This window comes from Caulobacter sp. GW821-FHT11A05 (assembly GCF_058809015.1).
In genome coordinates, this window is the sequence record NZ_JBXASF010000003.1 from 1 (window position 1) to 56,257 (window position 56,257).

The 56,257-nt window shown below is 68.7% G+C and carries 49 protein-coding genes (1 of these 49 cut by a window edge); 23 read left to right on the forward strand and 26 right to left on the reverse strand.

Annotation, left to right across the window (positions count from 1 at the left end; genetic code table 11):
• Positions 1–99: 99 nt before the first annotated feature.
• The 3 genes from prfB to AC1RSK_RS06055 form a co-directional block, all read right to left on the reverse strand.
• A protein-coding gene (gene prfB / locus AC1RSK_RS06045; protein ID WP_492906486.1) for a peptide chain release factor 2 occupies positions 100–1,213 on the reverse strand; the annotation gives its coding sequence in 2 pieces (ribosomal slippage) (positions 100–1,143 and positions 1,145–1,213; 1,113 coding nt in all).
• 68 nt (positions 1,214–1,281) lie between these two features.
• Entirely contained in the window at positions 1,282–3,714 is a 2,433-nt protein-coding gene (locus AC1RSK_RS06050) for a penicillin-binding protein 1A (RefSeq protein ID WP_492906488.1), read from the reverse strand.
• Positions 3,715–3,957: 243 nt separating this feature from the next.
• The gene (locus AC1RSK_RS06055; protein WP_492906490.1) at positions 3,958–5,193 is read right to left on the reverse strand and encodes an N-acetylmuramoyl-L-alanine amidase family protein; all 1,236 of its coding nucleotides are present in this window, start codon (positions 5,191–5,193) and stop codon (positions 3,958–3,960) included.
• Between the two features lie 181 nt (positions 5,194–5,374).
• On the opposite strand from AC1RSK_RS06055, the gene AC1RSK_RS06060 reads away from it, so the two are divergent.
• The 5 genes from AC1RSK_RS06060 (at position 5,375) to AC1RSK_RS06080 (ending at position 13,828) form a co-directional block, all read left to right on the forward strand.
• Positions 5,375–7,495, forward strand: a complete 2,121-nt coding sequence (locus tag AC1RSK_RS06060) for a transglycosylase domain-containing protein (RefSeq protein ID WP_492906491.1) — start codon at positions 5,375–5,377, stop codon at positions 7,493–7,495.
• A 92-nt stretch (positions 7,496–7,587) separates the two neighbouring features.
• Entirely contained in the window at positions 7,588–8,325 is a 738-nt protein-coding gene (locus AC1RSK_RS06065) for a thermonuclease family protein (RefSeq protein ID WP_492906493.1), read from the forward strand.
• A 344-nt stretch (positions 8,326–8,669) separates the two neighbouring features.
• Positions 8,670–11,549: an Rne/Rng family ribonuclease gene (locus tag AC1RSK_RS06070; RefSeq protein ID WP_492906494.1), complete on the forward strand. Its 2,880-nt coding sequence runs from the start codon at positions 8,670–8,672 to the stop codon at positions 11,547–11,549.
• A 56-nt stretch (positions 11,550–11,605) separates the two neighbouring features.
• On the forward strand, positions 11,606–13,015 hold the full coding sequence (locus tag AC1RSK_RS06075) for a M48 family metalloprotease (protein ID WP_492906496.1): 1,410 nt from the start codon (positions 11,606–11,608) through the stop codon (positions 13,013–13,015).
• Positions 13,016–13,051: 36 nt separating this feature from the next.
• On the forward strand, positions 13,052–13,828 hold the full coding sequence (locus AC1RSK_RS06080) for a DsbA family protein (protein WP_492906498.1): 777 nt from the start codon (positions 13,052–13,054) through the stop codon (positions 13,826–13,828).
• A 170-nt stretch (positions 13,829–13,998) separates the two neighbouring features.
• Here AC1RSK_RS06080 and AC1RSK_RS06085 read toward each other — a convergent pair whose 3' ends face one another.
• A complete protein-coding gene (locus AC1RSK_RS06085) occupies positions 13,999–15,636 on the reverse strand; it encodes a tetratricopeptide repeat protein (RefSeq protein ID WP_492906500.1) in 1,638 nt (545 codons plus the stop codon).
• 53 nt (positions 15,637–15,689) lie between these two features.
• Complete coding sequence (locus AC1RSK_RS06090; protein ID WP_492906502.1) at positions 15,690–16,466, reverse strand: thiazole synthase; 777 nt, start codon at positions 16,464–16,466, stop codon at positions 15,690–15,692.
• 349 nt (positions 16,467–16,815) lie between these two features.
• Here AC1RSK_RS06090 and AC1RSK_RS06095 point away from each other — a divergent pair, with 349 nt between their 5' ends.
• Positions 16,816–18,387 (forward strand): carboxylesterase/lipase family protein, encoded by a 1,572-nt coding sequence (locus AC1RSK_RS06095; RefSeq protein WP_492906504.1) that lies wholly within the window; start codon positions 16,816–16,818, stop codon positions 18,385–18,387.
• Here the strand turns inward: AC1RSK_RS06095 and AC1RSK_RS06100 are convergent.
• On the reverse strand, positions 18,384–19,031 hold the full coding sequence (locus tag AC1RSK_RS06100) for an exopolysaccharide biosynthesis protein (protein WP_492906506.1): 648 nt from the start codon (positions 19,029–19,031) through the stop codon (positions 18,384–18,386). The two genes, AC1RSK_RS06095 and AC1RSK_RS06100, sit on opposite strands and share 4 nt — an antisense overlap.
• Before the next feature lie 436 nt (positions 19,032–19,467).
• Here AC1RSK_RS06100 and topA point away from each other — a divergent pair, with 436 nt between their 5' ends.
• Complete coding sequence (topA, locus tag AC1RSK_RS06105; protein ID WP_492906508.1) at positions 19,468–22,164, forward strand: type I DNA topoisomerase; 2,697 nt, start codon at positions 19,468–19,470, stop codon at positions 22,162–22,164.
• Here topA and AC1RSK_RS06110 read toward each other — a convergent pair.
• Positions 22,161–23,300, reverse strand: coding sequence for a hypothetical protein (locus tag AC1RSK_RS06110; RefSeq protein WP_492906510.1), 1,140 nt, complete (start codon positions 23,298–23,300; stop codon positions 22,161–22,163). The two genes, topA and AC1RSK_RS06110, sit on opposite strands and share 4 nt — an antisense overlap.
• Positions 23,301–23,441: 141 nt before the next feature.
• Between AC1RSK_RS06110 and AC1RSK_RS06115 the strand changes: the two genes are divergently transcribed.
• The 6 genes from AC1RSK_RS06115 (at position 23,442) to AC1RSK_RS06140 (ending at position 31,660) form a co-directional block, all read left to right on the forward strand.
• Positions 23,442–24,785: a DUF4139 domain-containing protein gene (locus AC1RSK_RS06115; RefSeq protein ID WP_492906512.1), complete on the forward strand. Its 1,344-nt coding sequence runs from the start codon at positions 23,442–23,444 to the stop codon at positions 24,783–24,785.
• A gap of 4 nt (positions 24,786–24,789) precedes the next feature.
• Positions 24,790–26,376 (forward strand): DUF4139 domain-containing protein, encoded by a 1,587-nt coding sequence (locus AC1RSK_RS06120; RefSeq protein ID WP_492906514.1) that lies wholly within the window; start codon positions 24,790–24,792, stop codon positions 26,374–26,376.
• A 35-nt stretch (positions 26,377–26,411) separates the two neighbouring features.
• Positions 26,412–28,745: a ribonuclease R gene (rnr, locus tag AC1RSK_RS06125; protein WP_492906516.1), complete on the forward strand. Its 2,334-nt coding sequence runs from the start codon at positions 26,412–26,414 to the stop codon at positions 28,743–28,745.
• A 261-nt stretch (positions 28,746–29,006) separates the two neighbouring features.
• Entirely contained in the window at positions 29,007–30,026 is a 1,020-nt protein-coding gene (locus AC1RSK_RS06130; RefSeq protein ID WP_492906518.1) for a DUF4424 domain-containing protein, read from the forward strand.
• A 351-nt stretch (positions 30,027–30,377) separates the two neighbouring features.
• A complete protein-coding gene (locus AC1RSK_RS06135; protein ID WP_492906519.1) occupies positions 30,378–31,103 on the forward strand; it encodes an NUDIX hydrolase in 726 nt (241 codons plus the stop codon).
• Entirely contained in the window at positions 31,100–31,660 is a 561-nt protein-coding gene (locus AC1RSK_RS06140) for an NUDIX hydrolase (protein WP_492906521.1), read from the forward strand. Before AC1RSK_RS06135 ends, AC1RSK_RS06140 begins: the two co-directional genes overlap by 4 nt.
• Here AC1RSK_RS06140 and AC1RSK_RS06145 read toward each other — a convergent pair.
• On the reverse strand, positions 31,657–32,211 hold the full coding sequence (locus tag AC1RSK_RS06145) for a hypothetical protein (RefSeq protein ID WP_492906523.1): 555 nt from the start codon (positions 32,209–32,211) through the stop codon (positions 31,657–31,659). The genes AC1RSK_RS06140 and AC1RSK_RS06145 overlap by 4 nt on opposite strands.
• 98 nt (positions 32,212–32,309) lie before the next feature.
• Here AC1RSK_RS06145 and rpmG point away from each other — a divergent pair, with 98 nt between their 5' ends.
• On the forward strand, positions 32,310–32,477 hold the full coding sequence (gene rpmG, locus AC1RSK_RS06150; protein WP_018079812.1) for a 50S ribosomal protein L33: 168 nt from the start codon (positions 32,310–32,312) through the stop codon (positions 32,475–32,477).
• Positions 32,478–32,540: 63 nt separating this feature from the next.
• Here rpmG and AC1RSK_RS06155 read toward each other — a convergent pair whose 3' ends face one another.
• From AC1RSK_RS06155 to AC1RSK_RS06165, 3 genes are all read right to left on the reverse strand, one after another.
• Positions 32,541–32,912, reverse strand: a complete 372-nt coding sequence (locus AC1RSK_RS06155; RefSeq protein WP_492906525.1) for a hypothetical protein — start codon at positions 32,910–32,912, stop codon at positions 32,541–32,543.
• Between the two features lie 228 nt (positions 32,913–33,140).
• A complete protein-coding gene (locus tag AC1RSK_RS06160; protein WP_492906526.1) occupies positions 33,141–34,505 on the reverse strand; it encodes a PleD family two-component system response regulator in 1,365 nt (454 codons plus the stop codon).
• 4 nt (positions 34,506–34,509) lie between these two features.
• A complete protein-coding gene (locus tag AC1RSK_RS06165) occupies positions 34,510–34,875 on the reverse strand; it encodes a response regulator (protein ID WP_492906527.1) in 366 nt (121 codons plus the stop codon).
• Positions 34,876–34,975: 100 nt separating this feature from the next.
• Here AC1RSK_RS06165 and AC1RSK_RS06170 point away from each other — a divergent pair, with 100 nt between their 5' ends.
• On the forward strand, positions 34,976–35,641 hold the full coding sequence (locus tag AC1RSK_RS06170; RefSeq protein ID WP_492906529.1) for a hypothetical protein: 666 nt from the start codon (positions 34,976–34,978) through the stop codon (positions 35,639–35,641).
• Between the two features lie 166 nt (positions 35,642–35,807).
• Here the strand turns inward: AC1RSK_RS06170 and AC1RSK_RS06175 are convergent, their stop codons facing one another.
• Positions 35,808–36,659: an NAD(P)-dependent oxidoreductase gene (locus tag AC1RSK_RS06175; protein WP_492906530.1), complete on the reverse strand. Its 852-nt coding sequence runs from the start codon at positions 36,657–36,659 to the stop codon at positions 35,808–35,810.
• A 91-nt stretch (positions 36,660–36,750) separates the two neighbouring features.
• Here AC1RSK_RS06175 and AC1RSK_RS06180 point away from each other — a divergent pair, with 91 nt between their 5' ends.
• Together AC1RSK_RS06180 and AC1RSK_RS06185 are read left to right on the forward strand one after the other, a co-directional pair.
• Positions 36,751–37,644 (forward strand): flagellar motor protein MotB, encoded by an 894-nt coding sequence (locus AC1RSK_RS06180; RefSeq protein ID WP_492906531.1) that lies wholly within the window; start codon positions 36,751–36,753, stop codon positions 37,642–37,644.
• 116 nt (positions 37,645–37,760) lie between these two features.
• Positions 37,761–38,600 (forward strand): arginyltransferase, encoded by an 840-nt coding sequence (locus AC1RSK_RS06185; RefSeq protein ID WP_492906533.1) that lies wholly within the window; start codon positions 37,761–37,763, stop codon positions 38,598–38,600.
• An 81-nt stretch (positions 38,601–38,681) separates the two neighbouring features.
• Here the strand turns inward: AC1RSK_RS06185 and AC1RSK_RS06190 are convergent, their stop codons facing one another.
• Genes AC1RSK_RS06190 through AC1RSK_RS06205 form a run of 4 tightly spaced genes read right to left on the reverse strand, consistent with a single transcriptional unit; the run spans position 38,682 to position 42,168 of the window.
• On the reverse strand, positions 38,682–39,680 hold the full coding sequence (locus AC1RSK_RS06190; RefSeq protein WP_492906534.1) for a M48 family metallopeptidase: 999 nt from the start codon (positions 39,678–39,680) through the stop codon (positions 38,682–38,684).
• 4 nt (positions 39,681–39,684) lie between these two features.
• Positions 39,685–40,254: a LemA family protein gene (locus AC1RSK_RS06195; RefSeq protein WP_492906535.1), complete on the reverse strand. Its 570-nt coding sequence runs from the start codon at positions 40,252–40,254 to the stop codon at positions 39,685–39,687.
• A 58-nt stretch (positions 40,255–40,312) separates the two neighbouring features.
• Complete coding sequence (locus tag AC1RSK_RS06200; protein WP_492906537.1) at positions 40,313–40,867, reverse strand: hypothetical protein; 555 nt, start codon at positions 40,865–40,867, stop codon at positions 40,313–40,315.
• On the reverse strand, positions 40,864–42,168 hold the full coding sequence (locus AC1RSK_RS06205) for a serine hydrolase domain-containing protein (RefSeq protein ID WP_492906538.1): 1,305 nt from the start codon (positions 42,166–42,168) through the stop codon (positions 40,864–40,866). Before AC1RSK_RS06205 ends, AC1RSK_RS06200 begins: the two co-directional genes overlap by 4 nt.
• Positions 42,169–42,334: 166 nt before the next feature.
• On the opposite strand from AC1RSK_RS06205, the gene AC1RSK_RS06210 reads away from it, so the two are divergent.
• From AC1RSK_RS06210 to AC1RSK_RS06220, 3 genes are read left to right on the forward strand one after another with little or no spacing between them, the layout of a single operon-like run.
• Positions 42,335–43,567 carry an acyltransferase family protein gene (locus AC1RSK_RS06210; RefSeq protein WP_492906540.1) on the forward strand — a complete coding sequence of 411 codons (1,233 nt, stop codon included), beginning with the start codon at positions 42,335–42,337 and terminating at the stop codon, positions 43,565–43,567.
• Positions 43,567–44,181, forward strand: coding sequence for a hypothetical protein (locus AC1RSK_RS06215; protein WP_492906542.1), 615 nt, complete (start codon positions 43,567–43,569; stop codon positions 44,179–44,181). Before AC1RSK_RS06210 ends, AC1RSK_RS06215 begins: the two co-directional genes overlap by 1 nt.
• Positions 44,178–44,477 carry a winged helix-turn-helix domain-containing protein gene (locus AC1RSK_RS06220; RefSeq protein WP_492906872.1) on the forward strand — a complete coding sequence of 100 codons (300 nt, stop codon included), beginning with the start codon at positions 44,178–44,180 and terminating at the stop codon, positions 44,475–44,477. The genes AC1RSK_RS06215 and AC1RSK_RS06220 overlap by 4 nt, the downstream gene beginning before the upstream one ends.
• Before the next feature lie 57 nt (positions 44,478–44,534).
• Here the strand turns inward: AC1RSK_RS06220 and parC are convergent, their stop codons facing one another.
• Together parC and recO are read right to left on the reverse strand one after the other, a co-directional pair.
• The gene (gene parC, locus AC1RSK_RS06225) at positions 44,535–46,769 is read right to left on the reverse strand and encodes a DNA topoisomerase IV subunit A (RefSeq protein ID WP_492906543.1); all 2,235 of its coding nucleotides are present in this window, start codon (positions 46,767–46,769) and stop codon (positions 44,535–44,537) included.
• Positions 46,770–46,826: 57 nt separating this feature from the next.
• Positions 46,827–47,558: a DNA repair protein RecO gene (gene recO, locus AC1RSK_RS06230; protein WP_492906545.1), complete on the reverse strand. Its 732-nt coding sequence runs from the start codon at positions 47,556–47,558 to the stop codon at positions 46,827–46,829.
• A gap of 39 nt (positions 47,559–47,597) precedes the next feature.
• Here recO and AC1RSK_RS06235 point away from each other — a divergent pair, with 39 nt between their 5' ends.
• Both AC1RSK_RS06235 and AC1RSK_RS06240 read left to right on the forward strand, forming a co-directional pair.
• Positions 47,598–48,023, forward strand: a complete 426-nt coding sequence (locus AC1RSK_RS06235; RefSeq protein WP_492906547.1) for a hypothetical protein — start codon at positions 47,598–47,600, stop codon at positions 48,021–48,023.
• Entirely contained in the window at positions 48,014–48,733 is a 720-nt protein-coding gene (locus AC1RSK_RS06240) for a DNA alkylation repair protein (RefSeq protein ID WP_492906548.1), read from the forward strand. The genes AC1RSK_RS06235 and AC1RSK_RS06240 overlap by 10 nt, the downstream gene beginning before the upstream one ends.
• A 180-nt stretch (positions 48,734–48,913) precedes the next feature.
• Here AC1RSK_RS06240 and AC1RSK_RS06245 read toward each other — a convergent pair whose 3' ends face one another.
• From AC1RSK_RS06245 to AC1RSK_RS06270, 6 genes are all read right to left on the reverse strand, one after another.
• On the reverse strand, positions 48,914–49,426 hold the full coding sequence (locus tag AC1RSK_RS06245; RefSeq protein WP_492906550.1) for a nuclear transport factor 2 family protein: 513 nt from the start codon (positions 49,424–49,426) through the stop codon (positions 48,914–48,916).
• A gap of 150 nt (positions 49,427–49,576) precedes the next feature.
• On the reverse strand, positions 49,577–50,509 hold the full coding sequence (gene era / locus AC1RSK_RS06250) for a GTPase Era (protein ID WP_492906551.1): 933 nt from the start codon (positions 50,507–50,509) through the stop codon (positions 49,577–49,579).
• A complete protein-coding gene (rnc, locus tag AC1RSK_RS06255) occupies positions 50,506–51,204 on the reverse strand; it encodes a ribonuclease III (RefSeq protein ID WP_492906553.1) in 699 nt (232 codons plus the stop codon). Before rnc ends, era begins: the two co-directional genes overlap by 4 nt.
• Positions 51,201–52,052 carry a signal peptidase I gene (gene lepB, locus AC1RSK_RS06260; protein WP_492906555.1) on the reverse strand — a complete coding sequence of 284 codons (852 nt, stop codon included), beginning with the start codon at positions 52,050–52,052 and terminating at the stop codon, positions 51,201–51,203. Before lepB ends, rnc begins: the two co-directional genes overlap by 4 nt.
• Positions 52,053–52,355: 303 nt before the next feature.
• Positions 52,356–52,769: a holo-ACP synthase gene (gene acpS, locus AC1RSK_RS06265; RefSeq protein WP_492906557.1), complete on the reverse strand. Its 414-nt coding sequence runs from the start codon at positions 52,767–52,769 to the stop codon at positions 52,356–52,358.
• The gene (locus tag AC1RSK_RS06270) at positions 52,766–53,545 is read right to left on the reverse strand and encodes a pyridoxine 5'-phosphate synthase (protein WP_492906558.1); all 780 of its coding nucleotides are present in this window, start codon (positions 53,543–53,545) and stop codon (positions 52,766–52,768) included. The genes acpS and AC1RSK_RS06270 overlap by 4 nt, the downstream gene beginning before the upstream one ends.
• Positions 53,546–53,743: 198 nt before the next feature.
• On the opposite strand from AC1RSK_RS06270, the gene AC1RSK_RS06275 reads away from it, so the two are divergent.
• Positions 53,744–54,214: a VOC family protein gene (locus AC1RSK_RS06275; RefSeq protein ID WP_492906559.1), complete on the forward strand. Its 471-nt coding sequence runs from the start codon at positions 53,744–53,746 to the stop codon at positions 54,212–54,214.
• A gap of 222 nt (positions 54,215–54,436) precedes the next feature.
• Here the strand turns inward: AC1RSK_RS06275 and pyrE are convergent, their stop codons facing one another.
• Together pyrE and AC1RSK_RS06285 are read right to left on the reverse strand one after the other, a co-directional pair.
• Positions 54,437–55,021: an orotate phosphoribosyltransferase gene (gene pyrE / locus AC1RSK_RS06280; protein WP_492906561.1), complete on the reverse strand. Its 585-nt coding sequence runs from the start codon at positions 55,019–55,021 to the stop codon at positions 54,437–54,439.
• 230 nt (positions 55,022–55,251) lie between these two features.
• Positions 55,252–56,257, reverse strand: the 3' portion of a protein-coding gene (locus AC1RSK_RS06285) for an amidohydrolase family protein (RefSeq protein WP_492906563.1). The gene runs 26 nt beyond the window's last position; the window shows 1,006 of its 1,032 coding nt (coding positions 27–1,032); the start codon falls outside the window, past its right edge; the stop codon is at positions 55,252–55,254.

Here is a 56,257-nt window from a genome sequence, read left to right on the forward strand (position 1 = left end):
GCGCGGCCGCGCCACCACCCCACCGTGAGTGCGGCGGACGCGTGGGTCCTAGGCACAAGGCCTAGGATGACGGTGAGGGGGAAGCTGAGAGGGGCCCTATCAGGCGTCCCGCGTCGCCCCGACCCTTTGCGCCAGCGACGCCGCCATGAACTGGTCAAGGTCGCCGTCCAGCACGCCGTCGGTGTCGCTGGTTTCGACGTTGGTGCGCAGGTCCTTGACCATCTGGTAGGGCTGCAGGACGTAACTGCGGATCTGGTGGCCCCAGCCGATGTCGGTCTTCTGGTCTTCCAGGGCCTGGGCGGCGGCTTCGCGCTTCTGCAGTTCCTGCTCGTAGAGCCGGGCGCGCAGCATCTTCCAGGCTTCCTCGCGGTTCTGGTGCTGGCTGCGGCCGGCCTGGCAGGCCACGGCGATGCCGGTCGGGATGTGCGTCAGGCGCACGGCCGAGTCGGTCTTGTTGATGTGCTGACCGCCGGCCCCGCTGGCCCGGTAGGTGTCGGTGCGCACGTCGGCCGGGTTGATCTCGATCTCGATGGTGTCGTCGACGACCGGATAGACCCAGGCCGAGGCGAAGGATGTGTGGCGCTTGGCGGCGGCGTCATAGGGGCTGATGCGGACCAGGCGGTGGACGCCGCCCTCGGTCTTCAGCCAGCCATAGGCGTTGGGGCCGCTGACCTGCAGGGTGGCCGACTTGATGCCGACGCTCTCGCCGGAGGTCTCTTCGATCAGATCGACCTTGTAGCCGTGCTGCGTGGCCCAGCGGCTGTACATGCGCAGCAGCATGTTGGCCCAGTCGCAGGATTCGGTGCCGCCGGCCCCGGAGTTGATCTCGACATAGGCGTCGTTGCCGTCGGCTTCGCCCGACAGCAGGGCTTCCAGCTGAGCGCGGTCGGAGCGTTCGCGCAGGGCCTTCAGCTGGGCGCGGGCCTCCTCGAGAGCGCCCTCGTCCGCTTCCATGTCGGCCAGTTCGGCGTAGTCGACGGCGTCGGCCAGCTCTGTCTCGAGGGCGCGGACGGTGGCGATCTTGCCGGCCAGCGCCTGGCGTTCGCGCATCAGGGCCTGGGCCTCTGCCGGCCGGTCCCACAGGGTGGGATCCTCCGAACGGGCGTCCAGTTCATCCAGGCGTCTTAGGGCTGGATCCCAGTCAAAGTCGCCTCCTGAGCAGGCTGATCGCCTGCTCGATGTCGGCCTTGGCGGCCTCGACATCCGGTCTCATGAAAAACTCCAGTCGTCACGTCGCAGCCCATATGGGGCGCGGAGGGCGGGCTTACAGGGGCTCGCGGTTCAATACAATCCGCTGAGGTCGTCCGGCACCTTCGGCTTGGGCGGCGGCTTCTGTTCCGGCGGCGGGGCGGCGGTCGGCGGGCGGAAGGCGTCGTCGTAGGGGATGGGGCCCAGCGGCTTGGAACCGCCCAGCCCCGGGCCGCCGACGTTGCCGCGCGGCTCGGTGCCCGGCCGGAAGGCCTCGCGGATGCCGCCGACCATGGCGAACTTGGCCTCCTTGGGCGGCTTGAACTCGGTGGGCGGCACGTCCTTGAGGGCCGTCTTCATGAAGTCGATGAAGATCGGCAGGGAGGCGACGCCGCCGACCTCGCCGTCGCCGAGGCTGCGGTTGTCGTCGAAGCCGACGAACACCCCGACCACGATCTGCGGCGTGTAGCCGACGAACCAGGCCGAGCGGTACTCGTTGGTGGTGCCCGTCTTGCCGGCCACCGGCCGGCCCAGCACCCGCGCCTGGGTGGCGGTGCCGCGCTGGACCACGCCTTCCAGCATGGAGGTGATCTGGTAGGCGGTGACCGGGTCGATGACCTGGCGGCCGCCGGGGGCGATGCGCGGGCTCTCGTCGCCGTTGAAGCCGGCGTTGCAGCGCGGGCAGTCGCGCTTGTCGGCGCGGAACAGGATCTTGCCCTCGCGGTCCTCGATGACCTCGATGAGGTGCGGGTCGATGCGGCGGCCGCCATTGGCGAAGGAGGCGTAGGCGCCGGTGATCTTCAGCGGGGTGGTCTCCCCCGCCCCCAGCGCCATGGCCAGCACCGGCGCCATGTCGTCGGTGACGCCCATGCGGACGGCCAGGTCGCTGACCTTGCGCATGCCCACGCCCTGGGCCAGGCGCACGGTCATGGCGTTGCGCGACAACTCCAGGCCCCGGCGCAGCGGCATCGAGCCATAGTACTTCTTGTTGTAGTTCTCCGGCGTCCAGTCCTCGCCGTTGACCGCCCCTTTCAGGGTGATCTGGGCGTCGGTGACCATGCTGGCCGGAGTGAAGTCGCCTTCCAGGGCGGCGGCGTAGACGAACGGCTTGATGGCCGAACCCGGCTGGCGCATCGCCTGGGTGGCGCGGTTGAAGTTGGACAGCGAGAAACTGTAGCCGCCGACCATGGCCAGCACCCGGCCGCTGTTGGGCTCGATGGCGACCAGGGCGCCGTTGACCAGCGGCACCTGCTTGAGGCGGTAGACGCCGGCCGCCTTCTCGTCCGGCTCGACGAACACCAGGTCGCCGACGGCCAGGCCCTTGCCGGCCCGGGCCCAGGCGATGTCCTCGGCCGCCAGCGGGCCGGGGCCATAGTCCTTGGCCGGGCGCACGCGAACGGCGCCCTCGACACTCTCGACGACGGCGGCCCGCCAGTTACGGCGCTCGGACGGCGGGGTCTTCTTCAGGGCGGCGGCTTCCCAGCCGGCGGCCGGGTTGGTCGTGCCCCAGGCCCCCCGCCAGCCGTGGCGGCGGTCGTAGGCTTCCAGCCCGTTCATCAGGGCCACCCGCGCCGCCGTCTGGAGGTTCGAGTCCAGCGTCGTGCGCATGTAGTAGCCGCCCTCGGTCAGGCGCTCTCCCATGGTCCCCAGGCCCCGGCGGCGGACCTCTTCAACGAAATAGTCGGCGTCCTTGTACTTGGCGCGGCTGGGGGCCGACTGGACGACCAGGTCCTCCTTCATCGCCGCCTCGGCCTCGGCCCGGCTGACCCAGCCGAGCTCGGCCATCTGGCCGAGGATCCAGTTGCGGCGCGCCATGGCGTTGGCCTTCTGGCGGATCGGATGGTAGTTGTCCGGTCCCTTGGGCACGGCGGCCAGATAGGCCATCTCGGCCAGGGTCAGATTGTCCAGCGACTTGCCGAAATAGTTGTAGGCGGCGGCGGCGACGCCGTAGCTGCGGTAACCCAGCCAGATTTCGTTCAGATAGAGCTCGAGGATGTGGTCCTTGGTCAGCGTCTGTTCCAGGCGCCGGGCCAGGATGGCTTCCTTCAGCTTGCGGCCGAGGGTGGCGTCGCTGGTCAGGAGGACGTTCTTGGCCACCTGCTGGGTGATGGTCGAGCCGCCTTCGAGCCGCCGGCCCCGCACGACATTGACGACATTGCGCAGCATGGCCCGTCCCAGACCCTGCACGTCGACGCCGCTGTGGTGGAAGAAGTTGCGGTCCTCGGCGGCCATGAAGGCCTGGACCAGGCGCGGCGGCATCTGGTCGTAAGGCACGAAGATGCGCCGCTCTTTCGAGAACTCGCCGATCAGGGTGCCGTCCCAGCCGTAGACCCGCGTCGCGGTCGGCGGACGATAGTCGACCAGGTCGCCGGCGTCAGGCATGTCGTGGAACAGGACGGCCGCGTAGATGGCGATGGCGAAGCCGGCCACGGCGATGACGCTGAGCACGCCAATGCCCAAAACGGCGACCCACCGCTCCGGTGGGTTGAACACCGGCCACACGCCCCGGGATTTCTTGTCCGACATGGGATTCCCTCTAGCGCGCCAGAGGGACGGCGCCAATGCGGCTTAGGGGACTGGTTGTTCGCCGCGCCGGTGCGGCCGGTTTGTAGCCGCGGTCAGACGAACAACCTGTCCCCGACAGGCCCGGGACGGCGGGCTTTCCGTAGATGGCGGCGGGGCAGTCGCTGGCGGCGGCCTGTCGGGGACAGGTTGTCCGTCAAACGCCGGCGTGCATCTGGCTAAACGCGGGCGCGGACAACCAGTCCCCTAGCGAGAAGCGATCTTCATGTCGCGCGAGAACCACCGGTCGATGGCGTCGCCGATGCTGTTGACCAGGCGCGTACGGCTGGCGGCCGAGGTCAGGCGGGCCTCGTCGGAGGGGCTGGTGATGAAGCCCATTTCCAGCAAGACGGCCGGCACATCGGGGGCAAGCAGGACCATCAGGTTGCCCTCACGATGGCTGCGGCGCAGCATCGGAGTGACGTCGGAGATGTCGCTGACCAGCATCTCGGCGAAGGCGGCTGAGCGGTTCTTGGTAGCGCGCTGCGACAGATCGATCAAAATCTGGCCGACGCCGCGGTCGCCGCCGGTCAGGGTGCTGTTCATCAGCCAGTCGTCCTTGGACAGCACCTTGCCGACCCGCCGCTCGCCCTTTTCCGACAGGGTGTAGACCGAGGCGCCACTGGTCGATTCGGGACCGGAGTCGGCGTGCAACGAAATGAACAGGTCGGCGTCGGCGCGACGGGCGATCTGAACCCGCCCTTCCGGCGTGACGTAGAAATCCGAGTCCCGGGTCATGATGACCGTATAGCGGCCAGTCTTCTCCAACCGGGCCTTAAGGGCCTTGGCGGCGGCCAGGGTGACCTGCTTTTCGTGGACATTGGCGCCGATGGCGCCCGGGTCATGACCGCCGTGGCCGGCGTCGATGACGATGACCTTGCGGCCCGAGGGACGGTCCGCCCGGATCACCGTCGGAATGCGCCGGGCGGCCTGCTCGACAGGCAGCGACTGGGCGGGACCCAGCCCCCTAGCGTCGCGGGCGTCGCGCAGCGAGTTCGCGCCGCCGGTGGCTCGCAGATCGATGACATAGCGGTAGTGGTCGACGCCGTCGCCGGGCGGCAGCAGGAAGCGCCGCGCGACCTTGGCCTGCTGGGCCAGCTCGATGTTGATGCGGGCCCCGCCGCCCTGGGAATTGACGGTCCAGCGGCGCACGACGCCCTGCCCCGCCCCCTTGAGGTCGGCCCCGACGCCCACCTTCGGGAAGGCGACGACGACGGTGTTGTCGATGGCGCCGTCGGAGATCAGCTTGCCGGACACCGAACGGTCGAGGTCGATGACCAGCCGGGTCTCGGCCGTGTCGCCGCCCAGCCGCACCTTGAGGATGCCGGCGGCCATGCCGGAAGCTTGCGCAAACGCGCCCGCGCCAAGGCCGACGACGATCAGACCGCCGGCGATCAACGCCGCCGTCCAACGCTTGCCGACCTTACCCGCGACCCCGCGCATTCTTACGCCCCGCACACTCGCCAATCCGACGATCAGACCCACTATGGGCTGGCGGAGATGGAGAAGGGGTTAAGGATGGTTAGGAAATTGGCCGAGCTCCTCGATTTGAGGCCATCGATCCGAACCAACCGGACTCGGCCCGCGTTAGCAGCCCGGGACATTCCGAAAGACCTGCTGACGCATGAACGAGCGCAACGCCGGGACGCCTGTCCCGCCCCCTCCTCACCCGACCGATCGCTGGAGCGCCATCGCCGCCGAGGGCCGGGCCGGTCTTGGCCAGCTGGCGCACAGCCGCTGGAGCCCCTACGCCGTCATAGCCCTCAGCCTGCTGGTCCTGTTCTTCACCTACCTGACTTGGTCGCTGCCGCTGGGCCGGGCGCTGGAGCCGTTCCAGACCCCGACCCTGGTGCTGGTCACGGCGGATGGCAAGCCGTTCGCGCGGCGGGGGTTCTACAAGGAGGCGCCGGTCGAGGTCGACAAGCTGCCGAAGTATGTACCGGGGGCCTTCATCGCCATCGAGGACCGGCGGTTCACCAGCCACTGGGGCATCGATCCCTGGGCCATCGGACGGGCCGCAGCCGCCAACGCCAAGAACGGCCGGGTGCGCCAGGGCGGCTCGACCATCACCCAGCAGCTGGCCAAGAACGCCTTCCTGTCGAATGAGCGCAGCCTGAAGCGCAAGGCGCAGGAGGCGATCATCGCCCTCTATCTGGAGGCGCGGCTGTCGAAGGCGGAGATCCTCTCGCGCTACATGTCGAGCGTCTATTTCGGCGACGGCGTCTATGGCCTGCGGGCGGCGGCGCGGAACTATTTCGACAAGGCGCCCGAGGACCTGACGGTTGGCGAGGCGGCGATGCTGGCCGGGGTCGTCAAGGCCCCGACCCGGCTGGCGCCGACCACCGACTTCAAGGCCGCCAAGGCGCGGGCCGGCCTGGTGCTGGCCGAGATGGTCGATATGAAGCTGGTCGCCGCCGACGAGGCGGCCAAGGCCCTGAAATCCGTGAAACTGAAGGGGGCGCGGTCGAAACTGCCGGACGGCTCCTATTTCGCAGACTGGATCGCGCCGCAGGTGCGCCAGACCTTCGGCCGCGGCTATGGCGAGGTCACCGTCTGGACCACCCTCGATTCCCAGATGCAGATCCAGGCCCAGCGAGCGGTGCGCAATGGCCTGAAGAGCGGCAAGGGCCGGCGGGTCGGCCAGGCGGCGCTGGTGGCCATGCGCACCGACGGCCGCATCGTCGCCCTGGTCGGCGGCGCGGACTACAAGAAGAGCCAGTTCGACCGCGCCACCCAGGCCATGCGCCAGCCCGGCTCAGCCTTCAAGCCGTTCGTCTACCTGGCGGCGATCCGCCAGGGCTTTGGCCCGGATAGCCTGGTGCTCGACGCGCCGGTGAAGATCGGAAACTGGAGCCCGCAGAACTACGAGGGCAGCTACGCCGGCGGCGAGATCACCCTGGCCCAGGCCTTCGCCCGGTCGTCGAATGTCGCCTCCGCCCGGCTGGTGCAGCAGATCGGTCCTTCGCGGGTGATCCGCGTCGCCCGCGACCTGGGCGTCACCTCCGACCTGCCCAACGACGCCAGCATCGCGCTGGGCACCGGCGAGATGACCCTGCTGGAGCTGACCAGCGCCTACGCCGGCATCGCAGCGGGCCAGGCGCCGGTGAAGCCGCACGGCCTGCTGGCCCAGGCGCCGACCGGGCCGGCGCGGCAGCTGGGTCGCAGTGAGCGCCAGGCCATGCTGCAGCTGATGCGCGGCGTCGTCGAGTACGGCACCGGCACGGCGGCCAACATCAACCCCGGCGTCTACGGCAAGACCGGCACCAGCCAGGACTACCGCGACGCCTGGTTCATCGGCTTCGCCGGCGACCTGGTGGTCGGGGTCTGGGTCGGCAACGACGACAACACCCCGATGAAGGGCGTCACCGGCGGCAACATCCCGGCCCAGATCTGGCGCGACTTCATGGGCTACGCCATGCGCCGCCCGGACTTCCCGCGGGCGACCGAGGTGATCGAGCAGCCGCTGATGGACTTCGATGTGGCGCAGTTGGATACACCGGCCGAACTCATCATCCAGGGGCCGGACGGGGCACTGCTCGACGAAGCCGGCATACCGTTCGAAGATCCGCAGCCGCTCTCCCCGGAGGACGATCCGCGCGGCCCGGCGCCTGACGCCAATCGCGAGCCGGACTACGGCCAGGGGCCGGACCCCCGCTACGCCGATCCGCGGGACGAACCGCGAGACGGCGACCTCCGGCCGGCGGACGACCCGCCGGACCGGGGACCAGAGGGTCCGGGATTCTGAAGGCCTGACAACGTCGCCATTGACGCTTTGCTAACCAAGAACCGGTGGACTGACCCTGGCGCGTTCTGCGCGCCGGACAGGGGACGTTGGTCTTGGCCATCCATCGCTTCAGGCGGGCTCGCCGCGCCCCTGTCGCGCCGGTCCTGCTTGCGGCCCTGGCGGTGCTGGCGGTTGCGGCGTTCGTGGGCATGCAGCCCCGCCCGGCGCCGGATACCCCGCCCGCAGCGACACTCTCCACCGTGACCCATATCGTCGATGGCGACACCGTCGATGTCCGCATGGACGGCGAGATCGTTCGCGTGCGGCTGGCCGAGATCGACGCGCCGGAGTCCAACCAGGCCTGGGGGCAGCGGTCCGAGGCGGTCCTGGCCAGACTGACCCTCAACAAGCCGGTCCGCATCGAACGCCGGGGCCGCGACCGCTACGGCCGGCTGATCGGCCGGCTGTATGTCGGCGAGGTGGATGTCAGCGCCGCCATGGTCGAGGAGGGCTGCGCCTGGGCCTATCGCCGCTACCTGACCGATCCCGCCATGCTGGCCCTGGAGAAGGCGGCGCGAAACAACAGGACCGGGCTTTGGGCCCAAAACGCCAGCGAGATCGTCGCGCCCTGGGACTGGCGCCAGGGCGGCGAGGCCGCGGCGCCGGCCGGCGTGGGCTTCGTCGATTCGAGCCCCCCGACCGCCGCCTTCCAGTGCGGCTCCGCCCGGACCTGCGGTCAGATGAGCAGCTGTGAGGAGGCGACCTTCCACCTGCGCCAATGCGGCCTGACCCGCCTCGACGGGAACAAGGACGGCGTGCCCTGCGAGAGCCTCTGCCGACCGGGCGGCTAAGGCTCCGCACCACCGCCCTTCCCTTTGCCCGCCACATCAGGCTAATGTCCCGCTCGCGCGCCGCACCCCGCAACCGACGGGGTCGCTCCGTGCAACGCACAGGCAGGCGTCCGGCCTGGTCGGAGGAAGCTCCGGCACAAGGACGCCGACTACATCCGCATCCTGAGCGCCGCACTGGCGCACCCAGGAACAACAGAGACCTTTCATGGGCCGCGCGCACGCCCCCCAACATTGTCCGCTTACAGCCGCCCCCACCGGGGCCGGACTGGGCGACGTGCTGCGCGCCACAACCACAGACCGGCGGCTGCGCCTTGAGCGCGCCCCCGGCCGAAAAGAGACATTCGATGACAAAAAAGATGCTCATCGACGCCGCACACGCCGAAGAAACGCGTGTCGTCGTCATGGATGGAAGCCGGATTGAAGAATTCGACTTCGAAAGCCAAAGCCGTAAACAGCTCCGCGGGAACATCTACCTCGCGAAAGTGACCCGGGTCGAACCCAGCCTGCAGGCCGCCTTCATCGAGTATGGCGGCAACCGGCACGGGTTCCTGGCTTTCAACGAAATCCACCCCGACTACTACCAGATCCCGCTGGCCGACCGCGAGGCGCTGACCCGCGAGCTGGCCGAGGACGACGACGAGCCGGCGCCGCCCAAGCGTGACCGCGGCCGTGGCCGTTCGCGCAGCAAGCCGGCGGCCCGTGAAGCCGATCCGCAGATCGAAGCCTCCGAAGACGGCGAAGAGGCGCAGGCCTCGGACGACAACGGCCACGACGAGTCGCACGGCCACGACGACCACAACAGCGACGATCACGATCACCCCGAGACCGTCAGCTCCTCGTCCGCCTCGGACGACGATGACGACGACATGGAAGAAGAGGTCGAGCGCCGCCGTCGCCGCCTCATGCGCAAGTACAAGATCCAGGACGTTATCCGTCGCCGGCAGATCATGCTGGTCCAGGTCGTCAAGGAAGAGCGCGGCAACAAGGGCGCGGCCCTGACCACCTACCTGTCGCTGGCCGGCCGTTACGGCGTGCTGATGCCCAACACCGACCGGGGCGGCGGCATTTCGCGCAAGATCGTCTCGGCGACCGACCGCAAGCGCCTGAAGACCGTCGTCCAGGGCCTGGGCGTTCCCAAGGGCCTGGGCCTCATCGTCCGCACGGCCGGCGCCAAGCGCACCAAGGCCGAGATCAAGCGCGACTACGAATACCTGATGCGGCTGTGGGAAAACATCCGCGACACCACCCTGAACTCCGTGGCCCCCGCCCTCATCTATGAGGAAGAGGACCTGGTGAAGCGGGCGATCCGCGACCTGTTCGACAAGGACATCGACAGCGTCCAGGTCGAGGGCGAAGCCGGCTACAAGGAAGCCCGCGACTTCATGCGGATGATCATGCCGGCCCAGGCCAAGAAGGTCGTGGCCTACCGTGAGCCGACGCCGCTGTTCGTGGCCCACCGCATCGAAAACCAGCTTTCGCAGATCTACACCCCGGTCGTGCCGCTGCGTTCGGGCGGCTATCTGGTGATCAACCAGACCGAGGCGCTGGTCGCCATCGACGTCAACTCCGGCAAGGCGACGCGCGAGCGCAACATCGAGGCGACCGCGCTGAAGACCAACATGGAGGCGGCCGAGGAGGCCTGCCGCCAGCTGCGTCTGCGCGATCTGGCCGGGCTGATCGTCATCGATTTCATCGATATGGAGGAGTCGAAGAACAACCGCGCCGTCGAGAAGGTCCTGAAGGACAATCTGAAAGACGACCGCGCCCGCGTGCAGATGGGCCGCATCAGCTCCTTCGGCCTGATGGAAATCAGCCGCCAGCGTCGCCGCACCGGCGTGCTGGAAGGCACCACCCACGTCTGCCCGCACTGTGAAGGCGTCGGCCGGGTTCGCTCGGTCGAGTCGAGCGCCCTGTCGGCCCTGCGCGCCGTGGAGATGGAAGCCCTGCGCGGCGGCGGCGAGCTGACCCTCAAGGTCCCGGCCGCCGTGGCCCTGTATATCCTCAACGAGAAGCGCGCCCACCTGGCCCGCATCCACCACGTCCACCACCTGTACGTCACCATCCAGGTCGATGACGCCTTGGCCCATGCCGAGCATGAGCTGGAGCGCACGGCCCTGGGCGAGCACAGCCTGCACGCCCTGGACACCTCGGTGCTGGCCCTGCCGAGCCAGGCCCTGGTCGATGACGACGACGACTTCGTGCCGCCGGACGACGAGGAAGACGACGAAGAGATCATCGCCGATGACGATGACGAGGTCTCCGAGGACCGCCCGGCCCGCCGTGAGGGCGCCGAGCGTGAGCCGCGCCGTGACGACGACAGCCGCGATGGCCGCCGCCGCCGCCGCCGCCGTGGCGGTCGCCGCGACGAAGAGGGCGATGAGCGCCCGGCCGCTGCCGCTGACGCCGCCGTGGGCGACGCGGAGGACGGCGAGGTCGACCCCGAAGCCGGTGGCGACGACGAGTTCGACAAGGACGGGCGCCGCCGGCGCCGCGGCCGTCGCGGCGGTCGCCGCAGCCGCGAGGAAGATCGTCCCAAGGACGGCTTCGCCTGGGCCCGCCCGCGCGTGCCGTTCGGCGACGATCCCTTCCAATGGCACGATCCGGCCACCCTCGAGGGCGGCGGCATGCTGGCCGTCCGCGATCCCGACCATGCGCCGGCCCGTCCGGTGCTGGTCGAGGGCGACGAAGGTCCGACCGCCGAGCGTGGCGAGCGACCTGAACGCGGCGAGCGCGATCGTGGCGAACGCGGCGGCCGTGGCCGTCGTCGTGGCCGCGACCGTGATCGTGGCCCCCGTGAGCCTCGCGACGAGGTCGCGGCCGAGGCTGTCGAAGCCGCCTTGCCGGCGGAAGAGGCTGCGCCGACCCTCGCTATGATCGATCCGCCGATCTCCACCCTGGAAGCCGGCGCGCCGTTCACCGACGAGGTCTGGGTCGAGCTGCCCGCCGAGGAACCGGCCAAGAAGCCGCGCAAGAGCCGCGCCAAGGCCAAGAAGGTCGACGAGGAGGCCCCGGCCGCCCCGGAAGCCGTCGAAGCCGCGCCCGAGCCGGTCGCCGAGGCCCCTGCCCCTGCGCCGGAACCTGCGCCTGAGCCTGAGCCGGCTCCGGTCGTGGTCGCTGCTCCGGAGCCCGCTTCGGCCCCGGAACCGGTCGTCCCGGCTGAGCCCGATCCGAACGAAATCACCGCTCCGCCGGAAAAACCCAAAAAGGGTTGGTGGCGCCGGTGATCAACCCGCACTAGTCTTGCTGATGCGCGGGGGCGCAAACGGAGTAACCTGACCTGATGAGCTCCCGCGCTTTCTCATCCTGGCGGCCGCTTCGGGCGGCCATCGCCGGCCTGACGGCGGCCAGCCTGGTGCTGACCGCCGGCTTGCCGGCCTTCGCCCAGGACGATCGGGTGTCGCTGCTGCGCGACACCGAGATCGAGGAAATCCTCCACGCCGAGGCCGATCCGCTGATCGCCGCGGCCGGGCTGACGCCCAAGGATGTCACCATCCTGCTGGTCGGCGACAAGACGCTGAACGCCTTCGCCACCCAGGGCCAGATGCTCGGCTTCAACACCGGCCTGATCCTGGAGACCGAGAACCCCAACCAGCTGAAGGGCGTCATGGCCCACGAGGTCGGCCACCTGGCCGGCGCTCACCCGCTGCGCTCGGGCGACATGCAGAACGCCGGCCTGCGGCCGATGCTGCTGACCATGGGCCTTGGCGTGCTGGCCATGCTAGCCGGGGCGCCGGACGCCGGCGCCATGCTGATCGGCAACTCCGGCTACTTCGGCACCCTGGGCATGCTCGGCTACAGCCGCGAGCAGGAAGGCCGCGCCGACCAGGCGGGCCTGGGCTTCCTCGAGAAGAGCGGCCAGTCCGGCAAGGGCCTGGTCGAGTTCTTCGACAAGTTCCGCTACCAGGAAGTCTTCCAGGAAGCCCGCCGCTTCCCCTACTTCCGCAGCCACCCGCTGTCCTCGGACCGCATCGAACTGCTGCGCACCAAGGTCGAGGCCCAGCCGCACTTCGCCGTCGTCGACACGCCGGCCGAGATCGAGCGGCATGACATCATGAAGGCCAAGATCATCGGCTTCACCCAGCCGCAGGCCGCCCTGATCAAGTACGCCGAGACCGACAAGAGCTATCCGGCCCGCTATGCCCGGGCCATCGCCTATTACCGCCTCAAGGACGTCAACCGCGCCGTCGGCATGGTCGACGCCCTGCTGACCGAGCAGCCCGAGAACGCCTATCTGTGGGAGCTCAAGGGCCAGATGCTGTTCGAGTTCGCCCGCGCCAAGGAGGCCGAATATCCGCAGCGCCAGTCGGTGAAGTTCAAGCCGGACGCGCCGCTGCTGCGCATCAACCTGGGCCAGACGCTGATCAACCTGGACGACCCGGTGAAGCGCGACGAGGGCATCGACATGCTCAAGCGATCCTTGCTGCACGAGGACATCCCGGATGCCTGGCGTCTGCTGGCCCAGGCCTATGACGCCAAGGGCGAAGAGGGCTTGGCCCGGCTGTCGACGGCGGAATACTACTACGCCCTGGGCGGGCTGAACGAGGCGCGCGGTTTCGCCATGCGGGCCCGCGACCTGCTCGACAAGGACAGCGTCGGCTGGCGCCGCGCCACCGACATCGTCCTGACCGCCAACCCCAGCCGCGAGGACCTCAAGGACCTCGCCAAGGAAGGCGTCATGGCCCACCCGTAAGGGCGGGCCTCCGCTGAAAAGACCCAAGAGACACACATGCGCCGCTCGACGATCCCGCTTGTCATCACCCTGGCCGCCACGGTCGGGCTAAACGCTTGCGAGAAGAAGACCGATTCCACCAAGGTCGATCCGAACGCCATCGCCGCGGCCCAGAACGTCAAGGTCGACAAGGACTTCGGCGACAAGGTGCGGGCTTACATCCTGCAGCACCCCGAGATCCTGATCGAGGCGCAGCAGGCGTTGCAGCTGAAGGCCATGGCCGAGGAAGACCAGGCCATCGAGAAACAGTTCGGCGGCCACAAGGTGCAGCTGCAGCGTGACAAACGGGACTTCGTGATCAACCCGAAGGGCAAGATCACCGTGGTGCAGATGTTCGACTACAATTGCAGCTACTGCAAAATCATCGCTCCCGAGATCGCCCAGCTGGCGCGCGACAACCCCGATGTGCGGTTCGTCTTCAAGGACTACACGCTGGGCAACTTCGGCCCGACCTCGGAGTACGCGGCGGCGGCGGCGCGGGCGCTCAGCCAGAAGGGGCTGTTCGCCGACAGCCACTTCGAGATGATGGCCCACCGGCCGCTGACCGACGAGCAGGTTGACGACCTCTTGACCCGCAACGGCATCGCCCCGGCCTCGGTGCGGGCCCTGGAGCAGACGCCGGAGCAGCGCCAGTACCTGACCGACGTGCGCCAGCTGGCCAAGGACATGGGCATCAACGGCACCCCAGCCTTCTTCGTCGAGGGCGACTTCATCAGCGGGGCGCAGCCTGAGCTGCTGAAAGCGGCCATCGCCAAGGCGAAGACGGGGAAATAGGGGCGACCTCCATCCCCACCGATCATGCTCGCGAAGGCGAGCATCCAACATGCAGCGGTGCGCGGCAGACGGCTAAGCAGCGCGCACGCTGTTGCGGCACAGGGCCAAGCAATCCACGCATGGATGCTCGCCTTCGCGAGCATGATCGGTGGGTAGGTTAGGCCGTCGTTCTAGATTTGCCCCGGTGAGAAATCAGAAAGACTGCCGCCCGCCCACTCGCGGCCCGCTTCCTTCATCCGCTGGCCGGCGGCGTCCGCCCTGCCCTTCTTCGCCTCGGCGCGGCTGGCGACGACCAGGGTCAGCGGGTCGTGTGGCCAGCGGGCCAGCACCTTGTCGGTTTCCTTGAGCGCCTTGTCGGCCTGGCCCGAGGCCAGTAGGGCGGCGGCGTAGGAGCGGCGGACCGGATACCACCAGGGCGGCGGATCGCGCGACTCGCCGAACTCCCGCTCCTGCATCAGCGCGGCCTTGTAGTAGTGGCGGGCCGCCTGGCGCGGGTTGTTCTCCAGCATCGCCGCTCGGCCGAGCAGCACCTCGGTGGCGATGTCGACAAAGGCGAGGTAGTGGCTGGCGTCGCCCTCGGCGATGCCCGGCCGCGTCATCCCGATGGCCGCCGCTTCCGCCCGAACGCCGGCGGCGTCGCCCCGCCGGCTGAGCGCTTCGCCCCGGGCATAGCGCCACATGGCCCTTTGCAGCGGATGGGCCGGCTTGGCCGTCGCCAGCAGCTGGTCGATGTCGCCATGGCGGCCATAGGCGAACCAGCCCCGCGAGGCGCCGGCCTGCAGCCAGGGATGAGCCTTGCTCATGTCGATGGCGCGGAACACGCCGCCGATCTTCAGCGCCGCGTTGGCGTCGCCGGCCATCATCGCCCCGCCGAGCGCGAAGCTGACGTTGTGGCCGTAGTAGCCGAGCTTGAACAGGTCGCTGGGTCCGTCGGTGCGCTTGGCCCAGGCGGCATCGACGTCGATGGCGTCGAGGTTGGCGCGAGCGGCGTCCTTGTAGCGGCCGATCTGGTAGTAGGTGTGCGACGGCATGTGGATCAGGTGGCTGGCCCCCGGCGCGATGCCCTGCAGCCTGTCAGCGTAGGTCTCCGCCTTGCCCGGCGAGCCGATCCACTCGCTGGCGTGGATGTAGAAATGGATGGCCCCGGCGTCGTTCGGGCTGCGCGCCAGAACGGTTTCCAGAAGCGGCATCGAGCGCGCCGGCTGGCTGGCGATCATCCAGGCGTCGGCCGCCCAGACCATGATCGTGTCGTCGGCGGGGTATCGGGTGGCCAGGGCGTCCATGGCCTTGGCGAAGGCCTTGTCGTCGCCCTTGCCGGCGTAGCGGGCGACGAGGGCGGCGGAGAGGGCGCGGTCTCGCTCCGAACCAGCCTTGGCGATCAGCGCGTCCGCCTTCGCCGCCGCCTCGCGGGCCTTGACCAGGTCGGCCGGCTCGACGCCGAAGTTGATCGTCGGGCCCAGCGACCAGGCGTAGCCCCAGGCGCACATGCCGCAGTCGGGATCGAGCCGAACGGCCTCGGCGAAGGCGGCGGTGGCTTCCTCGTGATTGAAGGCCCAGGCCAGTTGCAGGCCGTAGTCGAACCAGCGCTGGCCCTCGGCGTTGGCGGCCACCTTGAAGCGTCCGTTGCCGAAGGCGTCGCTCATCGGCGGCGGCTTGGCGACCTTGGTCACCGCCGCGCCGCCCTCGCTGTCGGCGGTCAGGCACATCGGCGAGAGGGCCAGCGGGCTGAAGGCCGGCGCCGACTGCGCCACCTGGCTGGCCGGAACCAGGACGGCCAGACCGACGCCCAATAGCCACGCGGTTTTCATGCTTGTCCCTCCCAAGACGCTGCAGGCTAACCCAGTACGCCGATTTTCCGAGGTCAGATGAGCCCGGCGAGGGGCGACGACGGATCGGCGTACATCCGGCGCGGCATGCGGCCGGCCAGGTAGGCCTCGCGGCCGGCGATGACGGCATGTTTCATGGCGCTGGCCATCAGGATGGGATCCTTGGCCTCGGCGATGGCGGTGTTCATCAGGATGCCGTCACAGCCCAGCTCCATGCCGATGGTGGCGTCGCTGGCCGTGCCGACCCCCGCGTCGACCAGCACCGGCACGGTCGTCTGCTCGACGATCAGGCGCAGGTTGACCCTGTTCTGGATGCCCAGCCCCGAACCGATCGGCGCGCCCAGCGGCATGATGGCGGCCGCCCCGGCCTCCTCCAGCTTGCGGCAGTAGACCAGGTCGTCGGTGCAGTAGACCATGACGTCGAAGCCCTCGGCGACCAGCAGCTTGAGGGCCCGCAGGGTCTCTTCCATGTCGGGATAGAGGGTCTTGGGGTCGGAGAGGACCTCAAGCTTGACCAGCGACCAGCCGCCGGCCTCGCGAGCCAGGCGCAGGGTGCGCACCGCCTCCTCGCCGGTGAAACAGCCGGCGGTGTTGGGCAGGTAGGTGAACTCATCCGGCTTGACGAAATCCATCAGCAGCGGCTGGGAGCGGTCGGTCAGGTTCACCCGCCGCACGGCCACGGTGACGATCTCCGCCCCCGCCGCGCGGGCGGCGTCGGCGTTGGTCTGGTAGTCCTTGTACTTGCCGGTGCCGACGATCAGGCGGGAGCTGAAGGTGCGGCCGGCGACGGTCCAGGTATCGGGCGTGGTCATGGGGCGGGATTACACCAGGAGCGGCGGTCTGGGGAGCCGGGGCTTGTCGAAGCGGCCGCCATTATAGCACGGCGCCCGGGGCGGAAACGGTGGTTCGGCTGGCAAGCCTTTAAAAACATGTGACTTTTAGGTGGATGGGACGTGGCGGAATGTGGGCGGCGGCGTTGATGTGACGTCGGCGCCGGCGCGGGGAATGTTGACAGCCGGGGTAACAGGCGAGGTCAACGATCGCGACGACCGACTGATCGGCCTTAGGGTTCCGATCGAGCCATTTTGAATCTTGGGTATGGACCTACTCGACGGCGCTTACGCGTTGCTCCGAAGGGATGGTAACCGGTATCATCGCGCCATGAGCAGCGAAATCCCCCTTCTCGACCGCCGCCAGTTGATCATCGGCGCCGGTGGCCTGGCCACGGCGGGGCTGGTGTCCCCGGCCTGGGCCAGACGCGGCGATCCGGTCGTGCGGACGAAACACGGGCCGGTGCAGGGCCTGCGCCAGGGCGGGCTGCTGGTGTTCAAGGGCGTCCGCTACGGGGCCGACACCGGCCCGCGCCGGTTCCAGCCGCCGGTGGCGCCGACGCCCTGGAAGGCCCCCCTGCCCTGCGTCGCCTACGGCCACGCCTGCGTTCAGCGAGGCAGGGAGGACGACCAGTCTGAGGACTGCCTGTTCCTCAACGTCTGGACGCCGGGCGCCGACGCCGGCAAGCGGCCGGTGATGCTCTACATCCACGGCGGGGCCTATGCGACGGGGAGCGGATCCAGCCCCTGGACCGACGGGACGCGGCTGGCGACCCGGGGCGATGTGGTGGTGGTCACGGTCAACCACCGGCTGGGACCGTTCGGCTACCTGTACCTCAACCGATTGGTCGCCGGCTTCGAGGATGGCGGCAACGCCGGCATGCTGGACCTGGTGCTGGCCCTGCAATGGGTGCGGGACAACATCGCCGCCTTCGGGGGCGATCCTGAGCGGGTGATGCTGTTTGGGCAGTCGGGGGGCGGGGCGAAGATCGCCACCCTGATGGCCATGCCGGCGGCCAAGGGCCTGTTCCACCGGGCGGCGACGATGAGCGGCCAGCAGCTGACCGCCTCGGGGCCGGGCAATGCGACGCGGCGGACGCAGACCCTGCTCGAGGCGTTGAAGGCGCGGCCGGAAGAGCTGGCGACGATGCCGGCGGCGCGGATCATCGAGGCGATGAGCGCGACCGATCCGGTGATCGGCAGCGGCGGCGTCTATTTCGGGCCGGTGCTGGATGAGCGCAGCCTGACCCGCCACCCCTTCTATCCCGACGCCTCGCCGCTGGGCGCCGGCGTCCCGATGATCATCGGCAACACCCATGACGAGACGCGCGGCTTCTTCAGCGATCCTGAGATCTTCGCCCTGACCTGGGACGAGCTGCCCGGCCGGCTGGCCCCGCAGATGCGCGTGGACATCGATCCGGGCGTGGTGATCCGGCGCTATCGCGAGCTCTACCCGGCCTATTCGCCGACCGACGTCTTCTTCGCCGCCACCACCGCCGCGCGCTCCTGGCGGGCGGCCATCGTCGAGGCCGAACTGCGGGCGGCGCAGGGATCGCCGGCCTTTGCCTACCAGCTCGACTGGGCCTCGCCCAAGGACGGCGGCAAATGGGGCGCGCCGCATACGCTGGACATCCCGCTGGTGTTCGGGACGCTGGACGCGCCGGGGGTGATCACCGGGACGGGCGAGGATGCGAAACGGGTCAGCGGCCTGATGATGGACGCCTTCATCCGCTTCGCCCGCAGCGGCGATCCGAACGGCGCGGGGCTGCCGGCCTGGGAGCCCTATTCGCTGGCGCGGCGCCAGACGATGGTCTGGAATGTCGAGCCGAAGCTGGTCGATGATCCGCGCGGCGAGGAACGGAAGCTGTTCGCGAAGGTCCCGTTCATCCAGCAGGGAACCTAGCTGAACAGCCCCGCCAGCCAGCCGAGATTGCCGCCGAGCACGCCGAAGAAGGCGATCGCCGCGGCGACGATGCCGTTCCAAAGCAAGGCCAGGATGCCGATGCTGAGCAGGCCGCTGACCCAGCCGATCAGGGCGGCCAGACCGTCGCGCTCGGCCAGGCCCAGGGCGAAGGCGGCGATGGCGAAGCTGGGCAGCATGTTGCCGAACGGGATCGGCAGGAAGACGATGGTCGCCAGGATGACGCAGAACAGCCCGGTCAGCCGGTTGATGATCGGCCCGTAGAGGATGGTGATCCGCCGGCGCAGGCGACGCTCCAGCCATGCCAGATAGGGCGTCAGCTTGCCCATCAGGGCGACGTAGTCCGACCGGCTCATGGTGCGGTTGGCGATGACGCCGGGCAGCCACAGGTGGTTGCGGCCGATCATCCACTGCACGGTGATGAACAGCAACGGCGCGCCAAGCACCGCCGAGACGCCGGGCGGCATCGGCAGGGCCAGCGGGGCCGCGAACACAAACATCAGGGCCCCGAAGGCGCGGTCGCCGAAGGCGTGGGTGACGTCGCTGACCGACACGGTCTCATGCTCCTGCGCCGCGATGCCGGCGAGGATTTCGGAGACGCGGGGCGGGTGGGCTGACTCGGTCATGGGGCTTGGTTGGCACTATATAGGGCGGTGGACTTCACGCGCCCGTGAAGAAATGGAAATCTTGTCGATTGTTGGTGGAGACGCGCCGTCCGTTTGGGGGGCACGCGCAGTTCCTTCTCCCGCTTGTCGGGAGAAGGTGGCCCCGAAGGGGTCGGATGAGGGCAGCGCCAGCCATCAAAGGGGATCCACAACGCTGACAGCGCCAGAACGTGCGGGGTTGGCCAACGCCGGTGCTGCCCTCATCCGACGGCCTTCGGCCGCCACCTTCTCCCGACAAGCGGGAGAAGGATTCCGGCGGCGGCCACGTAGCAAAACCGCTCTTCCCGCCCCACCTGATTCGACCATGCGTTGACATTCCCCCACCGGGCGACGCACCTTCCGCGCCCTTGAGGGGGCCCCGTCGGTCCTTCCACATTTGAGATTCAAGCCACATTTCATGAACGTCGTCGTCGTCGAGAGCCCGGCCAAGGCCAAGACCATCAACAAGTATCTGGGGCCCGGGTTCACCGTTCTGGCGTCCTATGGCCACGTCCGCGACCTGCCCTCCAAGGACGGCTCGGTGAAGCCGGACGAGGATTTCGCGATGTTCTGGGAGGTGGACGCCAAGTCCTCCAAGCGCATCAGCGATATCGCCGACGCCCTGAAGAACTCCACCGGCCTGATCCTGGCCACCGACCCGGATCGCGAAGGCGAGGCCATCAGCTGGCACGTGCTGGAGATCCTGCAGAAGAAAAAGGCGATCAAGGACAAGACCGTCAGCCGGGTCACCTTCAACGCCATCACCAAGACCGCCGTGCTGGACGCCATGGCCAACCCGCGCCAGCTCGACATGGAGCTGGTCGACGCCTACCTGGCGCGCCGGGCGCTGGACTATCTGGTCGGCTTCACCCTGTCGCCGGTGCTGTGGCGCAAGCTGCCGGGCTCGCGCTCGGCCGGCCGGGTGCAGTCGGTCGCCCTGCGCCTCGTCGTCGACCGCGAGGTCGAGATCGAGAAGTTCCGCACCCAGGAATACTGGAGCGTCGACGCCGAGGTCTCGGCCGGGGCCGAACCCTTCACCGCCCGGCTGGTGACCCACCAGGGCAAGCGGCTGACCAAGTTCGATCTTGGCAACGAAGCCGACGCCATGGGCGCCAAGGCGGCCGTGCAGGCGACGACCTTCACGGTCAAATCGGTCGAGAAGAAGCCGGCCAAGCGCTCCCCGCCCCCGCCCTTCACCACCTCGACCCTGCAGCAGGAAGCCAGCCGCAAGCTCGGCTTCAACGCCCAGCGGACCATGCAGGCGGCCCAGAAGCTGTACGAGGGCATCGACATCGGCGGCGAGACCACCGGTCTGATCACCTACATGCGGACCGACGGCGTCCAGGCCGCGCCCGAGGCCCTGGCCGAGGCGCGCGACGTCATCGCCGGCCTCTACGGCAAGGACTACGTCCCCGAGAGCGCCCGCCACTACAAGACCAAGGCCAAGAACGCCCAGGAGGCCCACGAAGCCATCCGGCCGACCTCGCTGAACCGCAATCCCGGCAAGCTGCGCCTCGAGGGCGACCTCGGCCGGCTGTACGAGCTGATCTGGAAGCGGATGATCGCCAGCCAGATGGAATCGGCCCGCATCGAGCGGACCACCATCGACCTGGAAGGCGCCGACGAGGCCACGGCCCTGCGCGCCACCGGCCAGGTGGTGCAGTTCCCGGGCTACCTCGCCGTCTATGAAGAGGGCCGCGATGACGCGGAGGACGAGGACGGCGCCCGGCTGCCTCCGGTCAGCGAAGGGGCCGCCGCCAAGGTGCTGAGCGCCAAGGCCGACCAGCACTTCACCGAGCCGCCGCCGCGCTATTCGGAAGCCAGCCTGGTCAAGAAGATGGAAGAGCTCGGCATCGGCCGGCCCTCGACCTACGCCTCGATCCTGACCGTGCTGCGCGACCGGGCCTATGTGCGGATGGAGAAGAACCGCTTCATCCCCGAGGACAAGGGACGGCTGGTGACGGCCTTCCTCGAGCAGTTCTTCGCCCGCTACGTCGAGTACGATTTCACCGCCGGCCTGGAAGAGAAGCTCGACCTGGTCAGCGACGGCAAGCTGAACTGGAAGGCGCTGCTGCGCGAGTTCTGGACCGACTTCCACGCCGCCGCCGACGACATCGGCGAGCTGCGGGTCAGCCAGGTGCTGGACGCCCTGAACGAGAGCCTTGGCCCGCACATCTTCCCGGCCAAGGAAGACGGCTCCGACCCCCGCCTGTGCATGACCTGCGGCACCGGCCGGCTGTCCCTGAAAACCGGCAAGTTCGGCGCCTTCATCGGCTGTTCCAACTATCCCGAATGCCGCTTCACCCGCCCGATCGCCCAGTCGGAAGGCGATGGCGAGGCAGCCGAGACCGCCGACCGCGAGCTGGGGGTCAACCCCAAGACCATGCAGGCGGTGTGGCTGAAGAACGGCCGCTTCGGTCCCTACGTCGAGGAAGCCGGCGAGAAGCCCAAGCGCGCCAGCCTGCCCAAGGGCTGGCCGCCGGCGGCGATGGACATCGACAAGGCCCTGCGCCTGCTCGACCTGCCGCGCGACGTCGGGGCCCACCCCGAGGACGGCAAGATGATCCAGGCCGGCATCGGCCGCTACGGACCCTACGTGCTGCACGAAGGGACCTACGCCAACCTGGAGAGCGCCGACGAGGTGTTCGACGTCGGCCTGAACCGGGCCGTGGCCGTTCTGGCCGAGAAGCGGGCCGGCGGACGCGGCGCGCGGGGGGCTGCTTCGGCGCTGAAGGAATTGGGCAACCACCCCGAGGATGGGGCGCCGATCAAGATCCTGTCGGGCCGGTTTGGGCCCTACATCAAGCACGGCTCGACCAACGCCAATGTGCCGCGCGGCAAGGACCCGCTGGAGGTCACCCTCGAGGAAGCCGTCGGCCTGATCGCCGAGCGGATCGCCAAGGGCGGCGGCAAGAAGCCGGTCCGGAAGGCCGCGGCCAAGAAGCCGGCAGCCGCCAAGAAGACGGGCGACAAGCCGCCGGCCAAGAACCCGGCCGAGAAGCGGATCGCCGGCAAGGCCGTGGTCGCCAAGAAGAAGGCGGCGGCGAAGAAGCCGACGGCCGCTTCGCTGGGCGTGACCAAGGTTGTCGGCAAGAAGAAGCCCACCGCTTCCTAGTCGCGGATGCCCCAGGCGCGATCTGACAGCGGCGCATCGACCGGCAGGATTTCCGTGAGCGCGACGGGCCGGCGCCGCAGGTAGATGGCGCGGCCGAAGGTCAGCATCCGGCCGGGATGCGTCCACGACATCAGGATGCCGTCGGCCGTCATGCAGGCCGTACCGCCGACGATGATCAGCTCCTCCGTTGCCTGCCACGGCGATCCATTCCAGCAGGGCTCGCCGAGAACGACGTCGTCCGGACGCCCCCTCGCGAAGGTCGGGGAGCGGCGCGGTGGCGCGGGCGGCGAGGCTGGAAGGGACAGGGACAGCGTGCTCAGCCGGCCGTCCTTGTCACGCTGCACATTGAGCGCCAGACCGCTGACGTCATGGCGGACCCACCCGCCGTTCGACACCCAGGGCCCGGAACGGCGCGAGACCCCTGATCCGACATTCCCCTCATAGCGGACCTCATGATCGGGAACCCCGGCCTGATGGCGTCCCGGCGCCTTGGCCGCCCAGGCCACCAGGCGCGCCCGGGCGAACAGGTTGGCGGGCGGCCGCACCTCGTCCGCGGAGACCTTGCGCCGCACCAGGCGGGTGGCGCGACCGGACTCGCCCACGTAGTCGGGGTGCAGGTCCTTCCACCACAGCTGGATGCCGTCGGGGGTGACGCAGGCCAGATGGCGCGTGGTCACTTTTCCAGTGCGTTCATCGACGGTCCGCCAAGTCTCCCAGACCTCGCAGGTTTCGCCCAGCAGCCGGTCGGTCTCGGCGAGCTTCACGGGACCCGTACCGGGCCTGGTGACCATCGGCGAGGCATTGCCGCCGCGCCAGATGTGCAGGAACAGGCCTCGCGGCCCCGTCGCGACATCGGTGGTCGTATTAGCCCGCTCGTTGAGAAAAGCCTTGCGGCTGTTGCCATCGCTCGTGGTCTCCACGAGAACCCAGTGGCGATGGCGCAGGATGCGTTGCTCGTAGGGACCGGCCGGCGAGGTCTTACGGATCGCGACCATGGTCATTTCGTAGTCCGGGGCCTGGCCGGGCGAGAACGGCGACTGATACTGCGGCCAGCTGCGCCTGGGCCCGGCGGCGGTCGCGGCCGGCCCGAACGCGGTCAGAAGGGTCAACACGACCAAGACGGCAAGACGGCGCATTCAGACCTCGGTTCGATCGCCGCAGCATCGCGCCGTCGGGGTCAAGAAACCGTTCGCACCGGCAAACACCCCGCAATCGGCTATCGACAGCCCGAGAGGCCCGTGCAAACTTGCCTTTGTAAATTCATGCGGGGTTGCTCCATGCGTCGTTTTCTCCTCGCCGCCAGCGTGCTCGCGCTCGCCGCCACCACAGCAGCCGCCCAGCCGCGCCAGCTGTCGGTGACCATCTACAATTCGGGCCAGACGCTGGTGGAGGACACCCGCACCGAGGACCTGAGGGCCGGCCGCCAGCGCATCGAGTTCAAGGATGTCTCGCCGCAGATCCGGTCGGAGACCGTCACCCTGTCGGCGCCGGGCATCTCGATCATCGAGCAGAACTTCGACTACGACCTGCTCAGCCCCCAGACCCTGATGGAAAAAGCGGTCGGCGAGACGGTGAGGATCGTCCGCACCAACCCCGGCAACGGCCAGCAGGTGACCGAGAGCGCCAAGGTGCTGGCGGTCAACAACGGCGTGGTGCTGCAGATCGGCGACCGCATCGAGATCCTGCGCGAGGACGGCGTGCCGACCCGGGTGATCTTCGACAAGGTCCCGCCCAACCTGCGGGCCCGGCCGACCCTGTCGGTGACGGTGGACGCGGCCCAGGCCGGACCGCGGGCCGCCAAGCTGACCTATCTGACCAATGGCATGGGCTGGAACGCCGACTATGTGGCGCTGTTCGACGAGAAGAACGGCAAGATCGACGTGCAGGGCTGGATCACGCTGAGCAACAACACCGGCGTCGATTTCGCCGACGCCGAGGTGCAGCTGGTGGCCGGCAACACCGGTGGGGGCATCCGCTATACGCCGCCGGCGGTGACCTCGGCCGGAACCATGACCGGGACGGCCGTGCCGCTGGCCGACTACTACCTGTATCCCTTGAAGGAACGGACGACCGTCGCCCAGAACCAGACCAAGCAGGTCAGCTTCCTGGATGTCATCGGCGCCCCGGCCCGTAAGGCTTATCGCGTCGACCTGGGCGGTTTCGCCAGCCGCGAACAGCCGATCTCGGCGGCGGTGAAGCTGGAGTTCGCGGCCGGCGGCGGGGGCGAGCCGATGCCGGCCGGCACGGTGCGCTTCTACGTCCGCGACCAGCAGGGCAACCCGAAGTTCATCGGCGAGAACGAGATCGGCCACACCCCAGCCGGCAGCGACCTTTCCATCCAGACCGGCCAGGCCTTCGACGTCACCCTGACCCCAACCGTCGTGACCACCGACAAGCGGAGCACGACCAAGACCCGCTATGAGATGAGCTACGTCCTGCGCAACGCCCGGCCCGAGCCGGTGGTGGTGCAGGTGCGCCAAGGGGGGCTGGGGCGTGACGGCAAGCTGATCGAGGAAAGCCTGGTCTCCAAGCGGCTGAACGCCCAGACCCTGCAGTGGGACGTCCCGGTGCCGGCCAACGGCGAGACCACCCTGACCTTCACGGTCGACAGCGGCTACTAGGGCCATGCGCCACCCCTGGCTCAAGGCGCTGACCGTCGCGCTGGCCCTGATGACGGGGCCGGTGGCGGCGCATGCCCAAACAGTTCCAAGTATGGCGGTGTCGGCCCGGCCGGACTCCGTGGCCCTGACCATCTACCAGGACCCCTACGGCGCGCGCGGCTACTTCGACGGGCGTTCGGGGCTGGCCCTGGTCACCGAGTGGCGGACGATCGAGGTCCCGGCCGGCCAGAGCAAGGTCACCTTCCGCGGCGTGGCGGCCGGCATCGTGCCCGCGACCGCGGCGCTGGACGGCCTGCCGGCCCAGATGGTCGAGCGCAACCAGGACTACAACCTGATGAGCCCCGGCTCGATCATCGCCGCCGCCATCGGCGAGCCGGTCAGGCTGGTGCGGACCAACCCGGCGACCGGCGCCGAGACCGTGCGGCCGGCCGTGCTGCGCTCCGGCCCCGACGGCGTGATCCTGGAGGTCGACGGCGGCTTCGAGGCCCTGGGCTGCAGCGGCGAGCCCGAGCGGCTGGTGTTCGACAAGATTCCCGACAGCCTCAGCCCCGAACCAACCCTGTCGATGGCCGTGCGGGCCAAGGCGGCCGGTTCCTACCGGGTGCGGCTGACCTATCTGGCCGTGGGGCTGACCTGGAAGGCGAACTACGTCGCCACGGTGCGGACCGATGGCAGGACCTTGGACCTGACCGGCTGGATCACCCTGAGCAACGACAGCGCCACCACCTTCACCGACGCCCCGACCCAGGTGGTGGCCGGCGACGTGGCGCGCAGCTGGCGGACCCGGGCGACGGTGGTCTACGGCAAGTCCAAGAGCCCGGCCTGCTGGCCGACGGGGCTGAACTTCGCCTACGATGAAGCCCGCGACGTCGTCGTCACTGGCAACCGCGTCCAGGCCTTCGCCCCGCCGCCGCCCCCGCCGCCTCCGGCCCCACCTCCACCGCCCGTCATGATGGCGAATGAGGAGGCCAAGGCCGAACAATCCGAACTGGGCGACTACAAGCTCTACACCCTGCCCTTCCCGACCACGGTGGCGGCGCGGCAGACCAAGCAGCTGCTGATGCTCGACGCCGACGGGGTGGCCTTCGACCGGGTCTATCGCTTCACCGCCTGGCCTGGCGTGACCTGGAACCCCGATCAGAAGGACCTGCCGGTCCAGCTGATGCTGCGGATGAAGAACCGCAAGGAGGCGGGCCTGGGCCTGCCGCTGCCCGGCGGCAACGCCATGATCGGTCAGGAGACGGCGGACGGCCGGCTGCTGGCCGGCGAGTTCAAGTTCGAGAACAGCGCCGTCGGCGCCCCGTTCGACCTGGTGCTGCAGGACTCGCGACAGGTCCAGGTGACGCCCAAGCTGGTCAGCGAAAGCCGCAAGGGCAAGCGCAAGGTCCAGCTGGTCTATGCCTTGGAGGCTGTGAATAACACGGCCGCTCCGGCCGCCTTCGAACTGCGGCTGATCGACTACGGCAAGGTCTACAAGGTGACCGCCTCCAGCGCGAAGCTGGTGGCCCGCGACGGCGGCCGGGTGATGCCGGTGGTGCTGGCGCCGGGCGAGCGGCGGACGCTTGGCTACACCCTGCTCGTCACGCAGTAGGTGCGCGCGGGGCCTTGGCGCGTTATGCCAGGACCATGGCCAAACCGAAGACTCCCAAGCCCGCTGTCAAGAAACCGCAAGGCCTGCCCGACAGGGACACCCTGATCGCCTTCCTGCGCGACGCCGGCGAGGCCGGTAAGGCCGACATCGCCCGCCACTTCGGGCTGAAGGGCGCCGACCGCCGGGCCCTGCGCGAGATGCTGCGTGAGCTGGAGGCCAAGGGCGACCTGGGCAAACGCGGCCGGCGCGGCTTCGCCCAGGCCGGGGCGCTGCCGCCGGTCGGCGTCGCCGAGGTGGTCGAGCGGGACGCCGACGGCGACCTCTACGTGCGCCTCAGCAAGGGCGGCGACGATGCGCCGCTGGCCCGGCTGGCGCCGGACAAGGCCGAGAAGACCGCCGGGGCCCCGGGGCTCGGCGACAAGCTGCTGGTCCGCTACGAGCGGCTGGAAAACGGCGAGGTCGAGGCGCGGGTCATCAAGCGGCTGGGCCAGAGCGCCCACAAGATCCTCGGCGTCATCCGCAAGGTGCGGCGCGAGATCCGCGTCGAGCCGGTCGACCGCAAGAGCCGCGATGTGCTGCTGCTGTCGGAACACGACGGCCGCGACCTCAAGGACGGCGACCTGGTGGTGGCGCAGATCCAGCTGGGCGGTCCGCGCGAGCGCTACGGCCCCAAGAACGGCAAGCTCCTGGAGGTGGTTGGCCGCGAGGACGAGCCGCGCGCCGCCTCCCTGATCGCCATCCACGCCCACGGCATCCCCACCGGCTTCAGCCCCGCCGCCGAGGCCGAGGCGGAAGCGGCGCAGGAAGCCACCCTGAAGGGCCGCGAGGACCTGCGCGACCTGCCGCTGATCACCATCGACCCCTCCGACGCCCGCGACCACGACGACGCCGTCTTCGCCCACCCGGACGACGATGCGCGCAACGAAGGCGGCTGGGTGGTCTGGGTGGCCATCGCCGATGTCGCCGCCTACGTCCGCCACGGCACGGCGCTGGACAACGAGGCCCGCGAGAAGGGCAACTCCACCTACTTCCCCGACCGGGTCGAGCCGATGCTGCCCGAGCGGCTGTCGGCCGGGCTCTGCTCCCTGCGCGAGGGCGAGAACCGGGCCACCATGGCCGTGCGGATGGTGTTCGGCGCCGACGGCAAGAAGCGCAGCCACCGCTTCGTGCGCGGCCTGATGCGGTCGGCGGCCAAGCTTTCCTACGAGCAGGCCCAGGCGGCTATCGACGGCCAGCCGGACGACAAGACCGGCCCGCTGATGGACAGCATCCTCAAGCCCCTGTGGGCGGCCTATCACGTCATGCTGAAGGGTCGCCGGGCCCGCTCGCCCCTCAACATCGAGAGCGACGAGCGCCGCATCCGCTTCAATCCCGAGGGCGAGATCGTCTCCATCGAGCGCCGCCGCAGCCTGGAGGCCCACCAGCTGATCGAGGAAATGATGGTGCAGGCCAACGTCTGCGCCGCCGAGACGCTGGAGGCCAAGCGCACGCCGTTGATCTACCGGGTGCACGACACCCCCTCGATGGAGAAGATGCAGTCGCTGGGCGAGTTCCTGGAGACGCTGGGCATCAACTGGAACAAGGGCGAGGCGCCGCGCACCGACCGCTTCAACAAGCTGCTGGCCGAGACACGTGAGGGGCCGCACGCGCCGATCGTCAACGAGGTGGTCCTGCGCACCCAGATGCAGGCCCACTACAACAGCGACAACATCGGCCACTTCGGCCTGAACCTGGCCAAGTACGCCCACTTCACCAGCCCGATCCGGCGCTATGCCGACCTGATCGTGCACCGGGCGCTGATCCGGGCCCTGGGCCTGGGCGACGACGGCCTGACCGACGGCGACATCGCTCAGATCAAGGACACGGCCGAGAAGATCACCTTCGCCGAACGCCGCAGCATGGCCGCCGAGCGCGACGCCACCGACCGCTATGTCGCCAGCTTCCTCGCCGACCGGGTGGGCGCGACCTTCCCCGGACGGATCACCGGCGTGACGCGGTTTGGCCTGTTCGTGCGGCTGGAAGAGACCGGCGCCGACGGCCTGGTCCCCGTCTCGACCCTGGGCGAGGAATACTTCGTCCATGATGAGCGGCTGCACGCCCTGGTCGGCGAGCGCAGCGGCGCCCGCTGGCCGCTGGGCATGGCGGTCGAGGTCAAGCTGAGGGAGGCGACGCCGGTCACCGGCGGCCTGCTGTTCGAGATGCTCAGCGAACCGGCCAAGGCCGACCCCAACGCCCCCAAGCCACGGCTTGGCGTGCGGCGTCAGTTCAGGGATGGCGGCAATACGCGGGGCGGTCCACCGCGCAAGGGCGGGCCGGGCTTCTCTCGCGGTCCTGGAAAGCCCGGCAAGGCTGGCGGCAAGCGGCGGTAGGCCTCCCCTCCAGCCCCCTCCCCACGGCTGTCATCCTTCGGTCGGCGTAGCCGATCCGGAGGACCCACCCGTAAGCCTGGCGGCTGGCGCTGAAGGGTGGCGCCGGCGTCAGTGACGGAGCTGCTGAATCCAGCCGGTTCCGCCCTTCCCGTGGCTCCTCCGGATTGGCTACGCCGACCGAAGGATGACAGCGCTTAAGTGGTCCCCTTGCCTCCGAGGCGACTTCAGGCTCCGATGCCGGCAACACCTCGGGGGCCTCACATGAAACGCACCTTGCTCGCCACCACCCTGTCGGCGCTCATCGCCCTCCCCGCCCTGGCCAACGACTCCACCGCCGAACTTGCCGCCGGCGGCCTCGTCCTCAAGACCACCGACAGCATCGAGATGCGGTCCGAGGACCTGTTCATCAGCCAGAAGGAGGTGGTGGTCCGCTATCGCTTCCAGAACGCCTCGGCCGGCCCGGTCAGCACCGTGGTCGCCTTCCCGATGCCCGACATCGGCGGCGAGGGCTTCTTCGAGAGCGACAACGGCCTGCCCAGCGACGACGCCACCAATCTCCTGCAGTTCCACACCCTGGTCGACGGCCAGCCGGTCAAGGCGCAGGTCGAGCAGAAGGCCTTTGTCGGCGCCGTCGACCGCACCGCCTGGCTGAAGGCCCACAAGGTGCCGCTGGCCGCCCACCGGCCCGAGGCCGGCGCGGCGCTGGACGCCCTCAGCAAGGCCGACCAGCAGGAAGCGGTGAATCTCGGCCTCGCCTGGGTCAACGAGTTCGACCAGGGCAAGGGCTGGGAGACGCACATGGCGCCTTCCTGGGTGCTGAAGACGACCTTCTACTGGACCCAGACCTTCCCGGCCGGAAAGCTCGTCGAGGTCGAGCACCGCTACATCCCCGCCGTCGGCGGCAGCGTCGACACCATCGTCGGCTCCTCGATGTGGGACGAGGACACCGAGGGCTGGGCGACGCAGTACCGCAAGAAGTACTGCATCGATCAGAGCTTCGTCGCCGGCGTGAACAGGAAGCGGGCGACGGCGCCGCAAGGCTCGATGAGTGGCTACACCGAAAAGCGCATCGGCTATGTGCTGAAGACCGGCGCCAACTGGGCCAAGCCGATCGGCGACTTCCGCCTGGTGATCGACAAGGGCGCCGCCGACAACCTGGTCAGCTTCTGCGCGACCGGCGTCAGGAAGATCGGGCCGACGCGGTTCGAGGTCGTGAAAAAGGACTACCGTCCGACCGGCGACCTCGACATCCTGATCCTCGAACCGCTGCGGATGGAGTAGTTCGGGGCATACCCACGATTCAAATGTCTCCGGGCGGCCGATCCGGCGCGGTTGCAGATTACGATCGATCCACCGCCGCTTCACTTGCCAAGAGGGTGGTTTCAGGCCGACAGCAAAGTGGCGCCTGGTGGGTCGATTTGACCATTCCAGCCGAGGCCAGAGCGGCTTTTGCTTGGATGTAATTTATTGAAATAACTAGGGAATTTCTCCCCACCCCGTGCTACAATCAGCTTCGTTTCGCGCCACTCCGCCGCTTCGCGGCCTGCCGCCGTCCACCACCGACCACCCCGCCCCCTTCAGCTTCCCCAACGGCACACTTTCCCCGTCACGACAGGGTCGTACACTGTCCCCATGACCAAGCCGATCCTCGATCCCACCTACGACCCGCGCAGCGACGGGGCCATGCGCGACAGCGGCAAGGCGATCCGGCCGCGGCATGCGGCGACGCTGATCGTCGTGCGGCGGGATGCGAAGAAGCCGCGCCTGCTGATGGGCCGGCGGGCCAAGGGTCACGCCTTCATGCCGTCCAAGTGGGTGTTCCCGGGCGGCCGCGTCGATCGCGGCGACTTCACCGCCTCCTCGGCCAGCGAGCTCAATCCGGACATCGAGGCGAAACTGGCGCTGACCCTGCGCCACAAATCCCCCGCCCTGCCCCGCGCCCTGGCCATGGCCGCCGTGCGCGAGACCTTCGAGGAGGTCGGCCTGCTGCTGGCCAAGCCGGCCCCCACGCGACCCGGCGCCGGGCCCTGGCGTGAATTCCTCGCCCAGGGCGCGGCCCCGGACCTGGCGGCCCTGACCTTCGTGGCCCGGGCCATCACCCCGCCCTACCGGCCGCGCCGCTTCGACGCCCGCTTCTTCATGGCCGACGCCGAGGCCCTGGTCAGCCTGGAGCGGCAGCCCGACTGCGGCGAGCTGGACGAGATCGCCTGGGTCGACCTGGACGAGGCCCTGGCCCTGGACCTGCCCAACATCACCCGCTTCGTGGTCGCCGAGGTAGCCGAGCGGCTTAAGGGCGCGGAGCGGCCGGCCCCCTTCATGCGCTTCCTGCAGGGCGCGCGGCGGCTGGACTACCTGTGAGCCTGATCGTCCGGCCCCGCCACGCGGCCAGCCTGATTCTGTTGCGCGGCACGGGCCCGAAGGCAGAGGTGCTGATGGGCCGGCGACCGCGCAAGTCGCGGTTCGCGCCCGACGTCTTCGTGTTTCCCGGCGGCGCCGTCGATCCGGCCGACCGCGAGCGGCCCCGCCACCTGTCGCCGCTCTGCGCCCGCCTGACCCACGCACCGGGCCGGCTGGCCGGGGCGCTGGCGGCGGCGGCGGTGCGCGAGACCTTTGAAGAGACGGGCCTGACCTTGGCGAGTGACGCGCCGCTCACCCTGGCGGCCCGCGCCATCACCCCGACCAACAGCCCGGTCCGCTTCCACGCCCGCTTCTTCAAGGCCGACGCCGCAGACGTGACCGGCAAGCTGGCCGACACCGATGAGCTGTCCGAGCTGGCCTGGCGCCCCCTGCCCGAGGCGCGGAAGCTGCCGCTGTTCGACATCACCGAGGCCATCCTCGACGCCCTGATGGCCGGCGACCCGCCGTTCCTGTTCACCTACAGCCACGGCAAGGCGCGGCTGAAGACCCTGATCTAGGGCAGCGGCTTGGTGAGATCGAACTCGACGCGGAAGTGGCGATTCGGCCGGCGCAGTTCGTAGGCGAAGACCTTGTCGGTCAGTTCCAGCGCCCAGACGTTGTCGACCGAAGCGGGATTGCCCTTTTCCCGAAACAGCGTCTTGGAGAATTCGTCGGCGGGAAACGCCATCCGCTTCCAGTCTTCCGGCCCGACCGTGTCGCCGCCGTACTGGGACAGCGCATCTTCCGTCCCATCCTCATGCCGGTGATCGTGCTTGAGCCGCAACTGGGCGTCGCTGACCCGCGTGATCACCCAGGTCCGCGACCGGTCCTCGCCGACACTGAAGGGGATTCGCACCGTCTCCGCGCCGCAGTGCGCGACCCGCATCACCAGGCGCTTGCCCGCGAAAGCGCTGTCGGCGGGGTCGGTCGTCACCACCCGCCCTTCGTACGCCTTGCCGCACAGCCGTTGCAGGCCGTCGAAAAACGCACCGGGCTTGGGGAGGATTTCCGCCTGGACGGGGGCCGTGCAGGCCAGCAGGAGGATGGCGGCGATAAGGAAACGCTTCATCCGCCGACCCTATGCGCCACAGGCGTTGACTTCCAGCGATCCATGCGTATGTTCCGCGCCTCGCGAGAATTCGGCCCTGCGGCCATGAGGATATTGCTATGGCCAAACCGGCATCCATCAAGATCCGCCTGAACTCCACGGCGGATACCGGCTTCTTCTACGTCACCAAGAAGAACGCCCGCACCAAGACCGAGAAGATGGTCCTGAAGAAGTACGACCCCGTCGTGCGCAAGCACGTCGAGTTCAAGGAAGGCAAGATCAAGTAGGCTCATCCAGCCACGCTTGACGACGAACGCCCGGCCTCACCGCCGGGCGTTTTGCTTTTTGGACTACTGATCCTTGGGAGGCCGGGTGCCGATGAACGGCCGCTGGGTGGTCGGCAGGCTCCAGTAGAGGCCCAGAGTCGCCAGGCCAAGCAGACCCAGCATGGCGATGCCGATCAGGGTCAGGTGGGGCATGTAGCCCTCGGCCGGCACGTTCTCGAAGTGACGGAAGGTCGAGCCCCAGAGGACCAGCAGCATGGCCCCCCAGCCGGCGCTGAGCATGCGGGCCCGGGTGCTGTTGCTTGCGCGCAGGACCAGCCCTCCAGCGATGGCCAGCAGGCAGCCGACCAGGATGTCGTCGATCCAGTAGGGCCACCAAAGGCCGTTGATCAGCTGGCGCACGGTGGCCAGGATCGCGGTCGCGGGACCGAGACACACGGCGATCCAGGCGGACCTCGTACGCGTTTCCATCCCTGCTCCGCCCCTTGAGCACACATCGTTACGTTGAGCGGTCGCCGAGCCGCGACTCTTTCTCGACTCCGTCTTAGGTCAGGCCCCGGAGAAATCCAGAGTTTAGTGTCCCTGAATTGGGCCGCCACTGTCGGCAACCGGACACTGCTGTGGATTGATATCGGCGTTCTGTCGGATCGGCCCCGGCGGAGCGAATCAGGCCGCCCGGGCGATGACGCGGTTGCGGCCGGCGTGCTTGGCCTCATAGACCGCGCCGTCGGCCCGCTTGAGCAGGGTTTCGGGCGTGTCGAGGTCGGTCACCGTGCTGGCCACGCCCACCGAGATGGTCACCGTCAGCAGCTCCTTGCCGCCGGCCACCCGGAACGGCGAGCCGGCCACATGCAGCCGGATGCGCTCGGCGATCCGCTCGGCGTCGGCCAGGCGGGTGCCCGGCATGATGACGGTGAACTCCTCGCCGCCGTAGCGGCAGGGCAGATCGACGGCCCGGACATTGGTCGCCAGCCGCACCGCGAACTCGCGCAGCACCTCGTCGCCGGCGTCGTGGCCGAAGCTGTCGTTGATCTTCTTGAAGTGGTCGATGTCGATCATCAGGGCGGCCACCGGCTCGCCCCCCATGCAAGCCCGCTTCACCAGGGCGGCCAGCTGGCTTTCCATGTAGCGGCGGTTGTGCAGGCCGGTCAGCTGGTCGGTGACGGCCAGCTCCAGCGAATGGTCGAGGTTCTGGCGCAGGAAGTCGGTGTAGCGCTTGCGCTTGATCTGGGTGCGGGCCCGGGCGGCCAGTTCCTGCGGGTCGATCGGCCGGGTCAGGATGTCGTTGACGCCGATCTCCAGCGCCTTGACCAGGCGCGGCCGGTCGTCCGGATCGACGATGACCAGCACCGGCAGGTTGCGGCTGGTCTCGTCCGAGCGCAGGGCGGCGCAGAAGCGCAGGCCGTCGAAGGCCTTGGCGGCGGCGTTGACGATGACGATGTCGACCGGCCCGCGGGCGGTCAGCAGCGCCTTGTCCGGATCGCTCTCGACCACCGGGCGATGCTCGACGGCCAGTTCGGTGGCGATCCGCTGTGACTGGCGCTCGTTGTCGTCGACGATCAGGATCCGGCCGCCCGTGCCGCCCAGGCGCGAGGCGGCGCCGGCGATGACGCCCATGCGGCGGCCCGATTCCTCGCGCTGGCGCAGCTCGTCGATGACCAGCTTCAGGCGGGTGAGGCTGCGCACGCGGGCGAACAGCATGACGTCGTCGATCGGCTTGGTCAGGAACTCGTCGGCCCCGGCCTCGAGGCCCTCGATGCGGTCGGAACGGCCGTCCAGGGCGGTGACCAGCACCACGGGGATGTGGCGGGTCTCGGGATCGTCCTTCAGCCGGCGGCAGACTTGGAAGCCGTCCATGCCGGGCATCATGACGTCGAGCAGGACGATGTCGGGCTTCTCGGAGGCGGCGATAGCCAGGGCCGTCGGCCCGTCGCAGGCGGTCAGCACCTCGTAGTACTCGGCCGTCAGCTTGGCTTCGAGCAGGCGGACGTTCGCCTCGATGTCGTCGACTACGAGAATGCGTGCACTCATCGCCCTACCCCAGGAAGCGGCGGATAGTGTCCAGGAAGTGGGACACCGAAATCGGTTTGGAGATGTAGGCCTCGCAGCCGCCTTCGCGGATACGCTCCTCATCGCCCTTCATGGCGAAGGCGGTGACCGCGACCACGGGAATGTGGCTGAGCTCATCGTCTTCCTTCAGCCACTTGGTCACTTCCAGGCCGCTGATTTCGGGCAGCTGGATGTCCATCAGGATCAGGTCGGGCCGGTGTTCGCGGGCGAGCGAAAGGGCCGACAGGCCCTCGCGCGTCTGAAGGGTTTCGTACCCTTGCGCGTCGAGCAGGTCGTGGAAGAGCTTCATGTTGAGCTCGTTATCCTCGACGATGAGGACCTTCTTCGCCATCTAGCGTTCGACCTTAAGACCGGATTGCTGGGGAAAAAGACTCAGGCAGCCCGTTTCCATAGGGCCAGATCGCACGAATATCCTTAAGCCTGCGCTAATCGTGACCACGCTCGAAACCCTTTCAGCCGCAGAGGCCGCAAAGGCCGTCCCCGTCGATCCGGCGCGGCCGCTGCTGATCGTCGACGTCGACGAGGTTCTCGCCCACTTCATGCAGGGTTTCGAGACCTTCGTCGGCCGCCACGGCTACGAGATGCGGATCGACCGGTTCGCGCTGTTCCAGAACATCTACAAGGCCGGCGCGAGCGACTGCGTCGACATGCCGACGGGCAAGGCCCTGTTCGACGACTTCTTCCGCGACGGGGCCGATGACCTGCTGCCCGTCGACGGCGCGGCGGCGGCGCTGGAGCGGCTCAGCGCCGACATGACCGTGCTGATCCTGACCAACGCCCCCGACCATGGCCGCGCGGCCCGCATGGGCTGGCTGGAGACCCACGGCCTGCACTATCCGATGATCATCAACAGCGGCCTGAAGGGCCCGATCGTGCGGGACCTGGCGGCCCGGACAACCGGCAAGGTCGGCTTCATCGACGACCTGCTGCCCAATCTCGAATCGGTCGCCCAGGACGCGCCGGACGTGCTGCGCTTCCAGATGGTGGCCGACGACCGGCTGCGGCCGTACGCGCCGACGTCGAAGGATCGGCACCTCTGGGCGGAAAGCTGGGGCGAGATGGAAGCGGCGATTCGCGAACGACTGGTGACGCCCTAATCCCTCCCTCCCCGAATTGGGGAGGGCAGGCGCGAAGCGCCGGGTGAGGAAGTAGGTCACCACCGCCGGCATTGTTTGCTTAAGACCCTTGGCCCTGGGAGTCTGTGGCCGACTTCCCCACCCGACGCGCTGGCGCGCGTCTACCCTCCCCATTCGGGGAGGGAGGTTACTTCAGCCGCGCCACCAAGCTGGACGTGTCCCACCGATTGCCGCCCAGCGCCTGCACCTCGGCGTAGTAGCCATCGACCAGCTTCGTCATCTCCAGCGTCGCCCCCTTGGCCGCCGCCTCGTCGAGCACCAGCCCCAGGTCCTTGCGCATCCAGTCGACCGCGAAGCCGAAGTCGAACCGGCCCTGCACCATCGTCGCCCAGCGGTTGTCCATCTGCCAGGACTGGGCCGCGCCCTTGCTGATGGCGTCGAACACCGCCTGCGGGTCGACGCCTGCCTGGGCGCAGAAGTGGACCGCCTCGGCCAGGCCCTGGACGACGCCGGCGATGCAGATCTGGTTGGCCATCTTGGCCAGCTGGCCGTGGCCGGGACCGCCGATCCGCTTGATGGCCTTGGCGTAGGCGCCGATGACCGGCTCGGCCCGGGCCAGGGCGGCCTCGTCGCCGCCGACCATGATGGTCAGCTGTCCGTTCTCCGCCCCGGCCTGGCCGCCGCTGACCGGCGCGTCGAGGAACCAGCGGCCGGTCGCCTCGGCCAGGTCGGCCATCTCGCGGGCGACCTTGGCGGAGGTGGTGGTGTGATCGACGATGACGCCGCCCTCGGCCATCGACTGCAGAATTTCGGCGACCACGCCGCGCACGTCGTCGTCATTGCCGACGCAGAGGGCCACCAATTCGGCCCCGTGGGTGGCGTGGTGCAGCGTGTCCCCTGCCCGGCCGCCATGGGCGTCCACCCAGCGCAGGGCCTTCCCCGGCGAGCGGTTGTAGACACTGACCTCATGCCCGGCCCTGGCCAGATGCCCGGCCATCGGAAAGCCCATGACACCCAGGCCGACAAACGCGACTTTCATTGCGACAGAATCCCTCGGACGGCTGCTTCGAAACACCATCTTAACGCGCTCGCGCGAGGTTGCCCGCAGTTACGGTTAAGCGGGGATGACTATGGCGATCGGGGGCGACCGGCCGATCCTCATCAAGAAGGTGAAGAAGGTAGTCGGCGGGGGTCACCACGGCGGCGCCTGGAAGGTGGCGTACGCCGACTTCGTCACCGCCATGATGGCCTTTTTCCTGCTGATGTGGCTGATCAACACCACCAGCCCGGAACAGAAGCGCGGCATCGCCGACTACTTTGCTCCGGCCTCGGTCTCGGCGACCACCAGCGGCAACGGCGGCATCCTCGGCGGCACGGCCCTGGGCGATGACGGCGCCAACTCCAGCGGCTCGGTGGACATCATCGAGGAGCAGAACCCCGAGTCGAAGCCCAACGAGCGCCCCAACGACAAGACCGGCGGCGAACTGGCCGACACCAGCACCGACACCCTGCGCAAGGAGCTGGAGAAGCGCGACGCCGAGAACTTCGCCTCCGCCGCCCAGAGCCTGCGGCAGGCGCTGCAGGACATGCCGGAGCTGGCCGAGCTCTCCAAACAGATCCAGATCGACATCACCCCGGAAGGCCTGCGCATCCAATTGGTCGACCAGGAAGGTCGCTCGATGTTCAAGGAGGGCATGGCCGCCCCCAACGACCGGGCCCGCATCCTGCTCCGCGCCGTGGCCAAGATCATCAACCAGCTGCCCAACCGGGTCACCGTCTCGGGCCACACCAGCGCCAACGTCGACGGCAGCCGCTCCGGCGGCGATTGGTCGCTGTCGGCGGCGCGGGCCGACCAGTCGCGGCTGATCCTGCAGACCGCCGGCGTCGATCCCGATCGCATCTACCAGGTGTCCGGCAAGGCCAACTCCGATCCCCTGTACCCGGACGATCCCACACTGGCGGGCAACCGACGCATAGCCATCGTGCTGCTGCGCGAAGCCCCCGTATTGCCGCCGGACCCGTAGATGCGACGCTTGAACCCCTTGCGCGGTCGGGGTTCATGCCCCCTAATCCCCATCAAGAGGGCGGGTTCGCGGTGCGGACCCGAGGATTGGGCAGCCGAAGAGGCAGGCGAGTTCGCGTGACGCACCATTTTCCAGCTTCGGGGAGAATGCGGTTCTTTCTGACCGCGGCGTCGCCTTGCCCCTACCTACCGGGGCGCGAGGAGCGGAAGGTCTTCGCCCACCTGCCCCAGGCCGACGGCGCCGCCATCAACGACAGCCTGACCCAGAGCGGCTTCCGCCGCAGCCAGAACATCGCCTACCGCCCGGCCTGCGAGACCTGCAACAGCTGCACCTCGGCCCGCATCCCGGTGAAGGACTACATCTTCAGCCGCTCCGAGCGGAAGATCCTGCGCCGCAACGAGGACCTGCGCCGCCATGTGGTCGAGGCCGAGGCGACGACCGAGCAGTTCGACCTGCTGCGCCGCTACCTGCTGACCCGCCACGCCGACGGCGGCATGGCTGAGATGACCTGGCCCGACTATGTGGCCATGGTCGAGGACACCACGGTCCGCACCCACATCGTCGAATACCGCACCCCGTCGAAGGACCGCGGCCCCGGCGACCTGCTGGCCTGCGTGCTGATCGACGTCATGGGCGACGGCCTGAGCCTGGTCTACAGCTTCTACGACCCGGACCTGGCGCGGCGCAGCCTGGGCGCCTTCATCGTGCTCGACAACCTGATCCAGGCGGCGATGAACGAGCTGCCACACGTCTACCTGGGCTATTGGGTGCCGGGCAGCGAGAAGATGACCTACAAGGTGCGCTTCTCGCCGCTGGAGATCCTGCGGCCCAACGGCTGGGGCCTCATTTCGGCCCGGGAGATCGCCCGCGCCGAGGCCGTACTGGCCGCCAACCGGGCCGCCCGGGGACCGGACATGCCCAAGCTCGGGCGGAAAGAGCCGTCAGCTCCGCAATAATTCCGCTCATCCCGGCGAATGCCGGGACCCATCCGCGTGCGGATGGGTCCCGGCATTCGCCGGGATGAGCGGTAGTGGAGGTTAGCTCCAGGGACCCGAAACCGCCTCGGGCTCACGCACCGGCAGGTCGTGGCCGCCGGCGTACTTCACCAGGGCCTCGATGCGCTTCTCGATCGGCGGGTGGCTGGCGAACAGGTCGAAGACATCGGCCTTGCCGTCGTCCAGGAACATGGCCCGGATCGAATCGGGGCCGTCGATGTGGGCGTGGCCGCTGATCTTGCGCAGGGCGCCGATCATGGCGTCGGGGTTCTTGGTCAGCTCCACCGCCCCGGCGTCGGCGACATACTCCCGGGACCGCGACAGCATCATGCGGATGACGATGGCCAGGACGTAGCCGACCGCCGCCGCCCCGAAGGCGATCAACAGCAGCAGGCCGGCGCCCTTGCTCTTGTCGGAACTGGCGCCGATCCGCCCGAAGCGCATGCCCCGGAACATCACCTCGGCCAGCAGGGTGATGATGCCGGCGAACACCGCGGCAATGACCATGGTGCGGACATCCTTGTTGAGGATGTGGGTCAGCTCATGGCCCAGCACCGCCTCCAGCTCGTCCTTGCTCAACGTCTGCATCAGGCCGCGGGTGACGGTGATGCTGTACTGCTTGGGGTTCAGGCCGGTGGCGAAGGCGTTGAGCGCCTCGCTCTCGATGATGCGCAGAGACGGCATCGCAAGACCGCGCGAAATACACAGGTTTTCCAACAGGTTGTAGAGCGCGGATTCATCCTGCCTGCTAACCGGCCGCGCGCCCGTGGCCAGGTCGATAATGGTCTGGTTGGCGAAATAGGCGATGGCGAACCAGACTGCCGACACCACCACCGCCAGCGGCAGGGAGACGACCAGCAGCTGGGTGGCGCGGGCCAGGTCGCCTGGGACGGAGCCGGTCGAGGGCAGCACCCCCGCCCCCATCAGCCCGACCGTCAGGGCCCAGATCAGTCCGGTCAGCAGGACGGGGAAGCCGACCAGCAGGATGATCGACCGCGTGTTGTTGGCCTGGATGTGGGTGTAGAGGCCGACGGGCCCCATGGCGCTAGAACTTCACGGCGGGCGCGGCGGCGTCCATGGCGGCCCGGCTCTCGGTCCCGACATCGTAGAGGCTGCGGTCCTTGCCGAAGCCGAACATCCCGGCGAAGACCACGGCCGGGAAGCCGCGCCGGGCGGCGTTGAACTCGGCCACGGCGTTGTTGAAGAAGCGGCGGGCGGCGGCCAGCTTGTTCTCCAGGTCGGCCAGCTGGTCCTGCAGGTTCAGGAAGTTGGTGTTGGCCTTGAGGTCGGGATAGGCCTCGGCCACCGCGAACAGCTGGCGCAGGGCCCCGGTCAGCACCGTCTCGGCCTGCACCTTGTCCTCGACGCTCGAGGCGGCGGCCGCGCCATTGCGGGCGGCGATCACCGCCTCCAGCGTGCCCTTCTCATGGGCGGCGTAGCCCTTCACCGTCTCGACCAGGTTGGGAACCAGGTCCTGGCGCTGTTTCAGCTGCACGTCGATGTCGGCGAAGGCCTGGTCTGCGCGCGTGCTGAGCGTCACCAGCCGGTTGTATACCCCGACCACGATCAGGCCGACGACGGCGACGATGACGACAAGGATGATGATGCCGGTCATGGCGCTCCCCAGGAATGAAGCCCGACGCTAGCCGAACACCGATCGCGCCGCCAGTGCGTCAGTGCCCGGTCGCCAGGGCGTAAACCCTGTCGGCGTCAGGAATGCGGAGGAACTGGACCGTCGGCGACAGACTGGGGACCCAGACGCCAAGTCCCATCCTGCGGTTCATCTCGAACAGCGAAATCCTCGGCCCGAAACGGAGTGTGCCGGTTCCGCCTGCATGGCGGTCCAGACCGATGTCATCGCCCAGGCCCACGGCGTTCAGCGACTCGCCAAAACTTCGCCGCAGGATCAGGGCCCGGCGGTCAGTCAAGCCGTAGACGATGCCCTGGCGGATCAGGGCATCGGCGAGAAAGCGGCCGAATATCATGAACAGGCCGACGACTACGAACGCGCCGCCGAACAGCAGGAAGAAGCCCGGTGCGCCGGTGGAGGCAACGCTCGATTCCCAGAAGATGGCAAAGCCGCCCCACAGCAGGCTGAACGGGATCAGATAGGCGTCCTGCGCCGTCAGCATCAGGCCGCGGGCCGGAACTCCGGTCCAGACCAACCGCTCCTCCGGCCGCAGATACGGCCGCAGCAACCGCTCCCGCTCCATGCTTTCGGCGCTCATTTGGAGGGGTCCACCAGAGCCGAATAGACCAGCTGCTGGCTCAGTTCGTCGAGCCGCAGCATCTGGCCGCCGCCCAGCACCTGGATCATGCCCAGCATCACCACGTCGTTCTCCGGATCGACCCAGAACCAGGTGCCGGCCGCGCCGCCCCAGCTGAAGGTGCCCTTCCCCGCCGGCGTGCCGGCCGCGGCCGGGTCCATGACCACCGCGAAGTCGAGGCCGAAGCCGACGCCGGGGCCCAGCGGCTGCTTGGCCAGCTGGGCGTCGGTCAGGTGGTTGGCGGCCATCAGCTTGACCGTCGAGGGCGCCAGGATGCGCACCCCGTCCAGCTCGCCGCCGTTGCCGAGCATCTGGGCGAAACGGGCGTAGTCGCCCAGGGTCGAAACCAGGCCGGCGCCGCCACTGGCCGCCGCCGGCGGCTTGCTGACGTCGAGCACCATGAAGCCCTCGGCCGGCACGATGGCGCGCTTCTCCTTGTCGACCATGTAGAGGCTGGCCTGGCGGCCGCGCTGGGCTTCCGGAACCCAGAAGGCGGTGTCCTTCATGCCCAGCGGCTTGAAGATGCGGCTTTCCATGAAGTCGGCCAGCGACTGGCCCGACAGTTTCTCGACGAGGTAGCCCTGGATATCGACGGCGATGGAGTAGCGCCAGGCCTCGCCCGGCTGGCTGGCCAGCGGCAGCTTGCTGGCCTCCGTGACCATCGCGCCGAGCGTCTCCGACCCCAGCAGGCCGGAGTCGCGATAGGCCTTGTCGACCGGATTGTCGGTGACGAGGCCGTAGGCGAAGCCAGCGGTGTGGGCCATCACCTCGCGCATGGTCGCAGAGCGGGCGATCGGCTCCAGGATCGGCCGGCCCTTGGCGTCCTGGCCCTTGTAGACCTTCAAATTCTTGAACTCGGGCACGTATTTGACCAGCGGATCGTCGAGCTTCCAGCGGCCCTCCTCGAACAGGATCATCATCGCCACGCCGGTGACCGGCTTGGTCTGGCTGTACATGCGATAGATGGTGTCGTCCTTTAGCGGGGCGCCAGTGGCCAGATCCGCCTTGCCGTAGATCGACTGGTGCACGACCCGGCCGTGGCGGGCGACGTAGGTGACGACGCCGGGGACGGCGCCCTTGTCGACCAGGGCCTTCATGGCGGCGTCGAGCCTGGCGAGGCGTTCGGAGGAAAAGCCCTGCGACTCGGGCTTGGCCGGGGCCAGAACCGCCGGCCTGCCCTGCGCCAGGACGGGCGTCGCGACTGGCGCGGACAGCAACGCGCCGACGGCCAGCGCCGCCAGCAGTGATCTCTTGAGCGTCATGTCCGTCCCCTGTCCCCAGTAGCCTTGCCGGCCTTTGAGGGGAGAGTAACCGGCGTTCAGGAAGCGGCAAGAGGTCACGGCCTCGATAGACCTGTTTACATTTTAAACTTGTCTGTTAGAAGGGCGGCAAGCGACGCCGGAGGGGCGTCCATGGGAGCTATGAGCAATGACCCCCCGTTTCGCGGTCGTCCCGCCGACCGAACGCCTTCACGCCCTGGACGCCGTCCGGGGATTGGCCCTGCTGCTGGGCGTGGCCTTCCACGCCACCCTGTCCTTCCTGCCCGGCCCACAGGCCTGGATCGTCATGGACGACCAGCGCAGCGAGCTGATGGCCGTGACCTTCTTCACCCTGCACATCTTCCGGATGACGGTCTTTTTCCTGATCGCCGGCTACTTCGGCCGCCTGCTGCTGGAGCGGCGCGGCCTGAAGGGCTTCATCCTCGACCGCCTCAAGCGCATCGCCGCCCCGCTGGCCATCTTCTGGCCGATGGTGCTGATGGCTTTCATCGCCGTGATGGTCTGGCTGACCATCGACGTCATGGGCGCCCTGCCCAAGGAGCCGCCCAAGTCGCCGCCTCTGACCCCGACCAGCTTTCCGCTGATGCACCTGTGGTTCCTGTGGGTGCTGCTGATCTTCTATACCGCCATGCTGTTGCTGCGCGGCGTGGGCAGGCTGTTGGACCGCGGCGGCCACGTCGCCCGGCTGGTCGATGGGCTTGTCGCCTTCCTGACCCGCAACATGGTCGGACCGGTGATCCTGGCCGCCCCTGTGGCCCTGGCCTTCTGGCTGAAGCCCACACCGCTGATGCCCTGGCTCGGCGTGCCGACGCCGGACCAGACCCTGATCCCCGGCGCCATCGCCCTCACCGCCTACGGCGTCGCCTTCGGCTTCGGCTGGCTGCTGCAGCGGCAGAATGGGCTGGTCCAGGCCTTCACGCGCCGCTGGCCGGTCCATCTGATCGCCGCCGTCGCCGCCACGACGGCCGGTTACCTGATGGTGCGCGGCCTGCCCATCGCCGGGACCTTGACCGACGAGGGCCTGCGCGCCGCCTATTGCGCCCTCTACGCCTTCGCCATCTGGAGCTGGACCTTCGGCCTGATCGGCGCGGCCCTGACCTTCCTGTCGGGCCACAGCCCCGTGCGGCGCTACCTGGCCGACGCCAGCTACTGGATCTACATCGTCCACATGCCGATCGTGATGGCCCTGCAGGTCGCCCTGCACGACGTCGCCCTGGCCTGGCCGGTCAAGTACGCCCTGATCCTGGCCGGCACCCTGGCCCCGGCCCTGATCACCTACGAACTGCTGGTCCGCCACACCTTTGTCGGCTGGCTGCTCAATGGACGGCGCATCCCGTGGCGTGCGAAGCCTCAACATCAACTTCAGGAAGGAATCGCCTGATGACCGACGCAGACTCCGCCCGCGAGGACCTCGCCTATCTGAAGACCCTGGTCGGGGCCGACAGCGGCGGCGACGTCTGGCGCTTCGCCGGCCGGCTGTTCGCCGTCGGCGGCTTCCTCTACGGCCTGCAACTGATGTTCCACGGGGCCCAGATCCTGGGCTTCAATCCGCCTGGCCCGGTCATCCTGCTGTTCATGGTCGGTCCGACGGTGCTGTTCCTGATCTACATGACCGTCGCCATCGTCCGGGGCGGCAAACAGGCCAAGCCGCAGGGCACCACCGGGCGCGCGGTCAACGCCATCTTCAACGCCACCGGCCTGATCAACCTGGTCTTCCTGGTCATCTTCCTGCCACCGGCCATCCAGTCGGGCGACTTCCGGGTCTGGCTGTTCTACCCGGCCGTGGTCTTCGCCGTGCTCGGCGGCGCCTGGTTCGCCGCCTGGCAGCTGCGCCGGCGATTGTGGATGCTGGGCACGGCGGCCGGCTGGATGGTCAGCGCCGCCGGCATGGGCCTGACGCGCGGCCACTGGGCCTATGTCGTCATCTGCGGCGTCTGCCTGTTCCTGTTCATGATGCTGCCCGGCATCGCCATGGCGCGCGGCAAGGCCGACTGATGCCGAGGTTCGACATCGGCGGCATCGACGAGGTCATCCACGGCCGCCTGCGGCTGGGGATCATGGCCTATCTCGCCGACGCCGAGGTCGCCGACTTCACCCAGCTGAAGACGGTGCTGGAGGCGACCCAGGGCAACCTGTCGATCCACCTGCGCAAGCTGCAGGACGCCGGCTACGTGGCCATCGAGAAGAGCTTCGTGGGGCTGAAACCCCTGACGCAGGCCCGCATCACACCCGAGGGCCGGGCGGCCTTCGGGCGGTATCTGGAGGCGATGAGCAAGCTGGTGGGTGGATAGGCAAACGGGGACACATTGAATTTGCTCGCAAATTCAATGTGTCCCCTCTTACAGCTCTTAGCGCGGCCGGAACTTCTTGCTGGTCGGGAAGCCCTTGGGGGCCAGCTTGCCAGCCCCGGCCCTGCGGCCGGCCCATTCGCGCCACTCGGGCCACTCGCGGGTGCGCCCCGCCGCGTCGATCCAGAAGCCGCCCGTCTCGGCGTTGAACACCGTGGCGTCGCGCAGGCCCCCCTCGCGGTAGGATTGCAGCTTTACGCCCTTGCCGCGCGGCATTTCCGGCAGTTCTTCAAGGGGATAGATCAGGATCTTGCCGTTGTCGCCGATGACGCCCATCTGGTCGCCGGTCACCTCCAGCGAGACGATGGCCGTCCCGTTCAGCACCTGCTTGCCGGCCCGGCGGAAGGCCAGGGCCTCGTCCTCGGGCATGATGAAGCCGTAGCCCTCCTTGGAGGCCAGGATGCGCTTGCGGCCGGCCTTGTGCGGGAAGACGTCGATGATCTTCACCCGGTCGTCGAGGTCGACCATCAGCCGCAGCGGCTCGCCATGGCCCCGCGCGCTCGGCAGCTTGGAGCAGTCGAGCGTGAAGAAGCGGCCGTCGGAGGCGAAGATCAAGAGCTTGTCGGTGGTCTCGGCCGGGACCAGGAAGCCGAGCTTGTCGCCCTCCTTGAACTTCAGCTCCGAGGGGTCCTCGACCCGGCCCTTGGCGGCACGGATCCAGCCCTTGTCCGACAGGATGACGGTGATCGGCTCGCGCGGGATGAAGGCTTCCGAGGCGGCGTCGACGTCAATGGTCGGGGCGTCGGCGAAGTCGCTGCGGCGGCGGCCGACCTCGGTGCCGACCCCGACCACTTCGCGCATGGCGGCGAGGCCCGAGCCGACCAGCTTCCACTGCTGGGCGTCGGAGGCCAGCATGGCCATGATGCCGTCGCGCTCCTCGGCCAGCTCGGCGTGCTCGCGGCGGATCTCCATCTCCTCCAGCCGGGCCAGCTGGCGCAGGCGGGTGTTGAGGATGGCGTCGGCCTGGATCTCGGACAGGTCGAAGGCGGCGATCAGCTTCTGTTTCGGCTCGTCCTCGTAGCGGACGATGCGGATCACCTCGTCGAGGTTGAGGTAGGCGATCAGCAGGCCGTCCAGGACGTGCAGCCGGGCCTCGATCTTCTCCAGCCGGAAGCGGGCCCGGCGGACCAGGACTTCGCGGCGGTGGTCGAGGAAGGCCTTGAGGATGGCTTTGAGGCCCATCACGCCCGGCGTGCCGCGGGCGTCGAGCACGTTCATGTTGACCGGGAAGCGGACCTCCAGGTCGGAGAGCTTGAACAGGCTCTCCATCAGCACTTCCGGCTCGACGTTGCGGGTCTTGGGCTCCAGCACCAGCCGCACGTCCTCGGCGCTCTCGTCGCGGACGTCGCCGAGCAGCGGGGCCTTCTTGTTCTCGATCAGCTCGGCCAGGCCTTCGACCAGCTCGGCCTTCTTCACCTGATAAGGCACCTCGGTGACGACGATTAGGTAGGTGCCCCGGCCGGTGTCTTCCTTATGCCAGCGGGCCCGCAGGCGCACGCCGCCGCGGCCGGTCTCGAAGGTTTCCAGCAGGCTGTGCTGGGGCTCGACGATGATGCCGCCGGTCGGGAAGTCGGGGCCCTTCACCCGCTCCATGAGGTCGGCGGTGGTGGCTTCGGGGCGTTGCAGCAGCAACAGGCAGGCGTCGATCAGCTCGCCGGCATTGTGCGGCGGAATGCTGGTGGCCATGCCGACGGCAATGCCGCTGGAGCCGTTGGCCAGGAGGTTGGGGAAGCCGGCCGGCAAAACGACCGGCTCTTCGTCCTGGCCGTCGTAGGTCGGCTTGAAGTCGACGGCGTTCTCGTCGAGGCCGTCGAGCAGCAGGCTGGCGGCCTGCGTCATGCGGCATTCGGTGTAGCGCATGGCGGCGGCGTTATCGCCGTCGATGTTGCCGAAGTTGCCCTGGCCGTCGACCAGCGGGTAGCGCTGGCTGAAGCTCTGGGCCAGCCGCACCAGGGCGTCGTAGATGGCCTGGTCGCCGTGCGGGTGGAAGTTACCCATCACCTCCCCGACCACCTTGGCGCACTTGCGGGCGGCGGCGGTGGGGTTCAGGCGCATCTCATGCAGGGCGTAGAGGATGCGGCGGTGAACGGGCTTGAGGCCATCGCGCACGTCGGGCAGGGCCCGGCCGGTGATGGTCGACAGGGCATAAGCCAGGTAGCGCCGCGAGAGGGCCTCGGTCAGCGGTTCGTCGAGGATACGGTCGCCGTCACCCGGCGGAGGTGTGTGAACAGTCATATCGGTCCAGAATCAGTCGGCTTCACTGTAGGACCCCGGCCGCTTCGGGGGGAGGCTTCATAGCCGTCCAGCGTCGGAGAGTCGCTCCAAAAGCCAGACGCGCGCGGGAGGAAGCGGCTTGTTGAGCGGGCCGAAGACATATTGCTCGAGGAAGTGGCCGGTCAGGTCGAAGCCGGCGCGGATGTCGCCCTCCCCCAGGCCGTTGCGCGGCGAGATCATGAAGGGCGGCAGGGGCAGCAGGCGGTCGGCGTAAGGAGCGCCGGCCTCGCGGCTGACGGCGCGGCCGGTGCGGGGGCTGACCCAGACCAGGTCCTCGGTGACGCCGGTCGAGGCGCATTTGGTCAGGTCGAGGGAGAAGCCCATCTCACTCAGCAGGCCGGCCTCGAACTGCACGAAGACGGCAGGCCAGATGTCGGCGTTGGCCAGAGCGCCGATCAGGGCGTCGAGGGCGCGGAAGGCGCCGGGGTGCGGCTCGCGCTCGGGCAGGGCCCCGGCAGCGACGGCGGCGGCGGCGGCCAGGCCGGCCAGGGCCAGCTTGTCGTCGAACAGTTCGGAAGGCCCCTCCCCGACCGGCTCGATACGGGCCGAGCCGAGCTGGCCCTCGACCCGGGCCCGGTAGCTGGCCAGCACCCGGGCTCCGGGCTGCAGCACCGATTTGAGGCGGCGGGTCCCGCCGCCGGCGACGTGGGCGGCCTGGCGGCCGTGGTGTTCGGTCAACAGGTCGACGATGGCGCCGGTTTCGCCATGCAGCCGCGCCGACAGGATGTAGCCTTCATCTTCCCATTCCATGCGGAGGGGATACCTTGGGACGCGGGTGGAGGCGAGGCCTTGAAACGAGCGGTGATCCTGATGGCGGCGATGGCCTGCGTGGCGGCGGCGCCGAACGACCACGCCATCCTCGAGCGGGCCTTTGCCGGCGGGCGCGACGCCGAGCTGGAGAGCGACCTCTACAACGGCAAGGCCGCCCTCTACCGGCCGATCCGCGCGCCGGTTCGCATCGAGGGCATGGCCGGCGAAGGCTGTGAGAGCCGGCTGGCGGCGCGGGGCCGCAACGGGCTGACGCTCGACTGGCGGACCGTGCGCCGGCTGGAACTGGCCCAGGTCGCCGGCAAGGCCCAGCTCTACATCGTTGGCGGCACGCCGGCCGACAAGCTGATCATCACCTTCCGCGACCGCGACGAGGGCACGCCGGTGTTGCTGGCCATGGAGCGGCTGCAGGCGGCCTGCAGGCCGGTTGTCAGGCCATGGCCCTGACCGCCCAGGCCTTCATGGCGCAGCTGCGAACCCACCAGTCCGACGAGGAGCTGCGCAAGATCCAGCGCTACTTCAAGGCCGGCGACGGCGACTATGGCGCGGGCGACGTCTTCATCGGGGTGAAGATGGGGACACTGTTCAAGGTCTCCGAAGGCTACCTGGCCATGCCGGTGGCGGAGCTGGAACAGCTGCTGGAGGACGAACTCCACGAGGCGCGAGCCGGGGCCTTGAGCATCATGGGCAAGGCGGCCAGCGCCAAGGGTTGCACGGCTGAGCGACTGCAGGACCTCTACGACCTCTATCTGCGGCGGCACGACCGGATCAACAACTGGGACCTGGTCGACCTGGCCGCCTGGCGGGTGGTCGGCCGCTACCTGTGGGACAAGCCGCGCGACGTGCTCTACCGGCTGGCCCGGTCCGACAGCCTGTGGGAGCGGCGCACGGCCATCCTGGCCACCCTGCACTTCGCGCTGAAGGGCGACCATGACGACAGCTACGCCATCGCCGAACTGCTGCTGGACGACCCACACGACCTGACCCACAAGGCGGTCGGCTGGGCCCTGCGGACCTGCGACAAGAACCGGCCCCGGCTGGAGGCCTTCCTGGAGACGCACGGCGCGACGATGGCGCGCACGACCCTGCGCGCGGCGCTGGAGCATTTCGAGCCCGAGCGTCGGGGGTATTTCATGGGGCTGAAAGCAAAGAGCTGATCCTTCTCCCGCTTGTCGGGAGAAGGTGGCGGCCGAAGGCCGTCGGATGAGGGCAGCGCCGGCTCATCAAGGCCATGCGCGTTTTGGCGCGGGCAGCGCCGGCTCAACCTTCCTTGGCTGGTGCTGCCCTCATCCGACCCGCTTCGCGGGCCACCTTCTCCCGACAAGCGGGAGAAGGACTCACTGGGGCTGCTTCTTCGCCTCGAAGGCCTTGATCTGGTCCGTGAATCCGTGGGCCAGGTCGTTCGGCATGGGGAAGGTCAGGGCGTACTGGGCGACCTTCCACTGGCCGTCTTCGAACACCATGACCCCCGTCCCGCGGCTGGTGCCGTAGCTTTCGCTGTCGAGCAGTTCGTCGAACCAGGCGATGCAGCGGCAGGGGTTGTCGGTGACGACGATGTGGCGCTCGCGCGGCCTGTAGGTCCAGCCCTTGCCCTTGGCGAAGTAGGGTTCGGCGAAGGCTTTGAACTCGGCCAGCGTCCAGCGTTCGGCCGCGTCGGTGCCGATGTAGATGGCGTCCTTGGCGTAGAGGGCGAAGTAGCGCTTGCCGTCGGCCTTGGAGGCGGCGTCGTGGAGGGTGTCGAGGGTGACGTTGATCCCGCGCTCGGCGCCGGTCGGCTGGGCCATGGCCGGCGTCGCCAGCAGAGCCAGGATCAGGAGCGCCAGGCGCAGGGGACCGGTTGTCCGAGTCATCATGGTCTCAGAATGAGGCGCCGTCGGCGCGCGGGCAACCTGTCCCCGATCTGGCTGGCCCGGCGGCGGTGGCCCATCGGGGACAGGTTGTCCGAGATGCGGTTTCGCCCGGCCGGATAGTCCAGGGATGCGGACAACCAGTCCCCGGCGTTAAACGTCGAAATCCAGACCCATGGCCGAGTAGGCCTCGCGCTCCTCAGCCCAGTTCTCGCGGACCCGGACGTGCAGGAACAGGTGGACCTTGCGTTCGAACAGTTCGGCCAGTTCCTCGCGGCTCTTCTGGCCGATCCACTTCAGGGTCTGGCCGTTGTTGCCGATGACGATGGCCCGCTGGCCCTCGCGCTCGACGAAGATGGTCTGTTCGATGCGGACCGAGCCGTCGCGCTTTTCCTCGAAGGCCACGGTGTCGACGCTGGCGGCGTAGGGCAGTTCCTCGTGGACGCGCAGGTAGAGCTTCTCGCGGGTGATCTCGGCGGCCAGCAGGCGGGCCGGGATGTCGGCGGTCTGGTCTTCCGGATAAAGCCAGGGGCCTTCCGGCATCAGCTCGGCCATGCGGGCCTTCAGGTCGTCGACGCCGTTGCCGTCGGCGGCGCTGATCATGAAGACCTCGGTGTAGACGCCGGTCTCGAACAGGGCCTGGGAGACGGCCAGCAGCCGCTCGCGCTTGACGCCGTCGATCTTGTTGAGGGCCAGGATGACCTTCTTTTTCGAACCCTGCAGGTTCTCGATGATGGTCTGGACGTCGATGACGCCGCGCTTGTCGGCCGGCTTGGCGGTCTTGTCCTGCACGGCCAGCTCGGCCTGGACATCGACCAGGTGGACGACGGCGTCGGCGTCGTCGGCCCCGGCCCAGGCGCTGCGGACCATGGCGCGGTCCAGCTTGCGGCGGGGGGTGAAGATGCCGGGGGTGTCGAGCAGGATGATCTGCGCCTCGCCGGCCATGGCGACGCCGCGCACGGGGAAGCGCGTCGTTTGAACCTTCTGAGTGACGATGGACACCTTGGCGCCAACCAGCCGGTTGGTGAGGGTGGACTTGCCAGCGTTGGGCGCGCCGATGATGGCGACGAAACCTGCCCGGGTCATGCTTTGCCTTCCTGTTTCAGCAGCATGATCAACGCCGCAGCCTTTTCCGCTTCTCGCCTGGACCCACCCTCCCCGCGTTCGCTCTCATAGCCCCGTACCGACACCTCCACAATGAAACGCGGCGCATGGGCCGGTCCCGACTGCTCGACGACCGTGTAGGTCGGGATCGGCAGGCGCAGGCCCATGGCCCATTCCTGCAGCCGGGTCTTGGCGTCCTTGGAGCGCGGGGCCTCCAGATGGTCGAACTCGTCGGACCAGGCCGAGAGGAAGAAGGCCCGGGCGGTTTCAAGGCCGCCGTCGATGTAGATGGCCGCCATCAGCGCCTCGACGGCATCCCCTAAGGCCCCGTCGTTGTCGCGCACGCCCATCTTGGTGGCCGAGCCGCTCATCCGCAGGGCATGGCCCAGTTCGAGGCGGCGGCCGACGCGGGCGCAGGCCTTGCCGTTGACCAGGTTGGCCAGGCGAGGACTGAGTTCGCCCTCCTTGGCCTCCGGATAGAGGGCCAGCAGGCGTTCGGAGGCCAGCAGGCCCAGCACCCGGTCGCCGAGGAATTCCAGCCGCTCGTTGTGCCGCACCTTGATGGCGCCGTCGCCGACGCTGGAGTGCGTCAGGGCGCGCTCGAGCAGATCGCGGTCGGCGAAGGTGTGACCGACGCGGCGTTCGAGCGCCTCTACGGCCAGGACCCGGGCGTTCATTTCAGCAGGTGGAAGAACCGGCTGGGCCGGGCCTCGGTGAACCACGTCCAGGGTTTGAACAGCGAGGCGCCCTCGTGGCGCGGCCCGGTTTCGTAGGGCTCGGACGGGGCGTACCAGCTGAGCAGGATGATCTGCGCCTTGCCGACCAGGTTCTCGGCCGGCACGAAGCCGACGCCGCCCTGCCGGGGGGCCGCGTAGTTGGGCTCGACGCGGGAATCGAGGCTGTTGTCGCGGTTGTCGCCCATCATGAAATAGTGGCCCTGGGGCACCAGGAAGACGCCGGTGTTGTTGACGTAGCCGTACTCGGCCCCGGCGTAGGTGACGTAGGTCTTGTTGTCGTAGGAGGTTTCCTGGCGGCGGACGCGGTCCATGTCGGCGGCGTCATCGCGGGTGACCTGGACGTTGGGCAGGGCCTTTTCGTTGACGTACAGCACGCCGCCCCGGACCTGGATGCGGTCGCCCGGCAGACCGATGACCCGCTTGATGTAGTCGGTCTTGTTGTCGGCCGGCAGCTTGAACACCACGATGTCGCCGCGCTTGGCCTTGGAGCCGAAGATCCGGCCCTTGAACAGCGGCGGGCTGAGCGGGATCGAGTGCCTGGAGTAGCCGTAGGAGAACTTGTTGACGATGATGTAGTCGCCGTGGAGCAGGTTGGGCTCCATGCTGTCCGACGGGATGGTGAAGGGCTGGAACAGGAAGATCCGCAGCACCAGCGCGATCAGCAGCGCATAGGCCACCGTCTTGGCGATCTCGACGACCTCCTGGACGAAGGTCGGGGGCTGCTTTTCCTCGGGCTCGGGCGCGGCGGCGACCTGCGGTTCGGCCTCGGTCACGGTGGCGTCGGTCATCGGCGCGTGATTCTCTTCAAGACTTGGGGGCGAAAAGCCCAGCGGGACTGGTTAGACGCGGAATATCCCACGGGCAAGCGGCGCGCCTGATAGTTCGCCTTCATGGCGTAAGTTGGAACGGCGGCCGGAAAGATCGAAGCGGTCGCCATTATATCGCATCCGGATCACAGAAAACAGAAAAGCCCTTTTTGATTCAAGCTTTTAACATGGCGGCGACATGGGGAAAGCGGCCGGGGTCGGATGGGTATTTCATGAGGGTTTCATGGGATAGGCGTTGGTGTCGCATGGGGGCGACGTCGCGTGTCAGGGCATGGCCGTTTTCGGGAGCGCCTCAATGATGACGAAGGCCTGGGCGTAGGGGTGATCGTCGGTGAGGGTGACGTGGATCCTCGCCTCCATGCCCTCGGGGATGATCTGAGCCAGGCGCTCCGCCGCGCCGCCGGTCAGGGCCATGGTCGGGGCGCCGGAGCGCAGGTTGACGACCCCCATGTCGCGCCAGTGGACGCCCCGGCGCGGGACGCCGGTGCCCAGGGCCTTGGCGCAGGCCTCCTTGGCGGCGAAGCGCTTCGCATAGCTGGCGGCGCGGTCCTTGCGGCGATCGGACTTGGCCTGCTCGGTCTCGGTGAACAGGCGCTGGACGAAGCGGTCGCCGAAGCGGGCCAGGGTCTTTTCGATACGACGGATGTCGCAGAGGTCGGATCCTAGGCCGATGATCACGCGGCCTGCTCCGCGGCTGCCCGGGCGGCGTCCATCAGCCGGCGCATGCGCTGGATGGACTCGGCCAGGCCGACGAAGATGGCCTCGCCGATGAGAAAGTGGCCGATGTTGAGCTCGGCCAGCTGAGGGATGGTGGCGACCGGGGCGACGGTGGCGTAGTCGATACCGTGGCCGGCGTGGACCTCCAGGCCCAACTTCGCGGCCTGGGCGGCGCCGGCGGTCAGGCGGGCCAGGATGACGGCGGCGCGGTCATGCTCGCCGGCCCGAGCGGCGTCGCAGAAGGCGCCGGTGTGCAGCTCGACGACCTGGGCCCCCGCGTCGGCGGAGGCGGCGATCTGGGCCGGATCGGCCTCGATGAACAGGGAGACGCGGCTACCGGCGGCGCGCAGGGACTGCACCGCGTCGCGCACCCGGTTGCCGCCGCGCACGACGTCGAGGCCGCCCTCGGTGGTGACCTCCTCGCGGCGCTCAGGCACCAGGCAGGCGGCATGCGGACGGTGGGCCAGGGCGATGGCGACCATTTCGTCGGTGACGGCCATCTCCAGGTTCAGCGGCTTGCCGCGCTTGCGGCAGAGGTCGGCCAGCGCATCGATGTCGGCGTCGGAGATGTGGCGGCGGTCCTCGCGCAGGTGGGCGGTGATGCCGTCGGCCCCGGCCAAGAGGGCGATCTCGGCCGCGCGGGTGGGCTCGGGATAGCTGGCGCCCCGCGCGTTGCGGATGGTGGCGACGTGGTCGATGTTGACGCCAAGTCGCAAGGGCGTTGGGCGCAGGGTCATGGGCGGTGGTCCCCGAGGGTGTGCCTCCTACTTAAGGCTCGCCAAACGCCCGGGAAAGGGTTGGCCGCCGCCGGCCGGTCACGTTCGGCGCCCGATTTTTACGGCGAGGCTGTCGGCATCGGCCCGGCGGGCGCGTCCTTTGGGGGAACGGTCGGGGCGCGCGGGCGCTCAAGGGGCCGGGACGGAAAGGACGAGACGATGAAAGTCACCCAGCATCTGTGGTTCGAAAAGGACATGGAGGCGGCGATCCGCTTCTACACCTCGCTGATCCCCGGCTCGGCGATCATCGAGACCTCGGCGGTCATGGCCGACAATCCCTCGGGCCCGGCCGGCAGCGTCAAGATCGTCGGCTTCACGCTCGGCGACCAGAACTACATGGCCATCGAGGCCGGTCCGCTGGACCCGTTCAACCACAGCTTCTCGATCATGGTGGAGACCGACACCCAGGAGGAGTTGGACCGGCTGTGGGAGGCGCTCGGCGAGGGCGGCGAGATCGAGCAGTGCGGCTGGCTGAAGGACCGCTGGGGCCTCAGCTGGCAGATCGCGCCGCTGCGCCTGCGCCAGCTGATGGGCGATCCGGACCCGGCCGTGGTGCGGCGGGTGACCGAGGCGATGATGAAGATGGTCAAGCTAGACATCGCCCCGCTGGAGGCGGCGGCGAGAGGGTAGCGCGCAGCTTCCCCCACCCCACCGCTGTCATCCTTCGGTCGCGCAGCGATCCGGAGGACCCACCGCAAGGGCGGGACCGCCTGGATTCCGCAGGCTGGCGTTGAGGGTTGCGCGTTCGCTCTCGACGCCAGGCGCCTGGCGGACGGGTGGGTCCTCCGGATTGTCCCCGGCATTCGCCGGGGCCAACCGAAGGATGACAGCGTTTTTCTCGGGTGGTGGGTTCTACTTCGACAGCCGCCGGCTGCCGGGATCCTCGATCGGGATGGCGGCCAGTTCCGGCGGCAGGGCGTCGGCCGAGTAGGCCGGGACGTCGAGGGTGGCGAGCGCGATCAGGGGGACGCCGACGTCGGCCCGGCCGCCGGAGCGGTCGACGATGCAGGCGGCGGCGATGACGGTGGCGCCGGCGGCCTCGATGGCGGCGATGCATTCGCGGCTGGAGAGGCCGGTGGTGACGATGTCCTCGACCATGACCACCTTGTCGCCCGGCTCGACCTGGAAGCCGCGGCGGAGCTTGAACTGGCCGCCCTCGCGCTCGACGTAGAGGGAGGTGACGCCCAGCTGGCGGGCGGTCTCGTAGCCCGGGATGATGCCGCCGACGGCCGGGGAGATGCAGAGGTCGGGCTGGCCGACGGCGGCGACGATCTTCTCAGCCAGCGCCTTGCAGAGGCGCTCGCAGCGGTCCGGCTGGGCGAAGACCAGGTTCTTCTGCAGGAAGACCGGGCTGTGCAGGCCGCTGGAGAGCACGAAGTGGCCTTCGCGCAGGGCGCCGGCGGCGCGGAATTCTTCGAGGACGTCTTCGCTGGTCATGGGGAGCGCATAGCCAATTCCTCCTCCGAGCGAAAGCTCGGGGGAGGGGGACCGCCCGCGAATACGCGCGTGGTGGAGGGGGCAGCGCCGGCCTGTCCGATTGAAGAGCGTTCTGGCGCGGTCGTGACAGCTGCGTTCAGGATCAGAACCATCCGCCGGCGCTGCCCCCTCCACCACCCGCTGCGCGGGCGGTCCCCCTCCCCCGTCGCTGCGCGCCGGAGGAGGAACTTTCAGAGATTCAGCCGATAGACCCGCTTGGCCGTGCCGCTGAACAGCGCCGTCTTCTCGTCGGACGAATAGGCGGCGGCGACCAGCTTGAAGGCGTTCCACAGCGTCGCATAGCTGCAGCTGAGGATGTCGACCGGGAAGTTGCTTTCGAACATGCCGCGCTCGGGCCCGAAGGCCTCGATGCAGGTTTCGAGGTAGGGGCGCCATTCGTCGGCCAGCTGGGCGGAAGGGGCCGGTGGGTCGGACAGGCAGGAGGGGAAGCCTGGGAAGACCATGGCCAGGCCGCCGAGCTTCACCGCCACATTGGGGCATTGCGCCAGCATGCGGATGTTGTTCCGCCAGACGTCGAAGCGCTCTTCGCGGCGGCCGGCGTAGCTGGCGATGCCGAGCGGGGTGCCGACGTGGTCGAGGACGATCTGGGTGTCGGGGAAGGCTTTGGCGAGATCGATGAGGTCGGGGAGCTGGGGTTCGAGCAGCCAGGCGTCGAAGGAGAGGCCGAGAGGGGCCAGCTGGGCGAAGCCTTCGCGGAAGGTCTTGTCGCGGTAGAGGCCGGCCGGCTGGCGGACCAGGGGGCCGAGGACGCCGCTATCGGGGTCGTGGCTGGCGCTGTGGCGGATGCCGCGGAAGCGGTGGCTGGCGGCGAGGTGGGCTTCGAGGGTCTCGCGGGCGGCCGCGCCGCGGGTGAGGTCGGCGTGGCCGACGATGCCGGCGCATGGCTTGGCGGGGCCGTAGACGCCGCTGTCGGCGATGGCGGCCAGGCCGTTGACCGCTTCGGTCTCGCCGATCGGCTTGAGGTGGGCCGGGCCGTCGGGGCGGTAGAAGGCGCCGCATTCCATGTAGACGGTGGCGACGATGTTGTGCCCGGCGGTCATGTCGGCGAGGAGCTCGTCGAGCAGGTAGCGGGGGACGCGGCGGACGATCTGCTCGAAGGGGTGGGTCGGCGCCGGGAGCTGGCCGAGCAGCAGGGTGCGGTCCCACAGATGGTGGTGGGGATCGATGATCGGCAGG

Bases quoted from the DNA above. Each gene is read 5' to 3' on its own strand.
- pyrE (WP_492906561.1), bottom strand. From the start codon at position 55,021: ATGACCAGCGAAGACGTCCTCGAAGAATTCCGCGCCGCCGGCGCCCTG.
- parC (WP_492906543.1), bottom strand. From the start codon at position 46,769: ATGACTGTTCACACACCTCCGCCGGGTGACGGCGACCGTATCCTCGAC.
- AC1RSK_RS06100 (WP_492906506.1), bottom strand. From the start codon at position 19,031: ATGACCGAGTCAGCCCACCCGCCCCGCGTCTCCGAAATCCTCGCCGGC.
- AC1RSK_RS06210 (WP_492906540.1), top strand. From the start codon at position 42,335: ATGACCCCCCGTTTCGCGGTCGTCCCGCCGACCGAACGCCTTCACGCC.
- AC1RSK_RS06200 (WP_492906537.1), bottom strand. From the start codon at position 40,867: ATGAGCGCCGAAAGCATGGAGCGGGAGCGGTTGCTGCGGCCGTATCTG.
- AC1RSK_RS06085 (WP_492906500.1), bottom strand. From the start codon at position 15,636: ATGAAAACCGCGTGGCTATTGGGCGTCGGTCTGGCCGTCCTGGTTCCG.
- AC1RSK_RS06115 (WP_492906512.1), top strand. From the start codon at position 23,442: ATGCGTCGTTTTCTCCTCGCCGCCAGCGTGCTCGCGCTCGCCGCCACC.
- rnc (WP_492906553.1), bottom strand. From the start codon at position 51,204: ATGAACGCCCGGGTCCTGGCCGTAGAGGCGCTCGAACGCCGCGTCGGT.
- AC1RSK_RS06090 (WP_492906502.1), bottom strand. From the start codon at position 16,466: ATGACCACGCCCGATACCTGGACCGTCGCCGGCCGCACCTTCAGCTCC.
- AC1RSK_RS06195 (WP_492906535.1), bottom strand. From the start codon at position 40,254: ATGACCGGCATCATCATCCTTGTCGTCATCGTCGCCGTCGTCGGCCTG.
- topA (WP_492906508.1), top strand. From the start codon at position 19,468: ATGAACGTCGTCGTCGTCGAGAGCCCGGCCAAGGCCAAGACCATCAAC.
- AC1RSK_RS06120 (WP_492906514.1), top strand. From the start codon at position 24,790: ATGCGCCACCCCTGGCTCAAGGCGCTGACCGTCGCGCTGGCCCTGATG.
- era (WP_492906551.1), bottom strand. From the start codon at position 50,509: ATGACCCGGGCAGGTTTCGTCGCCATCATCGGCGCGCCCAACGCTGGC.
- AC1RSK_RS06135 (WP_492906519.1), top strand. From the start codon at position 30,378: ATGACCAAGCCGATCCTCGATCCCACCTACGACCCGCGCAGCGACGGG.
- recO (WP_492906545.1), bottom strand. From the start codon at position 47,558: ATGGAATGGGAAGATGAAGGCTACATCCTGTCGGCGCGGCTGCATGGC.
- AC1RSK_RS06245 (WP_492906550.1), bottom strand. From the start codon at position 49,426: ATGACTCGGACAACCGGTCCCCTGCGCCTGGCGCTCCTGATCCTGGCT.
- AC1RSK_RS06215 (WP_492906542.1), top strand. From the start codon at position 43,567: ATGACCGACGCAGACTCCGCCCGCGAGGACCTCGCCTATCTGAAGACC.
- AC1RSK_RS06165 (WP_492906527.1), bottom strand. From the start codon at position 34,875: ATGGCGAAGAAGGTCCTCATCGTCGAGGATAACGAGCTCAACATGAAG.
- AC1RSK_RS06240 (WP_492906548.1), top strand. From the start codon at position 48,014: ATGGCCCTGACCGCCCAGGCCTTCATGGCGCAGCTGCGAACCCACCAG.
- AC1RSK_RS06075 (WP_492906496.1), top strand. From the start codon at position 11,606: ATGAGCTCCCGCGCTTTCTCATCCTGGCGGCCGCTTCGGGCGGCCATC.
- AC1RSK_RS06145 (WP_492906523.1), bottom strand. From the start codon at position 32,211: ATGAAGCGTTTCCTTATCGCCGCCATCCTCCTGCTGGCCTGCACGGCC.
- AC1RSK_RS06080 (WP_492906498.1), top strand. From the start codon at position 13,052: ATGCGCCGCTCGACGATCCCGCTTGTCATCACCCTGGCCGCCACGGTC.
- AC1RSK_RS06060 (WP_492906491.1), top strand. From the start codon at position 5,375: ATGAACGAGCGCAACGCCGGGACGCCTGTCCCGCCCCCTCCTCACCCG.
- lepB (WP_492906555.1), bottom strand. From the start codon at position 52,052: ATGACCGACGCCACCGTGACCGAGGCCGAACCGCAGGTCGCCGCCGCG.
- AC1RSK_RS06130 (WP_492906518.1), top strand. From the start codon at position 29,007: ATGAAACGCACCTTGCTCGCCACCACCCTGTCGGCGCTCATCGCCCTC.
- AC1RSK_RS06095 (WP_492906504.1), top strand. From the start codon at position 16,816: ATGAGCAGCGAAATCCCCCTTCTCGACCGCCGCCAGTTGATCATCGGC.
- AC1RSK_RS06275 (WP_492906559.1), top strand. From the start codon at position 53,744: ATGAAAGTCACCCAGCATCTGTGGTTCGAAAAGGACATGGAGGCGGCG.
- AC1RSK_RS06180 (WP_492906531.1), top strand. From the start codon at position 36,751: ATGGCGATCGGGGGCGACCGGCCGATCCTCATCAAGAAGGTGAAGAAG.
- AC1RSK_RS06175 (WP_492906530.1), bottom strand. From the start codon at position 36,659: ATGAAAGTCGCGTTTGTCGGCCTGGGTGTCATGGGCTTTCCGATGGCC.
- AC1RSK_RS06270 (WP_492906558.1), bottom strand. From the start codon at position 53,545: ATGACCCTGCGCCCAACGCCCTTGCGACTTGGCGTCAACATCGACCAC.
- AC1RSK_RS06110 (WP_492906510.1), bottom strand. From the start codon at position 23,300: ATGCGCCGTCTTGCCGTCTTGGTCGTGTTGACCCTTCTGACCGCGTTC.
- rpmG (WP_018079812.1), top strand. From the start codon at position 32,310: ATGGCCAAACCGGCATCCATCAAGATCCGCCTGAACTCCACGGCGGAT.
- AC1RSK_RS06050 (WP_492906488.1), bottom strand. From the start codon at position 3,714: ATGTCGGACAAGAAATCCCGGGGCGTGTGGCCGGTGTTCAACCCACCG.
- AC1RSK_RS06205 (WP_492906538.1), bottom strand. From the start codon at position 42,168: ATGACGCTCAAGAGATCACTGCTGGCGGCGCTGGCCGTCGGCGCGTTG.
- AC1RSK_RS06070 (WP_492906494.1), top strand. From the start codon at position 8,670: ATGACAAAAAAGATGCTCATCGACGCCGCACACGCCGAAGAAACGCGT.
- AC1RSK_RS06160 (WP_492906526.1), bottom strand. From the start codon at position 34,505: ATGAGTGCACGCATTCTCGTAGTCGACGACATCGAGGCGAACGTCCGC.
- rnr (WP_492906516.1), top strand. From the start codon at position 26,412: ATGGCCAAACCGAAGACTCCCAAGCCCGCTGTCAAGAAACCGCAAGGC.
- AC1RSK_RS06055 (WP_492906490.1), bottom strand. From the start codon at position 5,193: ATGCGCGGGGTCGCGGGTAAGGTCGGCAAGCGTTGGACGGCGGCGTTG.
- AC1RSK_RS06190 (WP_492906534.1), bottom strand. From the start codon at position 39,680: ATGGGGCCCGTCGGCCTCTACACCCACATCCAGGCCAACAACACGCGG.